Genomic DNA, 48,408 nt, shown 5'->3' with positions numbered 1-48,408 from the left:
ACCGGTGGTTCGCAAGCCGCGTCCCCTCACCCCCCGGCCCAGCGCAGCGCGCTGGGCGTTCGGCAAGACCGCGCGGCAGTGCCGCGCAAGCGGTCTTGCCTCACCCCGATCTTCGGCGGAAGAGGAAAGCGGAGACGGCCACCATCACCAGGGTCGGCAGCAGGTAGGCAATTCGGAAGTCAAACTTGAGGACCTTCGCCAACTGCACGAACTGCGACTGCAGCAGGTAGAAGCCGAGTGCGAACAGGATGCCGACGAACAGGCGCTTGCCGGTGCCGCCGCTGCGCAGCAGGCCGAACGCGAAGGGGATCGCGGCCAGGCACAGCACGATGACGTTGAGCGGGTAGAACCAGCGACCCCAGTAGTGCTCCTCGAACTCGCTGGCGTCGAGATTGTTGCGCTTGCGGTACTCGATCGCTTCGCGCAGCGTGCCGGCGCTCAGGTAGCGGGGCCTGTCGGTACCGGCCGTGAGTGCGGTCGCATCGAGCCGCGACTCCCACTTTTCCTCGTCCACGTGCGACTCGGTCACCGAACGCTCGTCGAAATACGTGCGGGTGACGTCGCGCAGCAGCCAGCCGCCGGGGCGATGCTCGGCCACCTTCACCAGGGCCATCGATTTCAGGCGGCCGTCGTCGGCGAATTCGTACAGGTGCACGTCGTGCAACTCGATCCAGCGATCGCCGCCGTCGTCGCGCTCCTGGCCTGCAGCGGCGTTGAGGATGGTATCGCCCTCCCGCGCCCAGACGCCGGAATACTGCGCCACGATCATGTCGTCCGACTTCGACGAGGCCTTGAGTGCGTCGGCCCGGCGCTGGCCCTCCGGGCCCAGGGTTTCGCCACTGAGCGACATGAGCGCGGTAAGCAGGGCCACGGCGACCGCGACCGTGATGCCGATGCGACGCCGCGACAGGCCCACCGCGCGCAGCGCGGTCAGTTCGGAGGTCGCGGCCAGCTGGCCCAGCGCCATCAGCGAACCGATCACCGCCGCATAGGGGAACAGGTAGTTGGCGCGGCGCGGGACGGTGAGGCCGGTGTACACCAGCGCCTGCATGAAGCCGTAACGCCCCTTGCCCACGTCGCTCAGCTCGCTGACCAGCGCCAGCATGACGTCCAGACCCAGCAGCACGCCCCAGGTCAGCAGCACCGCCCCGAGCACGGCGCGAGCGACGTACAGATCGTGGACCTTGAACATGGGACGGCTCATGCGCGCACCCTCGGCCGGCGCATGCTGCCATCGCGCAGGTAGATCCAGGCGCCAAAGGCCAGCAGCGGCAGCACCAGCCACCACAGTCCGAGCCCGAGCGGGATCTTGCCGCCCGCCAGCCAGCCGGTGCCCACCAGCATCAGCATCACGCCGACCAGGTAGCCGAGGAAGCCCAGCAGCATGCTGCCGTAGCGCGGTTGCCGGGGCATGCTCCGCGCCAGCGGAATGGCCATCAGGGCGAACGCCAGGGCCAGCAGCGGTGGCGCCAGTCGGCGGTGCAGCTGCGCGCCGGCTTCCGGCCGTGGATCGCCGACCAGGGCAAGCGTGGGCTGCGCCTCCGGCTCGTCCAGTGCGTATTTTTCCTTGCCGGCGGGCATCCGGACCTCGTTGCTGGCATAGCGCATCAGCCGGAAATCCTTGCCGCCGGCACCGGGACCCTCGACCTCGAAGCCATTGTTCAGGACCAGGTAGCGCAAGCCATCCTCGCCGGTCCTGAGTTCCCCCTGGTTGGAGGTGACGACGTTGATGCGGTCCTCGCGCTTGCGATAGACGAATACCCGGTCGAAGCGCTGGCCCTCGCCGTCCATCTCGCCGACGAACGCAACGCCGCTGCCGCCGGGCAGCTCGGTGAAGCGCCCGGGCTCGAGCCCGGCGACGATGAGGTTGCGATTGGCCTCGTTGATCATCTCGCGCGAAACCCGCTCGGCCCACGGGCCCAGCCACAATGAACAGGCAGCGACGACCGCCACCACCGGCAGCACCACCCACGCCAGCGGCCTGAGCAGCCGGCGCGGACCCACGCCGATCGAGGCGATCACCGGCATTTCGGCATCCCGGTAGAGCCGCCCCATCGCCAGCATCAGGCCGAGCATCAGGGCCAGGGGCAGGATGACCGGCAGCCAGTTCAGCAGGACCAGGCCCAACTGGCTGAGCAGCAGGCCCGCCGGCAGCCGCCCGCGCGCGATGTCGCCGAGCACGTCGGTGAGGGCGCCGCCGACGCAGACGATCAGCAGGATCACCAGGGTGGCGAACACCGACTGTACGAATTCGCTCAGCAGATATCGGTCAAGCTTCGGCATCGGGCGGGCTTGCTTTAGACTCGGGGGTTCTTTCGTCGACAGCGGGCGGGCACGGCAGGCGCCGCGCCGGGATTGGCAGCAGGCCCAGGCAGGCCTCCCGTCCGCCGATTGTACGGAAACTCTTCATTCTTACCCGGGAATCTGTTTCATGGCCCTAGAATTCGACCTGAACCGCGACGCCCCCGCCGCCGCCCAAGCCGACTGCATCGTCGTCGGCATCTTCGCCGACAACAGCCTCAGCCCCGCCGCGCAGGCCATCGATGCCGCCAGCAGCGGCCGCATCAAGGCGCTGGCCGAGCGCGGCGACGTCAGCGGCAAGACCGGCCGGACCGCACTGCTGCACGACATGGAGGGCGTCACCGCCCCGCGCGTGCTGGTGGTCGGCCTGGGCGAAGCGGGCAAGTTCGGCGTCCCGCAGTACCTCAAGGCGGTGGCCGACGCGACCCGCGCGCTGAAGACCGGCCCGGTCGAACGCGCCGTCTTCACCCTGTCGGAGCTGCCGGTCGCCGGCCGCGATGCCGCCTGGGCGATCCGCCAGGCCGTGATCGCCGCCGACCACGCCGCCTACCGCTACACCGCCACCCTGGGCGCCAAGAACAAGGCCCGCGAGCACAAGGGCCTCAAGCGCCTGTCGATCAGCGGCGACGACGAGGCCGCGCTGGCGCTGGGCAAGGGCACGGCCGCCGGCGTGCAGTTCGCCCGCGAACTGGGCAACCTGCCGCCGAACATCTGCAACCCCGGCTACCTGGCCGAGCAGGGCCGCAAGTTCGCCGACCGCTTCGACAACACCGAGTGCGAGGTGCTGGAAGTGGCCGACATGGAGAAGCTGGGCATGGGCTCGCTGCTCGCCGTCGGCCGCGGCTCGGCCAACCCGCCGCGCCTGGTGGTGCTCAAGTACGCCAATGGCGGCGACAGCAAGCCTTACGTCCTGGTCGGCAAGGGCATCACCTTCGACACCGGCGGCATCAACCTCAAGACCCAGGGCGGCATCGAGGAGATGAAGTTCGACATGTGCGGCGCGGCGACGGTCATGGGCACTTTCGTGTCCGCGGTCGGCATGGCCCTGCCGGTCAACCTGGTGGTGGTGGTCCCGGCGGTCGAGAACATGCCCGACGCCGACGCCTACCGCCCCTCGGACGTGCTGACCAGCATGTCCGGCAAGACGATCGAGGTCGGCAACACCGACGCCGAGGGCCGCCTGATCCTGTGCGATGCGCTGACCTACGCTTCGAGGTTCGAGCCTGCCGCCCTGGTCGACGTCGCGACCCTGACCGGCGCCTGCATGATCGCCCTGGGCAAGTACGCCAGTGGCCTGATGAGCAAGGACGACGACCTCGCCAACGAGCTGCTGGCCGCCGGCGAGCAGGTCTTCGACCGCGCCTGGCGCCTGCCGCTGTGGGACGAATACCAGTCGATGCTCGACTCGGCCTACGCCGATGTCTACAACATCGGCGGCCGCTGGGCGGGCGCGATCACCGCCGGCTGCTTCCTGTCGCGCTTCACCGAAGGCCAGCGCTGGGCGCACCTGGACATCGCCGGCAGCGCCAGCGACGAAGGCCGCAAGGGCATGGCGACCGGTCGCCCGGTCGGCCTGCTCAGCCAGTGGCTGATCGACCAGGCAGGACGCGTGAATTGAGAATGGGGGGAAGGGAATGGTGAGAAGCCTCCTCCATTCTTGCCCGTGCGACTGCCCCGACGGCAGTCGCTCCCGCGCCTGATCGCCACGTTCCCGATTCCCTGCCTCGACTCCCATCCAAGATGCCCAGCGCCGACTTCTACCTGATCGCCAAGCCGCGCTTCCGCGAGGAGCCCCTGCGCCTGGTCTGCGAGCTCGCCCGCAAGGCCTATGAAAAAGGCGTCCCCACCCTGGTCCTGGCGCGCGACGCCGCCCAGGCCGAGCAGCTCGACGACCTGCTGTGGTCGTTCGACCCGGATGCCTTCATCCCGCACCAGATCGTCGGGGTCGACGTCGACGAGGACGAAGCCGACGTGCTCATCGCGACCCCGGACGCCGACGTGGCGCTTCGACCGATCGTCATCAACCTGCGCGATGCCGCGGTGGAAGGCGCTTTCGAGCGCGTACTTGAGGTCGTACCGGCCGACGAAGGCGCGCGCGGCCCCCTGCGCGAGCGCTGGAAGCAGTACCAGGCCCTTGGCATCGACGTGAAGAAGCACGACATGTGACCCCGTGCCGGCCCCGCCCCGCGGGCGCCGGCCATCCCCTCGGCGACGACCGTCGCCCGACGGGGCAGACCCGGACCAGGACCCCCATGAACCACGCCCTCGCCCCCAGTTACGACCCCACCCAGTTCGAATCCCGCCTCTATGAGCAGTGGGAGTCCAGCGGCGTGTTCGCGCCGTCCGGCGAAGGCGAGCCGTACTGCATCCTGCTGCCACCGCCGAACGTCACCGGCACCCTGCACATGGGCCACGCCTTCCAGCACACCCTGATGGACGCGCTGGTGCGCTACCACCGCATGCGCGGCTTCGACGTGCTGTGGCAGATGGGCAGCGACCATGCCGGCATCGCCACCGAGATGGTGGTTTCGCGCAACCTCGCCGCCGAGGGCAAGGGCGACACGCGCGATTCCCTTGGCCGCGAGGGCTTCATCGGCAAGGTCTGGGAGTGGAAGGCGCACTCGGGCGACACCATCGAGCGGCAGATGCGCCGCATCGGCACCTCCGGCGACTGGACCCGCAAGGTCTTCACGATGGACGACATGCCGGCCGGTGCCGTGGTCGAGGCCTTCGTCCGCCTGCACCAGGAAGGCCTGATCTACCGCGGGCAGCGCCTGGTCAACTGGGATCCGGTGCTGAAGACGGCGATCTCCGACCTGGAAGTCGTCAACCAGGAAGAAGACGGTTTCCTGTGGTCGATCCGTTACCCGCTGGCCGATGGCGCGGACTACGAGCACGTCGAGCTCGACGCCGACGGCAACGAGCTCCTGCGCGAGCGCCGCGACTACCTCGTGGTCGCCACGACGCGACCGGAGACCATGCTCGGCGACACCGCGGTGATGGTGCACCCGGACGACGCGCGCTACGCCGCGCTGGTCGGCGCCACGGTCGAGCTGCCGCTGAGCGGCCGCCGCATCCCGGTGATCGCCGACGCCTACGTCGAGCGCGACTTCGGCACCGGCGTGGTCAAGGTCACGCCCGCGCACGACTTCAACGACTACCAGGTCGGCCAGCGCCATGGCCTGCCGATGATCAGCATCCTGGCGCCCGATGCCTCGATCAACGACAACGCGCCGGAGGCCTACCGCGGTCTTGACCGCTACGTCGCGCGCAAGCAGATGCTCGGCGAGCTCGAGGCCGCCGGGCTGCTGGTCGAGGAGAAGGCGCACAAACTGCAGGTGCCGCGCGGCGATCGCAGCGGGCAGGCCATCGAGCCCTACCTGACCGACCAGTGGTTCGTGAAGATGGACGCGCTCGGCGCACGCGGCCTCGAACTGGCGGCCGGCACCGATGGAAAGCCCGGCGACGTCCGCTTCGTGCCCGGCAACTGGATCAACACCTACCGCCACTGGATGGAGAACATCCAGGACTGGTGCATCAGCCGGCAGCTCTGGTGGGGCCATCGCATCCCCGCCTGGTACGACGATGCCGGGAAGGCCTACGTCGGCCGCGACGAGGCCGAGGTGCGGGCGATGAACGCGCTGGGCGACGAGGTCGCGCTGCGCCAGGACGCCGACGTGCTGGAGACCTGGTTCTCCTCCGCGCTGTGGCCGTTCAGCACGCTGGGCTGGCCGGACCCGGAGGCGATGGCCGCACGCGGCTTCGACCGCTTCCTGCCCTCGTCGGTACTGGTCACCGGTTTCGACATCATCTTCTTCTGGGTCGCCCGGATGATCATGATGAGCGACCACTTCACCGGTGAAGTGCCGTTCCGCGATGTCTACATCACCGGCCTGGTGCGCGATTCGCATGGCCAGAAGATGTCCAAGTCCAAGGGCAACGTGCTCGATCCGCTGGACCTGATCGACGGCATCAGCGCCGACGCGCTCGTCGCCAAGCGGACCTCGGGACTGATGCAGCCGAGGATGGCCGAGAAGATCGAGAAGGCGACCCGCCGCGAATTCCCCGAGGGCATTCCCGCCTTCGGCGCCGACGCGCTGCGCTTCACCCTGGCCGCGCTCGCCGGCCCGGGTCGCGACATAAAGTTCGACCTCGGCCGCGCCGAGGGCTACAAGAACTTCTGCAACAAGTTGTGGAACGCGACCCGGTTCGTGCTGATGAACACCGAGGACCGCGTGTTCGAGGGCGTGCCGCAACCGCGGACCGAGACCGAGCGCTGGATCCTTGCCCGCCTCGACCAGACCGCCGCCGAGGCCGCGCGCCACTTCGCCGACTACCGTTTCGACCTGCTCAGCCAGGTGCTCTACGAGTTCGCCTGGAACGACTTCTGCGACTGGTTCGTCGAGCTGTCCAAGCCGGCGCTGGGCGGCGACGACGCCGACGCCGCCGACAGCACCCGCCACACCCTGCTGCACGTGCTCGAGCGCCTGCTCTCGCTGCTGCATCCGCTGGTGCCGTTCGTGACCGAGGAGCTGTGGCAGGCGGTCGCGCCACGCCTGGGCCTGGCGGGCACGATCATGCGCCGGCCCTACCCGACCGCCGGCGAGCTGGACGTCGATGGCTTCCAGGCGGCCGAGATCGACGTGGCCTGGCTCAAGTCGATGGTCTCGGCCCTGCGCCGCGTGCGCAGTGAACTCAACGTCGCGCCCACCCGCCAGGTGCCGCTGCTGCTGGCGGGCGGCGGTCCGGCCGACCACGCGCGCATTGCCCGGTTCGGCTCGCAGCTGCGCTTCCTGAACCGCCTGGAGCGGATCGAGGCCCTGGAGGACGGCGCCGAAGCGCCGCCCGCGGCGGCCGCGGTGGTCGGCGATCTGAAGCTGCTGGTGCCGCTGGAAGGCCTGGTCGACCTCGGCGCCGAGCGTTCGCGCCTGGACAAGGAAATCAAGCGCGTGACGGGCGAGATCGCCAAGTGCAACGGCAAGCTGGGCAATGCCACCTTCGTGGCCAACGCGCCGGCCGCGGTGGTGGAGCAGGAGCGCGAGCGCCTGGCCGACTGGACCCGGCAGCACGACGCCCTGGTCGCACAGCGCGCCAAGCTGTAAGCGGCGCGCGCGGCGCCGGCCCCAGCCGGCGTCAGTGCGACAGCAGCTCGATCGCCATCACCAGCGCGTCCTCGCGGCCATCGTGCGAGGGGTAGTAGCGCGGCCGGCGGCCGATCTCGTTGAATCCTTCCTGGTGGTAGAGCTCGATCGCGCCCCGGTTGGACGGGCGCACCTCGAGGAACACCCGCTCGGCACCACGCGCCCTCGCGATCTGCAGCAGCGCGCGCAGCAGCCGCCGGCCGTGTCCGCGGCCCTGCCGGTCCGGCGCGATGCAGATGTTCAGTACATGGGCCTCGCCCGCGGCCAGGCTGACGAGGAAATAGCCGACGATGCCCTCGTCGTCCTCGAGCACCCAGGCCGGGTAGTCGGCGCGCAGGCAGTCGCGGAAGATGCCCATCGACCAGGGGAACGGATAGGCCGCGATCTCCACCGCGAACACCGCGTCCAGGTCCGTCTCGCGCATCGGCCTCAGGCTGGCGAGGGCATGCGGCGGGTTGTCGGGTTGCGCGCTCATCGGCGCGAGCCCCGGCGCGCGGCGCGCAGCGCGTGCCATAGCGCGCGCTTGGCCACCGCGCCGTCGCGCAGGGCCTCCAACTCGAACTCGAGCGCGGCCAGCACGGCCTGGCCTTCACGCGGGGTCCGCTGCGCCGTGGCTCGCAACAAGGCACGGTACAGCGGGTCGGAGAGATCCAGCCGGGCCGGCGCGACCGCGGGTGTGTCCGGTGCCGTTGCCGGCGGGGCCTTGGACACGGGCAAGTCCACGAGGACCGGCGCCATCGGCCGCGGTTTCGGGATGCCCAGCATCGGCCCACGGTCCGGGGGCGGCGCCGACCCGGGGGGCTCGCCGGCTTCCGTCCGCGGGACAGGTGCGTGTGTCTCGACGTCCATGGCCCCGGGACCGCCCACCGGCATCATCACCGGGTGGCCGAGGGCCTGCAGCCATTCGCGCTGCTCGGCGGTCCACGGCAGGCTCACGCAGTGCCCTCCCCCTTGGGGCGGCGCAGCTTGCGGTACACCCAGTAGACGGGCCCCGACAGTGCATACAGCGACGCGATCGCGAGCAGCACGGTGGGCGGGTCGATCGCGATCGCCACCAGCACGACGAGCACGGCGATGATCGCCAGGAACGGGACGCGGTCATGCCGCGGCCCGCCCTTGAAACTCGAATAGCGCAGGCCGCTGACCATCAGCAGGGCCGCCGACACGGTCACTGCGAGCGCGGCGTAGCGCAACTGTTCGCCGCTGTATCCCAGCTCCTCGGCCGTCCACACCGCGCTGGCGAGCAGTCCCGCGGCCGCGGGACTGGCCAGGCCGATGAACCAGCGCTTGTCCACCACCGCGACCTGCGAATTGAAGCGCGCCAGGCGCAGGGCGGCGCAGGCCGCGTACAGGAAGGCCGCGATCCAGCCGATCTTGCCGGCTGTGATGCTGTCGTACTTCAGGGTTTGCAGGGACCAGTGGTACATGACCATGGCCGGCGCCAGGCCGAAACTGATCAGGTCGGCCAGCGAGTCGTACTGGACGCCGAATTCGCTCTGGGTATTGGTCAGCCGCGCCACCCGTCCATCCAGCCCATCAAGGACGGCCGCCACGAAAACGGCGATGCACGCGGTCGAATAATGCCCCTGCGATGCCGCGATGATGGCGTAGAAGCCCGCGAACAGGCCGCCGGTCGTGAACAGGTTCGGCAGCAGGTAGATGCCGCGGCCGCGGGGACGTGATGGAGTCGGAGTTTCTTGCATGCCGTAGAGTGTATCGCTTGCCTGCCCGCCCCAGCGGTGATGGAATCGTGACCTGCCGGCAATTCTGCCGCGAACGGAGTCTTACATGTCCCGCCAGACCCTGCCCTGCGTTCCTGTAACCCCGTCGCCCCGTCGCGGCCTGCTCCTGGCAGCATTGCTGATGGCCTCCGTGACCGCCGTCGCTGGCGAGGTGTACCAGTGGAAGGATGCCAACGGCGTCACCCATTATTCCGATTCGCCCCCGGCGGGCCACGAATACAAGAACCGCAGTATCCACGCCAGCGACCCCGCGGTGTCCCGGCAGGAGGGCGATGGCCAGCCGGTCGTGACGGCCCAGTGCGCTTCGGCACGCGCCAACCTCGCCCAGCTCGAGACGGGCACTCCGGTGGGCATCGACGAGGATGGCGACGGCAAGGCCGACGGCACCCTCAACGAGGCCCAGCGCGCCGCACAGAAGCAATTGGCGGAAGCCGCCATCCAGGTCCACTGCCAGGCATCCACCCCCAACCAGGGCGCGTCCGGCGACGCCTGACCGCCGCACCGCGGGGCACTCGGCCCGCCGCCACGTCCGGCGGGCTCGCTTCGCACGCCCGCGCGCGGCAAAATGGCCGCTTTCCCGCCAAGAATCCCGCCGATGCGCCTGTCGCAGTTCCATCTCCACACCAGCAAGGAAACCCCCGCCGACGCCGAGCTGGTCAGCCACAAGCTGATGCTCAAGGCGGGCATGATCCGCAAGCTGGCCGCAGGCCTGTATACCTGGTCGCCCCTGGGCCTGCGCGTGCTGCGCAAGGTCGAGCGGGTCGTGCGCGAGGAGATGGATGCGTCCGGCGCGGTCGAACTGCTCATGCCCTCGGTGCAGCCCCGGGAGCTGTGGGAAGAGACCGGCCGCTGGGAGAAGTTCGGTGGCCAGCTGCTGAAAATGAAGGACCGCAAGGACGCGTGGTACTGCTATGGCCCCACCCATGAGGAGGTCATCACCGACTTCGCCCGTGACGAGTTGGCCAGCTACAAGCAGCTCCCGGTGACCTTCTACCAGATCCAGACCAAGTTCCGCGACGAGATCCGCCCCCGCTTCGGCGTGATGCGCGCGCGCGAGTTCCTGATGAAGGACGCCTATTCCTTCCACGTCACCGACGAGGACCTGGGCCGCGAATACCTGAACATGTTCAACGCGTATTGCCGGATATTCACCCGCCTGGGCCTGGAATATCGCGCGGTATTCGCCGACACGGGCAGCATCGGCGGTAGCGCCTCGCACGAATTCCACGTCCTGGCCGAATCCGGCGAGGATGCGATCGCATATTCCAGCGACTCGGACTACGCCGCCAACGTCGAGTTGGCCGAAGCCCTGCCCGAGGGCGAGCGGCACGCGGCCGAGGAAAGCATGCGGGAGGTGGAAACGCCGACCCAGAAGACCTGCGAGGCCGTCGCCGAACTGATGGGCGTCGGCCTGGAGCGCACCGTCAAGTCGATCGCCCTGGTCGGCGCTGACGCCGACGGCGAAGCCCAGTTCGTCCTGGCGCTGGTCCGCGGCGACCACGTGCTCAACGAAATCAAGCTGGCCAAACTGCCGGGCCTGGGCGAGTACCGCATGGCCACGGAGGCTGAAATCCTGACGCACCTGGGCAGCGAGCCCGGTTTCCTGGGTCCGGTGTCGCCGCGCCAGCCGGTCCGCGTCGTGGCCGACCGCAGCGTCGCCGCGCTGGCCGATTTCGTGGTCGGCGCCAATCGACCCGGCTTCCACCTGGCGGGTGTCAACTGGGGCCGCGACCTGCCCGAGCCGGAAACCGTCGCCGATATCCGCAACGTGGTCGAGGGCGACCGTTCGCCCGACCGGCACGGCACCCTGGGAATATGCCGGGGCATCGAGGTAGGCCATGTATTCCAGCTCGGGCGCAAATACGCCGAAGCAATGAAATGCACCGTGCTGGACGAAACCGGCAGGGCGGTCGTGCCTGCCATGGGCTGCTACGGGATTGGCGTGTCGCGCATCGTGGCGGCGGCGATCGAGCAGAACTTCGACGCGAACGGCATCCGCTGGCCGGAGTCGATGGCGCCGTGGCGCGCGGTCGTGTGCATGATCAACCCCAAGAAGGACCCGGCCGTCACCGAGGCCGCCGAGGCGCTGTACCGGGAGCTCAACGACGCGGGCGTGGAAACCGCGCTCGACGACCGTGGCCTGCGCCCGGGCGCGATGTTCGCCGACATCGAGCTGATCGGCATCCCGCACCGGATCGTGGTGTCCGAACGCGGGCTGGCGGCGGGCACCTTCGAATACCGCGCACGCAGCGAACCGGAATCGGAGAATCTCGACGCCGCCGGCCTGAAGACCCGGCTGGGCCTTTGAGAAACCAGCCTCCGGTAATCGTCGGATATTCCAGCGCGGGGGAAATCGATGCATTTACGAACCGGCGCCCGGGGATTATGATCCGAGGCGTTTCCAAGGACGGCTGACGCTATCCCCCCTTTGTCCCGGAGGCCGTATGTCGATTGACCTGAACACCCTGTCCGCGAAAGAACTCGAATCCCTCATCACCAAGGCGAAGAAGCGCAAGACCACCCTGGCCAAGCGCAAGCCCATTACCGCCGTCCGCAAGAAGCTGACCGCGCAGGCCAAGGCCGAGGGATACACGATCGCGGAACTCTTCGGCGGCAAGGCCACGGCTGCAAAGGCCGCCACCCCGCGCAAGGCCCGCAAGACCGGCAAGGTCGCGCCGAAGTATCGCGACCCGGCCAACGCGGAAAACACCTGGACCGGCCGTGGCAAGCAGCCGCGCTGGCTGGCGGCCTACACGGCCAAGGGCCGCAAGGTCGAGGATTTCCTGATCAAGTGAAGCATTGGCGCGGTTCCGCAGCGCGGAACCGCCTTTGCCAATGCGTCATCCCGGCGAACGCCGGGCTCCAGACGGCCCGCCCCTTGGTGGGCCGTTGCTTCTGGAGCGGCACCACTGCGCATGGCGGTGCTTCGCAAGCCGCGCCTCCCCCTCCAGGCCCCCGGCCCAGCGCAGCGCGCTGGGCGTTCGGCACGCCGAAAGGTGGTCCGTTTTGTTTTCCGGACAACGACGGTATTTCCTTTCGACGGGAACGACGGATGTCGATCCCGACGGGGGCTGCCTACAGGTTTCGCCGCGACGGCAGCAACAGGTTGCCGATCAGCAGCCCGGCGACCAGCGACAGCAGGATATTGAGTACCGCCAGCATGGCCTGGTTGCCGGCGCCGACGTCCTGCTGCTGGATCAGGGTCAACAGGCCCCTCAGGCTGGCGCTGCCGGGCACGAGCATGATGATGCCCGGCACCCGGATCACCGCGCCCGGGCGCTTGACCCACTGGGCGTAGGCATTGCCCGCCACGGTGATGATCAACGCGGCGAGGAAGATACCGACCGGCGCCCCCAGCGCCAGGCCGACATGACGCGAGATCAGGTAGCCGCTCGCGGCGGCGAGCATCACCACCGGATAATCGCGTTTCTGGCCCCGGAACAGGATGGCGAAGGCACAGGAGGCCAGCACCACCGCGCCGGCCTCGACCCAGGCCGGCTGCGGGCGCCAGGCGCGCACCTGCGGCTCCAGCCCCAGCATGGTGGCGCCATACAGCGCCAGCGCGGTGCCGATGCCCAGCTTGAGTACCGTGGTGACGGCGCCGGCAAAGCGCGCGGTGCCCGATATCAGGTGCTGGCTGGTCAGTTCGCTGACGGCGTTGGTCAGGGCCAGGCCGGGCAACAGGACGATCAGCGAGGCGATGATCACGGTGTTCTGGTTCAACGGCGCCACGTAACTGGCCACCAGCAGGGTCACGCTGGCCGCCATCAGCGCAGCGATCGCCTCCAGGCCCTCCTTCAGGCGCGGGCGGAGCTCGGCGAACTGCACCAGCAGGCCGATCAGCAGCCCGTTGACGGCCGCCACCCCGATCTCCATCCAGGGCAGCCGCAACAGGCCGGCGACTGCACAGGCCGACATCCCGTAGCCCAGTGCCAGCAGCATCCGCGACCGGTAGCTCGGCGGCACGTCGAGCGCCTTCAGCGCCGCATGGGCCTCGGCCAGTCCCATCTCACCGGCCAGCACGGCCTCGGCGACACGGTCGGTCTCGACCAGGCGGGCCAGGTCGTTGTCCCCCGGCGAGAGGCGGATCACGCGGGTCACGTCACTTTCGCCCGGCGGCCGCAGCGGATCGCTGAAGGTCAGGATCAAGCCCGTCGGGTTGGCCCAGGGCTCGCACTCCAGCGACAGCTTTTCGGCGACCAGGGTGATCGCGCCCTCGAGACGTTGCGAGGTCGTGCCGTAGGCATGCAGGCGTTCGGCCAGCTCGCAGACGAAGTGGATGCGTTCGGAGTAGCGCGCATCGCTCAGCGGCCGGGGCTTGGCCGCAGGCACGGGTGGCAGGGGCGTGGACATGGGGCAAGCATGGCATGCGCGCGCCGCTTGGCAAGCCTCGCCAGGGCCGGTGCGCGCCCACGTGAACACGGGACCGCGCGAGCCCTGTATCCTCGGCCAAACGACCATGAACCAGCCCCGACCGGACACGCCGCGGCTCGACGCCGCCCCCGACCAGCCGAACCGGCTCCGACTCAGCGGACGTTGGACGCTCAATTACGCCGACGACGTGACCGCCGCCCTGCGCGGTGCGCCCGCGGACGCCACCGGGTTCGACGCGCGCCACGTGACCCGCCTCGATTCGCTCGGCGTGCTGCAGCTGATCCGTTTCGCCCGCCGCCGTGGCATCGACTTCGACACCTGCCTGTTCCACGAGGACCACCGGGCCCTCGTTGCGGCGATCGAGGACGTCGCCGACGACCGACCCGGTCGCAAGCGCGAACTGGGCGTCAGCGACGCGCTCGCGCGCCTGGGCCGCGCGGTGCACCGCAAGTGGTACGAGTTCCGCGGGCTGCTGGGCTTCTTCGGCGAGGTGCTGGTCAAGCTGCTGCGCATGTTCCGCCAGCCGGCCCGGTTCCGGCCCACGGCGACGGTCCACCACATGGAGCAGGTCGGGCTGGACGCGGTGCCCCTGGTCGCGCTGCTGTGCTACCTGGTCGGCGCGGTGATCGCCTTCCTGGGCTCCAACATCCTGCGCGACTTCGGCGCGACCATCTTCGTGGTCGAGCTGGTCAGCATCTCATTCCTGCGCGAGTTCGCGGTCCTGCTGACCTCGATCATCCTGGCCGGCCGCACCGCGAGCGCGTTCACCGCGCAGATCGGCGCCATGGTCAGCCGCGAGGAGATCGACGCGATCCGCACCCTCGGGCTGGACCCCGTGGACCTGCTGGTGATCCCGCGCGTGCTCGCGCTGGTGATCATGCTGCCCCTGCTGACGTTCGTGGCGATGATCGCCGGCCTGCTCGGCGGCCTCACCGTCGGCGCCTACGGGCTGGACATCCCGCCGCAGCAGTACCTGGCCCGCATGCAGGACACGATGGAGCTGCGGCACTTCCTCGTCGGCCTGGCCAAGGCGCCGCTGTTCGCGACCATCATCGCCCTGATCGGCTGCCTGGAGGGACTGCAGGTCGAGGGGACGGCCCAATCGGTCGGCGAACGCACCACCTCCAGCGTGGTGCAGGCGATCTCGCTGGTCATCATCATCGACGCCTTCATGGCGATCTGGTTCATGCAGATGGGGATCTGAATGCCCGACGCGCCCCACTCCCATGGCCCCGACGCCGACACGCCGATCATCCAGGTCAAGGGCCTGGTCAATCGATTCGGCAAACAGGTCGTGCACGATGGCCTGGACCTCTCGGTCCGCCGCGGCGAGATCCTCGGCGTGGTCGGCGGTTCGGGCACGGGCAAGTCGGTGCTGATGCGCAGCATCCTCGGCCTGCGCCGCCCCGACGAGGGCGAGATCGAAGTGCTCGGCATCGATGCGCTCAGCGACGACGCGACCCAGCGTCGCGAGATCGAGCGCCGCACCGGCGTGCTGTTCCAGGACGGCGCCCTGTTCTCGTCGCTGACCGTGGGCGAGAACGTCCAGGTGCCGCTGAAGGAATACCACCCGCACCTGCCCGATTCGCTGCTGTACGAACTGGCGCTGTTGAAGGTCAAGCTGGCCGGACTGCCGGCCGAAGCGCTGGAGAAGCTGCCCGCGCAGCTGTCGGGCGGCATGCGCAAGCGCGCCGGCCTCGCCCGCGCCCTGGCACTGGATCCGCCGCTGCTGTTCCTCGACGAGCCGACCGCCGGGCTGGATCCGATCGGCGCGGCGGCGTTCGACCGGCTGATCCAGACCCTGCAGCAGGCGCTGGGCCTGACGGTCTTCCTCATCACCCATGACCTCGACACCCTGTACGCTATCTGCGACCGCGTGGCCGTGATCGCCGACCGCAAGGTGCTGGTCAACGCGCCGATCGAAGAGGTCGAGCGCTTCGACCATCCCTGGGTGCAGGAGTATTTCCATGGCCCGCGCGCCCGCGCCGCGCAGCACGCCCGCGAGGCACGGCCCCGTGAACGGACAGAAGGCAGCGACTGATGGAAACGAAAGCCAACTACGTGCTGATCGGCGCATTCACCATCGTGGTGACGCTGTTCCTGCTGCTGTTCGCGCTGTGGGCGGCGAAGTATTCCTCCGAAAAGAGCTGGCAGGCCTACGCGGTGATCTTCAACGAGCCCGTCACCGGCCTGTCCGAGGGCAGCACCGTGCAGTACAACGGCATCGCCGTGGGCACCGTGGAGAAGCTGCGCCTGGCGCCCGACGACCCACGCCGCGTGCTGGCCAGGCTGCGCATCCAGGCCAATGCACCGGTCAAGACCGACACGCGCGCGAAGATGTCGATGACCGGCATCACCGGCAGCCCCATCATCCAGCTCACCGGCGGCAGTCCCGGCGCCCCGCTGCTGGTCGACACCGACCACCGCGAGATCCCGGTCATCGAGACCGAGCCGTCCGCGCTGCAGAACATCGCCGACACCGCCAACCGCCTCGTCTCGCGCCTCGACCAGCTGCTGAGCGAGGAGAACGTGGAGCGCGTCGCCAACACCCTGGCCAACATCGAGTCGATGACCGGCTCCATCGCCGACCAGCGCGAAGACCTCAAGACGCTGGTCGTCGAGGCGCGCAAGTCCAGCGAACAGCTGCACGCCACCCTGGTCACCACCAACGGCGCGATCGAGAACATCGACCGCGAACTGGTCGACAAGCTGCCCGGCCTGGTCTCGAAGCTGGAGAACACGCTGGGCAACCTGGACGCCGCCGCAGGCAACGCCAACGGCATCCTCAGCGAGAACCGCGCCGCGATCGGCAGCTTCGCCAACGATGGCCTCGCCCAGCTCGGGCCGACCCTGTCGGAACTGCGCCTGCTTGTGCGCGACCTGCGGAGGATAAGCGACCGCCTCGACGAAAACCCCTCGCGCTACCTGCTCGGTCGCGAGGCGCCCAAGGAGTTCGTACCCGAATGAAGCCCCGCGCCCTGCCCCGCTCTCCCGCGCGCCTGCTCTCGCGCGTCCTTGCACCCGTCGCGATCGCGCTGCTTGCGGGCTGTTCGATCCTTGGCGACCGCGAGCCGACGCACAGCCTGACCCGTTACGACATCGTGCACGAGTTCCAGCCCGACCCGGCCTGGCCCCGCGCGGACTGGCAGCTGGCGGTGACCGAGCCCCAGGTCGCGACGGCGCTGGACACGCTGCGCATCGTCGTCCGGCCCACGCCCAACGAATTCCAGACCTACCAGGGCGCGCGCTGGGCCCGGCTGCCCAGCAGCATGGTCGCCGACAGCCTCATGGAGTCGCTGGAAGACTCCGGACGGATCGCCGGCGTCGCGCGCCAGGGCACCGGCATCAGCGCCGATTATCGGCTGGTGCTGGACTTGCGGCGCTTCGAGTCCGAGTACCCCCCCGGTGAAGCCGTTCCCCGCGCGGTGATCGACCTGCAGGCCAAGCTCCTGCACGTGAAGGACCAGCGCATCGTCGCTTCGCGGAGCTTCACGCAATCGGTGCCCGCCGGCAGTCCGGCCGTCGGCGACGTGGTCCTGGCCTTCCAGTCCGGACTCAACCGCAACAGCCGCGAGATCGTCGGCTGGACGCTCGCCGAGGGTTCGCGTTACCAGCAGCAGGCCGCATCGCCCTGAGCCGCCTTCACGGCGACTGGACCCGCCGGAACGTCAGGTTGATCCGCGGCGCCACGTCGCGGGTCGTGCGCGGCAGCGCGTGCCGGTAGTGGCGCTGGGTGGCCCCGGCCATCACCAGCAGGCTGCCATGCGGGAGCACGAGGGCCCGGCGCAGGGCGGGATCGCGGCGGTGCTTGAGCACGAAGCGGCGCTCGCCACCCAGGCTCAGCGAGGCGATGACTGGCGCGGGACCCAGCTCGTGTTCGTCGTCGCTGTGCCAGCCCATGCAGTCGCGACCGTCGCGGTACAGGTTGGCCAGTACGCTGTTGAAGGGCACGTCCAGCTCCGCGATCAGGCGTGCCCGCAGCCATGACAGGGCCGCCGGCCAGGATCGTGGCGTGAAGCGCGTGCCCGAATAGGTGTAGGTCGCCCCCGGGTCGCCGATCCAGCAGCTCAACCGCGGCACGTCATGCTCGCGCCCGAACAGGCGGATGCGGTGCGTCTCCCAGGCGATGGCGTCGCGCAGGCCCGACAACAGCGCGTCGGCTTCGGACGGGGAGAGCCATGCGGGCGTGAAATCAAGGCGGGCATCGGGCAAGGGCGGATCGAGGGCAGGCATGTTCCACGCTGGGCGGGCGGCTTTTTGCGACAATACCCGGTCATTGGACCCGCAAGCCGCATCCGGAGCAGCCAGCATGAGCGAACACCCGACCGACGCCCCCGACATCGAACGCGACGTGATGGAGTACGACGTGGTCACCGTGGGCGCGGGCCCGGCCGGCCTGTCGTTCGCGATCCGCCTCAAGCAGCTCGATCCGGACCTGTCGGTCTGCGTGATCGAGAAGTCCTCCACGATCGGCGCTCACATCCTCTCCGGCGCGGTGATCGAGACCGGCCCGCTGGACGCCCTCCTGCCGAGCTGGCGCGACAACCCGCCGCCGATCTGCGTGCCGGCGACCGAGGACGAGTTCTGGCTGCTCAGCAAGGACGGCGGGCGGCGCCTGCCGGTGCCCCCCGGCATGGACAACCACGGCAATGTGATCGTCAGTCTGGGCGCCATGTGCGCCTGGCTGGCGCCCCAGGCCGAGGCACTGGGCGTGGAGATCTACCCCGGTTTCGCCGCCGCCGAGACCCTGCATGGCGAGGACGGCAGCGTCCAGGGCGTGCGCATCGGTGACATGGGCATTGCCAAGGACGGGTCGCACAAGCCCGGCTACACCCCCGGCATCGACATCCGCGCCAAGCTGACCGTGCTCGCCGAAGGCGCGCGCGGCCACCTGACCAAGCGCCTGGTCAAGCGCTTCGACCTGGATGCCGGTTGCGATCCCCAGGGGTACTCGATCGGCATCAAGGAACTGTGGCAGGTACCGGAGGAACGCGTCTCGCCGGGCAAGATCGTGCACAGCTTCGGCTGGCCCGCGGACAACCGCACCTACGGCGGCAGCTTCCTCTACCACCTGGACAAGGGTCGGATCGCCCTGGGCTACGTCAGCGGCCTGGACTACCAGGACCCGGAATACCGGCCCTGGGAGGCGTTCCAGCAATGGAAGAACCACCCCTCGGTGAAGGGGCTGCTGGAGGGCGGCAGCATCCTGTCGGCCGGCGCGCGCGCGATCGTGACGGGCGGCTGGCAGTCGCTGCCCAAGGTGGAGATGCCTGGCGCGCTGCTGATCGGCGACACCGCGGGCCTGCTCAACGTGCCCAAGGTCAAGGGCACCCACCAGGCCATCCGCAGCGGCATGCTCGCCGCCGAGCACGCGGTCGCGACCAGCCTTTCGCCGGAGGGTTTCGATGCCCGCCTGCGCGGCTCCGAGGCCATGGCCGAGCTGCGCAAGGTCCGCAACATCAAGCCCGGCTTCAAGCGTGGCCTGTGGTTCGGCATGCTCAACGCCGCCTGGGAGACCGTGACCGGGGGACGCTCGCCGTGGACGCTGAAGAACAAGCCCGACTGGTCGTCGCTGGACCGCCTGGGCGAGCACGAGCAGCCCAGGCGGGACTGGGTGGACCGGACCCTGGAGCCGCGCGATCGCCTGGCCGGCGTCTACTTCGCCGCCACCGAACACGACGAGGACCAGCCGGTGCACCTGAAGGTCGCCGACACCTCGGTCTGCGTCACCCGGTGCGCCGAGGAGTACGGCAACCCGTGCACGCGCTTCTGTCCGGCAGGGGTCTACGAGATCGTCGAGCAGGCCGACGAAGCCGGCAACCCGGCGCGCCACCTGCAGATCAACGCCGCCAACTGCGTGCACTGCAAGACCTGCGACATCAAGGACCCCTACCAGATCATCGATTGGGTGACGCCGGAAGGCGGCGCGGGGCCCAACTACCAGAACCTGTGACGGCCCTGCTCTTCCGCTGAGACCCCGGGAAGAAGACAGGCGGCCTCCCGGCCGCCTGTCCTTGATCCCTGCCGTGGCCGGAAGGACTACTTCTGGATGACCCAGGTGGTATTGCGGACGGTGGTCACATCCCTCTGGTTCGACGGATCGGCCGAAAGCCATATCGTGTTCAAGCCGGTGCCTGCATGGCGCCACAACACGTCTGCACGGCGGTCCCCGTCGTAGTCGCCCGCGCCCGCGACCTGCCACTGGGTCCCTGCGTTTCCGTTTCGCGCGATGGCCCCGCTCGCCTGGGCGCCGGGCCACACGGCATTGCTCCCGTTGGCGGGGTCACGCCACAGGATATCGGCCTTACCGTCGCCGTCGAAGTCGCCGACGCCTGCCACGATCCACGAAGCCGATCGCGCGGAAACAGCGGTCTCCGCGTTGGAATCGCCCGAGCGCCAGATCGTGTTGCGGCCATCGCGCGCGTTCCGCCACAGGATGTCGTCCTGGCCGTCGCCGTCGAAATCACCCAGGCCGACGATACTCCAGGCCAGGTTCGCGACACGAGTGAGATTCTGCTCCCGCTCGGTATTCGCGCCCGGCCAGTACGTGTTGCGGCCGTCCCGCAGATTGCGCCAGAGCACGTCGTCGGTTCCATCGCCATCCAGGTCACCGATGCCCACGACTTGCCAGTCGAGATTGGCCACCCGGGGCATGAACTGCTCGTCGGTCGTGCTTGCAGAGCGCCAGATCGTGTTGCGACCGTCCTTGCTGTTCCGCCAGAACAGGTCTGCCTCGCCGTCACCGTTGAAGTCGCCGATGCCGGGGATCATCCAGACGAGGTTGGCGACCCGCGTGACCGGGATCTCACCGTCGGTGCCGGCTGATGGCCAGATGGTATTCGCGCCGCTGGCGGTATTCCTCCAGAGGACGTCGGACACGCCATCTCCATTGAAGTCGGACACGATGCGAGTGGCCATGCCAGGCGGCGGTGCCACGACGCTCGCCCTGAACGCGCCGATGATCGGCGAGGTCAGATTGATGCTCCTGGCGTTGTCGGCCATGCTGGTGCCGCAGGCGCGACCGCCGCAGGCGGTGATCGCCGGGTTGGAAAACACCGGGTAAGACATCTGGCCCTCGTCACCGTAGGCCATGATCGTGTGGAAACTGGCCGACGCCGACGTGATCTTGTAACCGAACGAAAAGCTGTAGGCACCCGGATCGTTGTCGGCGGTTTCCGCATCGTGCGTGGAACCCAGGTTATGGCCCAACTCATGGGCGAACGTCTCGTCGCGGCAGTAGTAGCTCTTGCCATCATCGCCAGCGTCGGTTCCGTCGCTCACCACCGAGTAGCCGAAGTATTCGTCACTGGGCGTGATTCCAGACTCTCCCCCGCCCAGCAGCCACGCAACACCGCAACCGTCGTTCTCGGGTGAATTGAACCTGCGGACCAGCGAGACCAGGTCGGCACCGTACTGCTCGCGCGCGGCGCGCAGTGCGGAGAATGCCGGATCGGGGTCCTTCGGCGTGGAAGGGGCCTGGAAGCCGGTCAACTTCGAGAGGGCATCGTTGTTGCTGGTGTTGTCCGGGAAGTTCACTTCCATCGAATGCACCAGGCGTATCTCGGCATTGATCTGGCTGGTCACATAGGCCTGGTTGGTGGTATCCACCAGGTTGCGGATACGCGTCTGTGCGGCGGATTGGCTGCCGCGCGCCACCCTGAAGCCATTGGTATAACCGACGAGCACGTCGATCACCGTCTTGCCACCGGAGGTGGCTGCCTGCGCCCGCGCGCCCGCGGCCTGCATGCCCGCCGTGCGCGCAGCCGCGAGTTTCGGAGGCACGAGGAAATCCGGCCGCGTGGGGTCCGTCGCCTCGTTGTCGATATCCGCCAGGCGGGCACGATCGGTCGACACGACCCAGCCGCGGGAATCGCTGGAGGTCAGTCGCAGGGGCAGTTCGCCGTTCCCCTGGGGAATCGTGCCGAACGCCGCGGCGTCACCGAAGGTGATCACGGCGCTCTGGCCGTCCCCGGCGGTGCCGATCCAGGTCCAGTTGCCATCCGGGTGCTCGATGTGACGGTCGTACGCGAGGCGTATCGGCGTGCCGTCGGGCGACATGAACGACATGTGCCCGCTTTGGATCGCACGGAGCGCATGCTCCTCGCTCACTTCGACCGGGCGCCAGGTATAAGCGCCCGAATGGCGTGTGCCGGCATCCCGGACATAGTCCACCAGCGAACCCCTGTCCGGAGCCGACGCAAACGCGGAATGCCGCGGGGCCCCGGACGCACCCGCGACGACCATCCCGGACGGAGCCATCGCCGTCGGCAGCTTCGCGCCCCTCTCGACTTCCACCGCCGAATCCTGCGTCTGCGTGCACGCGCACAGGATCGCCGGCACCCACAGCCACGAAAGATTTTTCATAAGCCAGACCTGTCAGTGATGTTCCGCGGCGGCATGCCTGCCACCCCCTGCCCGGTGGAGAACGCGGGCGGGTTTCAGTCTAGCGCTATGTCAACGGGGTTGCAGGACCTCCTATTGGCTGAATTCGCAACCGGTGGCCGAGCGCAGGGCGTCCAGTTCGACGTCCGGGGCCAACTCGACCAGCTTCAGACCGTCTGCCGTGACATCCATCACACCCATGTCCGTGATGATCCGATCCACGACGCCCACGCCCGTCAGCGGCAACGTGCATTCGTTCAGGATCTTGTGGCTTCCATCCTTGGCCACGTGCTCCATCAGCACCACGACCCGCTTCACGCCGGCGACCAGGTCCATGGCGCCGCCCATCCCCTTGACCATCTTGCCGGGCACCATCCAGTTGGCCAGGTCGCCGGTGTCGGTGACCTGCATCGCGCCCAGGATGGCCAGGTCGATGTGGCCGCCGCGGATCATCGCGAAACTGTCGTCGCTGCCAAAGTAGCTGGCGCCGGCACGCGCGGTGACCGTCTGCTTGCCGGCGTTGATGAGGTCGGCGTCGACTTCGGCCTCGGTGGGGAACGGGCCGATGCCGAGCAGGCCGTTCTCGCTCTGCAGCCAGACGTCGACGCCGTCGGGGATGTGGTTGGCCACCAGGGTCGGTAGGCCGATACCCAGGTTGACGTAAGCGCCGTCGGTGAGTTCCTGCGCGGCGCGCTGCGCCATCTGATCGCGGGTCCAGGGCATGTGCGGGATCCTTGTCTGTTCGGGGACGGGCGCGGCGCTCAGGCGGCGCGCACGGTGCGCTGTTCGATGCGCTTCTCGGGAGTCGGGTTGTGGACGATGCGATCGACGTAGATGCCGGCCAGGTGGACCTGGTCGGGATCGATCTGGCCCACTTCCACGACTTCCTCGACCTCGGCGATGCAGACCTTGCCGGCCATCGCGCAGGCGGGATTGAAGTTGCGCGCGGTCTTGCGGAAGACCAGGTTGCCGGCCTTGTCGGCCTTCCAGGCCTTGACCAGCGAGACGTCGGCGGTCAGCGAGGTCTCCAGCACGTAGTGCTTGCCACCGAACTCGCGGGTCTCCTTGCCCTCGGCCACGACCGTGCCGTAGCCGGTGGCGGTGAAGAAAGCCGGGATGCCCGCCCCGCCGGCGCGCAGGCGCTCGGCCAGGGTGCCCTGCGGGTTGAACTCCAGCTCGAGCTCATTGGCCAGGAACTGGCGTTCGAACTCCTTGTTCTCGCCGACGTAGGAGGAAATCATCTTCCGGATCTGCCGGGTCTCCAGCAGCAGGCCCAGGCCGAAGCCATCGACGCCGGCGTTGTTGGAGATCGCCGTGAGTCCCTTCGCGCCGGAATCGCGCAGTGCGCCGATCAGCGCTTCCGGGATGCCGCACAGGCCGAAGCCGCCGACCGCCAGGGTCTGGTCGTCTGCGATGACGCCTTCCAGCGCGCTCCGGGCGTCGGGATAGAGTTTCTGGCTCGCGCCGCCGGCCGGCGACGCAGCGGGGGTCTGGGACATGGGGGCCACTCCATTGCGGGATGGCCCCAGTCTAACGCGCCGGCGTGGCCGGACCGAACCGTACGTTGGGGCAATGGCGAGGGCTCAGGATCGGCCGTACACGTCCTCCAGGCGGACGATGTCGTCTTCCCCGAGATAGCTGCCTGACTGGACTTCGATCAGCTCCACCGGCACGTCACCGCGGTTTCGCAGCCGGTGCACGCTGCCCAGCGGGATGAAGGTGCTCTCGTTCTCGCGCAGGTCGAACACGCGGTCGTCGCAGGTGACCTCGGCGACGCCGGACACCACCACCCAATGCTCGGCGCGGTGCGCGTGCTTCTGCAGGCTCAGGGCCGCGCCGGGCTTGACCATGATCCGCTTGACCTGGAAACGCGGGCCGACGCCGATCGAGTCGTAGCTGCCCCAGGGGCGATAGACCTTGCGATGGAACAGGTGCTCCTGGCGACCGGCCTGCTTCAGGCGGTCGACGACGGTCTTGACGTCCTGGACCCGGTCCTTGCGCGCGACCAGGGTCGCATCGGGCGTGTCAACGATCACCAGGTCCTCCACGCCGATGGTGGCGATCAGGCGGCGCTCGGAGGCGCGCACCAGGCTGCCGCTGCTGTCGACGGAGATCACGTCGCCCTCGTGCAGGTTGCCGTCGTCGTCGCGCTGGGCGACCGCCCACAGCGAGGACCAGGAGCCGATGTCGCTCCAGCCACAGCTCACCGGGACCACGGCGGCGCGGTCGGTCTTCTCCATCACCGCGTAGTCGATGGAGTCGTTCGGGCTTTGCGCGAATGCCGCCTCCGGCACGCGGGTGAAGTCGAGGTCGCTCTCGCGCGATTCGTACGCCGTGCGCACCGCCGCCAGCATGTCGGGGGCGTGGCGTCCGAGTTCCTCGAGGTAGCGGGCGGCGCGGAACAGGAACATCCCGGAGTTCCACGCATAGGTGCGCTCGGCGACGTAGCGCTCGGCGGTCGCAAGGTCGGGCTTCTCGACGAAGCGCTCGATACGGAAGGCCCCCTCGCCCAGCCCCTCCCCGCGCAGGATGTAGCCATAACCGGTTTCGGCGTAGTCGGGCGTGATGCCGAATGCCACCAGCCAGCCCTGGCCGGCCTCGGCCAGCGCGGTCTCCACCGCGGTCCGGAACGAGGCCTCGTCCTCGATCAGGTGGTCGGCCGGCATGACCAGCATCGTCGCGTCGGGGTCGCCCGCCGCCACGTGCATCGCGGCCAGCGCGATGGCCGGCGCGGTATTGCGCGCCACCGGCTCGAGGATGATGCCGCCGCTGTCCAGGCCGACCGCATGGAGCTGCTCGCCGACCATGAAGCGGTGGTCGTCGCTGCACACCGTCACCGGCGGCTGCGCACCGTCGAGCCGGCTGGCCCGCAGGAGGGTTTCCTGGAACAGTGACCGGTCGCCGATCAGGGACAGGAACTGCTTGGGCTGGTTCTGGCGCGACAAGGGCCACAGGCGCGTGCCGCTGCCGCCACTCAGGATTACCGGATGAAGCATCTACCGCTCCCTGGAACGTCGAGATGATGAGAGATTAACCGAGCCGACCCCTGGGTACGCCCGCGCGAGGCGCCGTCGCCGGCACACGGGGCCCACGCGTTCATAATGGAGCGCGCCCCGAGCCACAGATGCCATGGACATGCACGCGTCACCCGATCCAACGAACGATCGCATGATTTTCGGACAGCATCGCCGCGACGCCGACGGCATGACGATCGCGGCCGCGTCGCTTGGCGCACAGCTGCTGTCATGGCAGGCGGCAGGCCGTGAGCGCCTGTTCCTCGGTCCCCTCGACCGTGCCACGCCCGGAACCGCGATGCGGGGTGGCGTGCCGGTCATCTTCCCGCAGTTTTCGATGCGCGGCCCCGGTGGACGCCACGGATTCGCGCGGCGCATGCCCTGGCGCCCGGTTGAAGGCACGACCCCGGACCGCCTGGCGTTCGTGCTGGAAGACGATGCGTACACGCGCGGGGAGTGGCCGCACCCCTTCCGCCTGCGCCTGGAGGCCGCGCTTTCGCCCTGGACGCTGCGCATGGCCCTCGACGTCGTCAATACGGGTGCGACCTCCTTCGATTTCGCCGCCGCCCTGCACACCTACCTGGCCGTGGACGACACCGCCGGGGTACGAATAAGTGGCCTGTCCGGCCGGCGCTTCCTCGACTCGACCCGTGATGTTGATGCCGTTGACACCGAACCGGTGCTGGCGCTGGATGGCGGGGAGATCGATCGCATCTACGCCGACGTCGCCTCTCCTCTGCACCTCGAGGACGGGCCGCACCGGCTCGACATCGCGATGTCGGGGTTCAGCGACGTGGTCGTCTGGAACCCGGGGCCCGCGAAGGCCGCGCAGCTGCCGGACCTGGCCCCCGGGGACCATCTGCGCTTCGTCTGCGTCGAAGCGGGCCGGATCCTGGTCCCGGTCCATCTCGAACCCGGCGAATCCTGGCGCGGCGAGCAGTCGCTTTCCTTGTCCCCCGCGGCCTGAGCCGGGAGACCGCCCTGTTCCGGCGGGGCCCATCGGGGTGCGCTAGAATCGACGGTCCGCCATGGCCAAAGCGGCCCCGGCCCTCCCCTCCAGGCTATTGAGGAACCCCCACTCGATGAAGATCCTCGTCGGTTACAAGCGCGTGGTGGACTACAACGTCCGCATCCAGGTCAAGCCGGACGGCTCCGGCGTCGTCACCGATGGCGTCAAGCTGTCGGCCAATCCCTTCGATGAAATCGCGCTGGAAGAGGCGCTGCGCCTGCGCGACAAGGGCATCGCCAGCGAGGTGGTCGTCGCCACCATCGCCCCGGCCGACGCCCAGGCCCACCTGCGCAACGGCCTGGCCATGGGCGCCAACCGCGCCATCCACGTGGTCAGCGAGGGCGGCATCCAGTCGCTCACCGCCGCACGCGCCTTCCTCAAGCTGGTCGAGAAGGAGCAGCCCGACCTGGTGATCCTGGGCAAGCAGGCGATCGACGACGACGCCAACCAGACCGGGCAGATGCTGGCCACGCTGTGGGGCCGCCCGCAGGCGACCTTCGCCAGCAAGCTGGACGTCGCCGACGGCAAGGCCACGGTGACCCGCGAGGTCGACGCCGGCCTGGAGACCCTGGAGGTCGACCTGCCGGCCGTGGTCACCACCGACCTGCGCCTGAACGAGCCGCGCTTCATCAAGCTGCCCGACATCATGAAGGCCAAGAGCAAGCCGATCGACACGATCGCCTTCGCCGACCTCGGCGTCGACGCCGGCGACACGCTCAAGACCACGAGCTACGCGCCGCCGCCCAAGCGCAGCAAGGGCGTCATGGTCAAGGACGCGGCCGAGCTGGTCGCCGCACTGAAGCAGAAGGGGTTGCTGTAATGAGCAAGGTACTGATCGTCGCCGAGCACCTGGACGGCAAGCTGAATGCCTCGACCGCCAAGTGCGTCTCCGCCGCGCGGGCGCTGGAACCCGAGTCCATCGATGTCGTCGTTCTCGCCGCCGACCCGGCCGCCGTCGCCGCCGAAGCAGCCACGATCGAAGGCGTCTCGAAGGTCCTGGCCGTCGCCCACGAAGCCAACGCCCATGCGCTGGCCCAGGTGCTGGCGCCCCAGGTCGCCGGCCTCGCCACCGGCTACAGCCATGTCTTCGGCCCCTCGACCACCTTCGGCAAGGACCTGATGCCCTGCGTGGCGGCCCTGCTGGGCGTGGCCCAGGTGTCGGACGTGATGTCGGTCGAGGGCAGCCACACGTTCAAGCGCCCGATCTACGCGGGCAACGCGATCATCACCGTCGAGGCCCCGGCCGACCACGCCGTCGTGGCGACCGTGCGCACCGCGTCCTGGCCGGAAGCCAAGGCCGGCGGCAGCGCGCCGGTCGAGGCCACGTCGGTCGAGGCCACCCTGCCCACCCATACCCGCTTCGTCGGCCTGGAGGCCGGCAGTTCCGACCGTCCCGACCTCCAGAGCGCCAAGCGCGTGGTGTCCGGCGGCCGCGGCGTGGGCTCGGCGGAGAACTTCAAGATCATCTACGACTTCGCCGACAAGCTCGGCGCGGGCGTGGGCGCCTCGCGTGCCGCGGTCGACGCGGGCTACGTGCCCAACGAAATGCAGGTCGGCCAGACCGGCAAGATCATCGCCCCCGAGCTTTACGTGGCCATCGGCATCAGCGGTGCCATCCAGCACCTGACCGGCATCAAGGACGCGGGCACGATCGTGGCGATCAACAAGGACGCCGACGCGCCGATCTTCGAAATCGCCGACATCGGCCTGGTCGGCGACCTGTTCAAGGTGCTGCCTGAACTGGAAACGGCGCTGGGCTGAGTTGCAGGGCCGGTCTGCCGGCCCCGGCGGGAGCGAAGGATGCGCGTGGTTTTCTGGGGTACCTACGACACCGGGAAGCCGCGTACGCGCATCCTGCGGGAAGGCCTGTCGCGCCAAGGCGTGGAGCTCCACGAGATCCACGCCTCCACCTGGGAAGGCATCGAAGACAAGAGCCAGCTCCGGGGCTTCGTCCGGCTGGCCGGGATCGCACTGCGCTGGCTCTTCTCGTATCCACGCCTGGCATGGCGACTGGCGCGGGTCGCCCGCCCGGACCTGGTGCTGGTCGGTTATCCCGGGCACGTCGATGTCTTCATCGCCGCCCTGGTCTGTCGCTTCCGTCGCATTCCGGTCGCGTGGGACGTCTTCCTGTCTGCCTACGACACGATCTGCCTGGACCGGCGACTGCTGCGCGAAGGCAGCTTGGCCGCCCGGCTGCTGCGACGGTTGGAGGCGTCGGCGATCGCGCGTGCGGATTACGTCTTCATGGACACCCAGGCGCACGCACGCAGGATCGAGCGGCTGTTCGACCTTCCGAAAGGGCATTGCGATGCGGTCTGGGTGGGAGTGGAAGCAGAGCGCTTCCCGCGCCTGCCCCTCGCCCAGCGCGGCCACGGTCCCTTCCGCGTGCTGTTCTACGGACAGTTCATTCCCCTTCACGGCATCACGACCATCATCGAGGCGGCGCGCCTGCTCCGGCAACGGGACATCGAGTGGCGGCTCGTGGGCGTCGGCCAGGAAGCACCGCGGATCCGCGCCCTGCTCGACGCCGACCCGCTGCCCCGCGTCAGCTGGATGGAGTGGGTGCCCTATGAAGCGCTCGCCGGAGAGCTACGCGAGGCGGACATCTGCCTGGGCATATTCGGCGACTCCGAGAAGGCCGCCAGCGTTATCCCCAACAAGGTGTTCCAGATCGTCGCCTCCGGACGGCCCCTGGTGACCCGTGACGGCCCCGCGGCACGGGAACTGCTGGTGTCCCAGCCCGGCTGTACCTACCTGGTTCCCTGCGCGGATGCAAAGTCCCTTGCCGACGCGCTCCTCGCCCACATGGCCCTTGCCGCCACCGCGCAATCGCCGTGCCACGAGAGTACCCGGCCCCGTATCGACGCCACCGCCATCGGAGAACAGTTCATGGATATGATTCGACGCAGGAATATCGTGGGGCGACCGTCGTAGTGAGCGCAAATGATTTCGTCCTCGATCCGATGTTGGGGCCAGCCGCGCCAGCGCTGGGCTGGGTGCCGGCGCCACGATACCTGCTCAGGCGGCAGCGGATCCTGCCGGCGCTCGAAGGCATCAGCCCGGGCCCGGTGCTCGAGATCGGGCCGGGGGCCGGGATGCTGCTGCAGGAACTTCACGCGCGCGGATTCCAGTGCCATGCACTGGAAACTTCCGCGGAAGCCCGTGACCTGATCCATCAACTGTGCGTGGCGTCCGACCGCGCGATCCAGGTGCACGCCGTGGCTTCCGAACACTGGCGTGAACGATTCCCGCTCGTGATGGCGTTCGAGGTGCTTGAACATATCGAGGACGATGCCGGAGCGCTCGCCCAATGGGCCCGATGGCTGGCCCCTGGCGGCACCCTCCTGCTTTCGGTCCCTGCACACCCACGGCAATGGAACGCCGCCGATGTATGGGCCGGCCACTACCGACGTTACGAGCGTCGTGGCCTCGTCGAACGCGTGACTGCGAGTGGCCTTCGGGTGGAGCACGTGGAGTGCATTGGATTCCCGCTCGGCAACCTCACCGAACGCCTGCAAGCACGGGGATTCCAACGCAGAATCGACGCCACGGGCGAGACGGGAGCGCGGGAAGCGAACAACGATCGAAGCGGCATCGATCGAAGCGCGCTGCTCAAATGGTATCCACTGCTCCGGTCGTGGCCCGGCAGGCTCGCCCTCAGGGGCGCGTTCGCCGTCCAGTGGGCCACTCGCGGCCTGCCCTTCGGCAATGGCTACCTGCTGGGTGCCAGGAAGCCCGCATGAAGCCCTGGCTGCGAGCCCTGGGCATCCTGGTTTCATTGGCGGCGCTCGGCTTCTTCGTCGTCTATGCCAGGCGTTCGCTGGCTGGCCATGACCTCAGGCCGCTGCTCGAGCCCGGGATCATCGCTTCGACCGGCCTTCTCACGCTCTTGTACGCATCCTTGATCCCGATCACGGCATTCGCCTGGTCGCGACTGCTGGCGGACATCGACCGGCCGGCGCCGCTCGGGGTAACGTTGCCGATCCTGGCCACCACCCAATTCGGCAAGTACCTGCCTGGCAACGTCGGCCACCACTTGGGGCGTGTCCTGCTCAGCCGGTCGATGGGACTTGGCATGGGCGCCATCCTTGCATCCATGGCGTACGAGACATTGTTGGTCATGTTGGCAGGCGCGCACGTCGGCGCACTCACGCTGCTGGCCGAAGCGCCGGCGGCGTTGCGCGACTGGCCAATCCTCGAGCATCGCGGTGCGCTCTTCCTGGGCCTCAGCATCGCGGTCGCGCTCGGGCTCGCGGGAGCCCCGGGCCTTGCGCGGCTGGTGCGTCGCCTGCGAGGCCTCGGGCCGGAGCAAGCGGGCATGCGCTCACCCCGCCTGTCGGTCTCGATCTCCTGCTACCTGCTCTACGCAATCAATTTCCTGATCGTTGGGGTTGGCCTGTTCGCCGTTGCCGCGACGCTCGCGCCCGAGGCCGCCGAACCGCGCCTGCTGGTGCTGCTCACCGGTGCATTCGCCTGTTCGTGGCTCATCGGCTACATCGCGCCGGGCGCACCCGCTGGGCTGGGCATCCGGGAGGCGATGCTCGCCTTCTGGCTGCACGATGCATTGGGCCCGGTGACCTCCATCACCCTGATCGTTGCCCTGAGGATCGCCACTACGGTCGGCGACCTGTTGAGTTTCGCGTGGGGTAGCCTATGGCTGGGGCGCAGGAACCCCCAGCGCTAGCATCAGACATCCGACATGGACAGACATACCGCATGAAGCTGATCATCCAGATTCCCTGCCTTGACGAGGCGCAGACACTTGCCGTCGCTCTTGCCGACCTTCCACGCCAGGTGGAGGGCTTCGACTCGGTCGAGTGGCTGGTCATCGATGACGGCTCGACGGACGATACCTCCGCGGTGGCGAAGCGGCATGGCGTCGACCATGTGGTTAGACACCCGGTCAACCGGGGGCTGGCCACCGCCTTCATGACCGGGCTGGAAGCCTGCCTGCGCCTGGGTGCGGACGTCATCGTGAATACCGATGCCGACAACCAGTACAACGGCGCCGATATCCCGCGCCTGACCGCGCCGGTCGTGGCGGGACAGGCCGACATGGTCATCGGAACCCGTCCGATCGACGACACCCAGCACTTCTCCTGGATCAAGAAGAAGCTCCAAAGACTGGGAAGCTGGGCGGTGCGCATGGCCAGCAAGACGAAGGTCGAAGACGCGCCAAGCGGATTCCGGGCGATCTCGCGCGACACCGCGATGCGCCTGAACGTGTTCAATGCCTATACCTACACCCTTGAAACGATCATCCAGGCCGGCTTGAGCAACCTCCTCGTCCTCTCCGTGCCCGTGCGGACGAATGGCGATCTCCGGCCGTCGCGCCTGGTCAAGAGCATCCCCAGCTACGTCAGGCGATCGCTGGGCACCATCGTACGGGTCGCGATCATTTATCGCCCCCTCAAGCTGTTCCTTTTCATCGGAGCGGTCTTCATGGCCGCCGGTGTCTTGACCGGCGCGAGGTACCTCTACTTCGTCGCCCTCGGCGAGGGCGACGGCCACATCCAGTCGGTGGTGCTGACGGCCCTTTGCGTCATGATCGGCGTCATGATGTGGATGATGGCTGCGATCTCCGAACTGATCTCGACCAACCGGAAACTCCTGGAACGGCTGAACTGGCGACTTCAGAAGCTGGAGGACAGGATCGAACCGGCCGAAGGAAGCTAGTCATGATCAGGGAAAACCCATCCAACGCGCCTGGGCTTCCCCGTCGCTTCCTGATGGTCGCAGCGTTCGTCGCGCTGGCGTTCCTTGCAAAGTTCGCGACCTACGGCATCCTCGTGACGCCCCTGTGGGACATTCCCGACGAGCCTGGCCACTACGACTACGCCGAGAACTTGTCGCGTGGCCAGTGGCCTGTCCTGGGGCAAGCGCATTTCAGCGAGGAGACGATGCGCTCCTGGCGGGGCGACGGCGTTCGCCCGGGACGGAACTGGATCGCGCAGCATCCGCCGCTTTTCTATGCGATTGATGCGCCCGTGATCGCGATGGCACGGATGGCCGGACTGGGCTACGAGGGACGCGTCCGGGCGGCACGCCTGCCCAGCGCGATATTCGGCGCCTTGACGATACTGGGCCTCACGCTCCTGCTCGCGAGGACGACCGGCAATCCGGCGGCCGCGCTGGGGGCGTCGATACTCTTCGGTGCGACACCGATGTTCACCCACCTGGCCGGTGGCGTCACCCACGACACCCTGGTCGCGTGCACGGCGACCTGGGGCGCGTACTGGTGCACGCGATGGCTGCAGTCGGGCGCTTACCGGTACCTGTTGTATTCGGCGGCGATGATGGGGCTGTGCTCCCTGGCCAAGGTCACCGCCCTGGCGATGGCGGTCCCCTTTTTCTTTGCGGTCGCATGGCAGCTGTGGAAGTCCGCTGACCCGTCCGGCCGCTTCCGCCACTGGGTGCCGGCCATCGCGATCGTCTGGCTGCTGATGTTCGCGCCCATCGCTTCATGGATGGTCCGTAACCTCTTCCTCTTCGGCCAGATCCTGCCGGACGCTTCCATGCTGTCCAGCCGGGAGAGAGTGGTCATCGACTACTTCGCGCTGATGCGCGAGCACCCGTTCTGGGAGCACACGATGCTCAACTTCGTCGCATTGCTCGGCTGGAACGGCGGCGGCGAGGGCAAGCTTGCGTGGATCCAGGCGAACGGATGGACCGCGCGCTACTTCCTCGGGGTAATTGGCGTCGCGGCCGCGATCGCCATCATCGCACCGCTGCGCGACAGGCTTTCACGGCCGAACTGGTGGCCCTACCCCGTGCTGGCGGTCGTGGCGATCGTCGCCGGGACCGTCTATGCGACACAGCCGCTGCCCCATCTTGCACGCTGGACCGCGGAGGCCCTCCTGGCCGCGATGCTGGCAACCCTCGCATACAACGCACGAGGAACGTTCCGGGCGATTCCAGGGCAATGGCTACTGTTTACGTCCGCCTTCTGCGTCGTCGTCTTCGCGATGATCTACTACCACCACCTGTGGGGATCCTACATTGGCACGATGCGCGCCACGCATGGTCGCTACTTCTATCCGGTCGTGCCTTTCCTGCTGGTCGTATGCGCGTCGGCGTTCCGCGGCAGGACGATGGGTGCGCTCCTGCTGGCAGCTTCGATTGGCGCCCTGATCGCCTGCGATGCCTTCTACCTGCGCCAGATCCTGCCCCTGTATGGACACCTCTCGACATGATGATCCGATGCGCGGCGGTCGTGGCCACCCTCCTCGCCCTTGCCTGGGCGCTGAAACCGTTCGAGAGCTACAGGCCGCTCTACTCCACGGCGGCGGGCAAGAGCCAGCCCGCCGGTGAGATACGTCCCGGCTTCCGGCTGGTGCAGGAGGTGCACCCCGGCTCCGTCGACCCCAGCGAGTACGTGGAGGGCGACGAAGCATGTTTCGAGATCAGGTTCGCCACCTACATGCGCCGGAACGAAGGCGACATCGCCGTGATCCTGTCGCAGGACGGCAGGCAGCACGCGTGGAAGATCGATGCATCGACCCTTCGCGATAACGCCTTCAAGGCGTTCTGTCCGGGCCCGCGCTTCCAGCCGGACAAGGGGTTCAACGTCGAAGTCGATGGCGTCGACGGCGCACCAGGTCATTCGGCGACGCTGTGGCTGGTGAGCGACTCGCGACTTGGCAGCGTCGACTCCGCCTCGTTCGAAACGGGGGGCATGGCATTGGCCCTCAGGGTGAGCGAGCGCAACGGGTTCAGGCCTGACATGGTATTTGGCATCGCCCAGGGCGGCTTCGTGATCGGCCTCGCCTGTACGCTGCTGATCGCGCTGGCGGCGTTCCTCGCGCTTCCCACGACGACACACGACGCCCGCTCCCGGCGTGATGATCCCTGAAGCCCTCAACCGTCGATTCACGCGCCGTCGCGTCCGGCACCAGCGGGAGGCGGCGGCGGCCGCGGACGGCGACTAGCGCGCCAGTGCGCTACCGGTGCGGGAAATCGAACGCGGGGGGAACGCCAGGGCGAAATCAGTGCCCATCAGCGTCAGGTTCGGATTGTAGGCGGGGTCGGCGTAAAGGAGCTCGCCCCACCGCTGCTCCATCCTGGAGACTTCGCCGCGAAAGCGCTCCGACTTCTCGGGGGTGTCGTCGCTGCCTCGAGAAGCGGACTCGTGGTGGTACAGCTCGGCGAAAGGCGTCCACAGGTTCCTCAGGCCCGCCTGGCCCAACCGCAGGCAGAAATCGATGTCATTGAAGGCCACCTGGAAGGACTCATCCAGGCCACCCACCTGCAGGTAAGCCTCCTTGCGGACGACCAGGCACGCCGCAGTGACTGCGGACATGCTCTGCAAGACCTTGGCGCGCCCCCCATGCCCGGGGTAACCCCGCGGCTTCCCGACGTACGCATGGTTGGCGACGCCCCCGACGCCGAGGACCACGCCCGCATGCTGGATGCAATCGTTGGGGTAATAGAGCATGGCACCCACTGCGCCGACGTCCCTGCGCGAGGCAAGGCTCACCATCTCGCGCAACCAGTCGGCTTGGATGACCTCGATGTCGTTGTTCAGAAGGGCCACGACTTCGCCCCGGCACTGGGCCACCGCCCAGTTGTTGATCGCGGAGAAGTTGAACGGCGCATCGTATGCGAGGACCGTCACGTCCTCCGAGCTGGAAAGCGAACTCAGGTATGCCAACGCTTCGGGATCCGAAGACTGGTTGTCCACGATGACGAGTTCGAAATCCGGGTAGTTCGTCCTCTCCCTGATGCTGGAAACGCAGGTCTTGAGCAGGTCGGGACGATCCCGGGTGGGAATGATGATGCTGACCTTCGGCGCAGGATCGGGGAGCCGCCAGACGGTGCGATAGTGCCCATGGGGCAACTGCACGACCGACGCGGCGGCACGAGTGCGCGACAGGTGGTCAGCCACGGCGCTGGCACCCGCATCCGCGGCGTAGTCTTTCGCGTCCCGCTGCAGCGCCGTCGAACCCGCGATTGCACGCCAGTGGTAGAGCACCCGCGGCACGTGATGGATCTCCGAGGCCTCGCAGCGTTCGGAGCAGCGCAGGAAGAGGTCGTGGTCCTGGCTACCTTCGTAACCTGCGCGGAACCCGCCCACCGACCTCACCAGGGAGGCATCGACCACGGTGAAATGGCAAAGGTAGTTCTGGCTCCTGAGGAGGTCAGGGTCCCAGGCCGGCTTGAAATATGGATCGAAACGCCGCCCGTTTTCGTCGATCTTGTCCTCGTCCGAATAGACGAGGCGCAGGCCCGGCTGCTCCCGAAGGGCCTCGACGACTTCCAGCAACGCATGGGGCCTCAGTTCGTCGTCATGATCGAGCAGCCCAATGTACTCGCCGGTCGCCAATTCGAGCGCGCTGTTGGACGCCTTCGATATGTGTCCGTTCTCACCGCGAAAGACGACCTTGATCCGTGCATCCCTGGCCGAGTATTCATCGAGCACCGCACGCACGTGCGGCGATGGCGAGCAATCGTCGGCGATGCACAGCTCCCAGTTCGGATACGCCTGCGCGATGACGCTCTCGATGCATTTCCGCAACCAGCGTTCGGGCGTCTGGTAGACGGGCAGCAGGATGGATACCAAGGGGCCGTCGGCCATTGCCAGCGCTCGCTGTCGCAACGGCTCGGCATCAAGCGGGGAGAACGTGTCGAACTTCTTGGCCCAGCTCGCGTATCCGGTCGCATTCCGGATGCTCACCGCCTGGTAGTGACTGAAGAGCTCACGGGTGGCGTTCGAGACGCCACCGCCGCGCATTCCGCGCACGAAGCGCGCCAGCGCGCCCGCCCTTGCACGCCAGGGGGCATGGTCCGCGCCCGTCCCGATCCGGGTCAGCATGTACAGGAAAGCACGCGCGCGGCCCAAGCGCTCGAGGCGCAGGTCTGCGAGGCGGAACGTCGCCCGTCGCGTGGTCGGGTCGAAGCGGAGCGAATGGGTCTGCCATGGCAAGACCAGCAAGACGTCCATGCTGCCGTCTGCGCCAGGCTCGCCCAACGGTACCAGTGCGCCTTCATTGGTTCCGCGTCCGTAATCCGGATACAGGCAACTGCCGACGAAGTAGCCTTCCAGCAACTCCACCCGCCCACGGAACCGGTACCAGCCCGCCGGCAGCGGGCTTCCCAGGACATCCTGCGAAACCACGAACCGGGGATCGTCGCCCGTCGCCGCCCAGGTGTCGTGCCCGGCGGAGTGCACCTGCCCCGCGGGCCTGGCATCGAATCCGAGGGATGGCATGAGCCCGCGTCGCAGCCTCAGCTGCAGGGCGCGATAAGCGGGGCGCGAGCGCAATGTCTCGGCGAGACGCTCGTGCAGGAGCGCCTTGTAGTACACCTCGATCCGACCCGCGGCGGCGTGCACGCCGCCGGCAACGAGTGCCCGGCACATGCTGCCGAAGAGAACGAGGATGGCTAGCACGCCGTTTCGACGGCCGCTGCCGCCCGCGATCGCCATGGTGGTAAGCAGCAACGCTTCCCTGCGACTGATCCTTCGCAACTCGAGTCCCGCAACAGGTTGTAGGTCGCCCATCGCCAGGCCCTCGACGAGCAAGACATCCGTCGGCGCGGGCAACCGAATGGCGACTTCAGGTTCGATCAATCCGTCGAGCGATGCCGGCACGGGCCAGCGTAAACCAGCACCGGCCCGGGCCTCGATCGAGAAGCCCTGGGCAGGTGGATGGTCCCCGAGGCGGCCCTTGAGCACATACCACCCCGCCGGCAGGACGGATCCATCCGAAGGCGCGAAAGCTGTCACCGGCATCTCCGACGCCTGCACGCGTCCGGCACCTGGATGCGCCCCCTCGCGCATGTCGATCGGCGTCAGTGATATGGATGGCTGCATGGGAGGCTTCTACGCAAGAGCGGCGGGAGATGCTGCAAGGGCCCCGGGAAGAGGCCTGGCGCCAGCAGGCAGGATGCCACGGGAGCTCTCCGCCCCATCAAGTACTGCCGTCAGCATCGGACGCACTCAGGCCGGCTTTGCTACCGATCCGGGGATGCCTTCCCTGGGGCTCCTGCCTTCCGCTGCGCCATGCTGGATGAAGTGCACGAGGGGGTCGGCGGCCGACTTGCGGACGTCGATGTTGGCGGCCAGGTAGTGAGTCGAATCGAAGTCCGGGCCAGGATTGCGGCCCTCCCGCCAGCCATGCAGGTGATAGTGTTCGGCCGGATCGCTTCCCGCGTCCCTGACATCCCGGTAGGTATCCAGGTACCAGTCCGCATCGAACCACCGACTGCTTCGGATCAGGCCGAGCGTGGACTCGAGTTCGCGCCGATGACGACGCGCCTCGCGCGACGTCCTGACCCGAAGGGGCAGGAGTCGGGTGTAGACCCTCCGCATGAGGACGGAAAACAACGCCCTCGTGGAAAAGACCGAGGGATCAGGCCTGCGGGCCACCTGCAGGTCCAATTCAGCCTGCATCTCATGCAACTGGAGCCTCAGTGCGTCGACCTGCATGTTGGCGGCACGGGAGGCCTCCGCGCTCGCTGTATTCTCTGCTTCGACATCGCGAAGGCGGAAATAGTATTGCTCCAGCTCTTCCTGCAGCTGGTGCAGTTGGATCACGAGCAGTTCGGCCCGCTGTTCGGTACGTTCCAGGTGTTCGGACTTCTCGACGTCCTTCCTGACCCGCAACTCCCCGTGCGCCTTCGCCTCGGCATCCAGTTCCTGGCGCAGGCCTTGCTCGCGTCCGGCGCGCTCGACGTGCTGGAACAGCTCGATCAGTTGTTCCCCTGTCAGTTCATCCGCGACGGGAACGGTGGCGGTGGCCCCGGCCTGCTGGAACCAGGAGACTGCCCGCAAGGCGCTCTGCACTTCGAGGTAACGATGGTCGTGCCGGGCCAAGAGCTGGAACAGGGCGTGCCTGGTCTTTGCCAGCGGGTCCCCGTCCCCATCGGCACGGGGGTGTTCGTGCTTGCCCAGTCGCAGTGCGGCGGCCACTTCAACAGGCGCCAGCGCATCGCCCTCAACGAACACCAGATCCTGGCCCAGCTCCCGTCGCATGTTGAGCGCGGCCCGGTTGTGTACGAGCCAGGCTTCGAGCCTGGATTCCAGCAACCTTGGATCGTCGGGACCGGCGGCGAGCGCATAGGCCACGGGACAAGTATGGACCCATGCCAGCTTCGTGCCTTCCACGCGGGCAGTCCCGCTGGCCACCTCGGCGAGCAGCTTCTCGGCATCCACCCAGTCGGCATTCGGCGGTCGCGCGGAGGCCTCACCTTCAGCGCGATTCCACCAGGTGCTGTCGAGACCGGAAAATAGGATCTTCATGTGTACTTCAATCTTCCCAATATGCTTGCGTCATGACGCTTGAGCGTGGTGCTTGGCATGCGGCGCCCACGCGTCATCCACGATCACCCAGCACGCCCCTGAGGGGCCTGGACGCGTCGCCCTCCCGGTCCCGGTACCACGCATACGTCGTCCGCAACCCCTCACGAAGGGGGATGCCGGGAGCCCAACCCAGTGCGCGGATCCGCGACACATCCAGGAGCTTCCTGGGCGTACCGTCTGGCTTGGCGCTATCGTACCGGATACGCCCCGCATAGCCAGTCAGTGCCACGATCTCGTCCACCAGATGGCGGATCGAACAGTCTTCGCCGGTCCCGACGTTCAGGTGGTTGATCCCCGTCATGACGGTGTCCCAACGCTCATCCGGGAGCGCCATCACCGTGCGGCATGCCGCGGCGAGGTCGTCGACGTGCATGAACTCCCTGAGGGGCGACCCCGTACCCCAGACCACGACCTCTTCGGCTCCCGACGCCGCCGCCTCGTGGAACCGTCTCAGCAGGGCGGGCAGCACATGCCCGTCTTCCAGGCTGAAGTTGTCGCCGGGCCCATAGAGATTGGTGGGCATCAGGCTCCGATAGCGCCGGCCGTGCTGGCGACGAAAGGCCTCGCAAAGCTTGAGGCCCGCGATCTTCGCGATTGCATACGGCTCGTTCGTCGGCTCGAGAGGCCCCGTGAGCAGCGCCTCTTCCGGGATGGGTTGTGGCGCGAGCCTGGGGTAGACGCACGACGAGCCAAGGAACAGCAGCCTGTCGATCCCGGCGTCGTGCGCGGCCCCCACCAGATTGCACGCGATCGCAAGATTCTCGCGAATGAAGTCCGCGGGCAGGCGGTCGTTCGCGGAGATCCCTCCAACCCGGGCGGCCGCGACGTGGACTTCGTCGATGCGTTCGTCACGAAAGAACGCCTCGACCTCCTCCTGTCGCGCCAGGTCGAGCTCGGAGCGACTCCGGACGACCAGTTCGACATCGTCGTCGTGCCGCAGCGCGCGCACGATGGCGCTGCCCACCATGCCCGTGTGCCCGGCGACGTAGACCCTACGAGTCGCGCCCGGCGCGCTCACGAGCCTTCACCGGGTGGCGCGTCCTTGAACCCGAACCCGTGGGCCTCGAGCAGGGCGATGCGCTTCGCCTGGACCAGGTCTGCCGCCATCATTTCCGCGCAAACCTCGCCAACGGTCCTGCGGGGACTCCACCCCAGTTCGCTCATGGCCCTGCGCGCATCACCCAGGAGCGTATCGACTTCCGCGGGCCTGAAGTACCTAGGATCAACACGGACGATGACGTCGCCAGGCTTGATGGCGGGCGCCATGTCGCCCGTTACCGACCGCACGACGCCCTCTTCCTCCACCCCCGCGCCACGGAACTCCAGCTCGACACCGATCTCCCTGGCGGACGCGCGCACGAAATCCCTCACGGAACACTGGACGCCGCTCGCGATGACATAGTCCCGGGGAGCGTCCTGCTGGAGCATCAGCCATTGCGCTTCGACGTAATCCCCCGCATGCCCCCAATCGCGGAGCGCATCGAAGTTCCCCAGATGGAGGGTGCGTTCGATGCCGAGTGCGATCCTCGCCAGTCCGCGGGTGATCTTGCGAGTGACGAACGTCTCGCCACGCCGCGGGCTCTCGTGGTTGAAGAGGATGCCATTGCAGGCATACATACCGTACGCCTCGCGATAATTGATCGTGATCCAATGGGCGAACAGCTTGGACACGCCATAGGGGCTTCGCGGATGGAATGGCGTGGACTCGCGCTGTGGACTCTCACTTACAAGCCCGTACAACTCGGACGTCCCGGCCTGGTAGAAGCGAACCCGCTTCTCCATTCCCAGCAGACGCACCGCTTCAAGAAGCCTCAAGGCACCGAGCGCATTCACATTCGCCGTGTACTCGGGCAAGTCGAAGCTCACCGCGACGTGGCTTTGCGCGGCGAGGTTATAGATCTCGTCCGGCTGAACGTCTTCGATCACCCGCACAAGGTTCGAACCATCAGTCAGATCGCCATAATGCAGGTGGAATCGGCGATCTGGCTCATGCGGATCCTGATAGATGCCATCGACCCGCTGGGTATTCAGCGAGGACGACCTTCGCTTCAAGCCGTGGACGACGTAGCCCTTGGCAAGCAGAAGCTCGGCGAGATAGGAGCCGTCTTGCCCCGTCACGCCCGTGATGAGTGCGCACCTTCCATTGCTGGCGGCAGAGACGGGAGCAGTAGAGGTCATTGGAGGCACCGGCATTCAAGGAACAAAGTGATCGAATTGGTGGGACTGTTCAGAATATGGAAGCGAGCGAACCCGGCCAGATGGTAGATCCCGCTACGATCCTCACCAAGTCCGAACGAACGGCAGTGTGACGCAGAAGAGAGCGCGCAAGCTCCAATACGCCCACTACCAGCTCTTGTACGAGTCCCTCCAAGATCAGGCCTGGCGGGGTCGTGAGCACGCAGCGCATGACCTAGGAGTATCGAACCCCCGATGGCCAACCCTCAACCCGTAAGCAACCGTGCGCCGAGCAAGCCCTTGAACCGAATTCCCTCCTCCACGTTGAACGTCGACCGGGCCACGATCGCCTGCAGGGCGTCCACGCTCTTGTCGACCGAGGTCCTGGTTTCGTCGGGCGTGATGTCGCAGTGCTGCTCCAGGAAGGTCCCAGGCGCAGGATCATCGGCAACAGCGGCCCTGAGCGCGGAAACCAGCGAACGCTTGTCGTTTGCGGCATGGAAACCGCCAAGGGGATCAAAGAACTTGTCTACCAGCTCCCCATGGCCGTTGTAGTAAACGACCGGGCAACCGATGACCAGCGATTCCAAGATGGCGCCACTGAACCGACTTATGAGCACGTCGCAATCCACGAGCAGGTCATACAGGCCCCTGTCGCTCACGTTGTAGCTCGACAGGTCGCCCTGATCCTGAGGGTGTTGCGACACGATCATCTCGAAGCCGCACTCGTTGCAGGCCGACTGAATATCACTCAACCAATCCGCGCGACGATCAGTCATGACGCCGTAGGAGAAGTTGACATTCACGACCACCTTGACAACCGGGCCGCGGTTGGCGCGAGCCCTGGACTCCTTGTGGGACCCGAGCCCATCGAGCCTTTGCACCCCCGTAACCCACAAGGTCTGTCCAGTTTCCGGGAAATACTTGCGGTCGAAGTTACCCGGCAGAAAGACATTCGCGACCTCGCGGTATGGGCTCCGCTTTCTACCCGTGTCGCTGTCCAGAAAATCCTGAACTCCCTCCACGATGCCTACGGTGGGTATCCCGCAACTGTTCGCGTGCTTGACAAGCGGTTTGACGACCGTGTCCCAGTCGTTCATGCATACGATCACCTTGGGCAGCACCCGCGAAAAGACGAACTCGTTGTATGACATGAAATGCTCGGCCAAACTCGGATCGAAGGCCTCTTCATCCCGATAAGGAACCGAAATATCGACGAACCTGAATGTCAGCCCAGCCGCGCGCAACTTTGGGATCAGAAGCTCGAAGCTTCGGGTGTGGTACTTCTTGTGGGGTACGAAGACCAGATCCACAACCTCGTCGGGCAACCGTTCGAGTCGCCTGGTCGCAAGAATCCTTCCCCCTATGGCCTTCACGTCAACGCCGTCGAAGACGCAGCCGATGAGACATCGAGCCGCTCTGGAAAAGCGCTGTGCGAGGCCCTCATCCAGCACCGTGACCCCGTAATATCGCTTGAATCCATTCTCCAGCCAGCCCAGGAGATTCTTCCCCGAGTAGCCTGAGACGCAGGAATAGAAATCCGGGATGTGCATCAATACTATATCTCGCAAACCCTCGTAGTCGGGCTTGACTTGCAACTCGTCCAGCCTCGCCAATTCGATGCCAATGAAGTTGAACACGCGCGTGGTGAAGTGGTGCTGCGCAAAGTAATACCCCCATTCCTTGTCGAAAATCGCAGCCGCGTAGAATCCATCTTCGTACGCAACCTCGACGGGGTCGGTGTCCCCACCCTGTGGCGCATGCGCCCGGAAGAAATTCCCTCGCGAGCGTTCGACGTGGAGAAGGGGGGCCCGCCGAATCATGCTGCCAGATGTCTGGCGATAGCCACTCCCGATCGTAGGTGCAGATACAAATACATATCCCGCCCTCAGCACCTTTGACCACAGGCGCCAGTCCTCAGCTTGCGGGTATTCTTCGGGGAACCCTCCCATCTCTACCAGCACATTACGCTTGATCAATGGCTGATTGGCATTGAAGGGGCAGTCACCTCTCGTCGAGACGAAGTCCACGAAATGCGGCTTTCCGGACAAGCGTACAGCCTTGATCGGGCCGCTGTGGTCCTCCGCGATTGTTTCGGAGAAGTCGTAGGAACCGGCCACCGCACCATGGCCCATCAACGGCGCCAATGCCGCCACGCGGTTCGCAATGGATTCGGGTGCCAAGAGATCGTCGGAATCCAGGAAGGCAACCAACTCCCCCCTTGCAAGCCTGAGGCCGGAATTCCTCGAAGCAGCCAGCCCCCCGTTGGCGCGGTGCTGGTAAAACCGGAAGCGCTTGTCAGACTGCGCCATGGCCTTGGCCATCGAGGCGGATGAGTCCTTGGAAAAGTCATCAACCAGAATGCATTCGAACCTGCCATAGGTCTGGGACCGGATGCTCTCCAGCGTAGCCTGAAGGAACTTCTCGGCGTTGAAGCATGGCACCACCAATGACACGAGGGGCGCCGCACGCGTGGGCGACAACGACTCTGCGCCCGTCTGGAACAGCCCCGACCCTTCGACGATTGCCACGCCTTGCCCGTGCCAGCGATGGCTTCCTTCAAGGAGCAGCAGCAGTCGCGCTTCTGTCCGACGGTAGATCCGGGCCAGGTCAGGGTCTGTGTTCTCGACACGCCTGATGAGTTCAGTCACGAGCTCGAGCGCAGCGACGATATCGCCGCTTCGCTCGAGCTTGTTCACATCTGCAATTCCCATTGCCATTTCAAAAAAATCTCATTCTTCTAGAGCCGATACAGGTGGGCGCGCTTGATCCACGCATGGCCTCCGTGATAGCGGAGAGCGCATCCTATACCGCTGCTGCGAGCAGCTGATTCCTGTTCACCAAGCTCAACCCCGCTGACTCAACGGCTTTGACAAACGGCTCCAATCGCTTGCGGTAGCGTGTCTTGAATACGGTCAGCGCCTCAAGCGAGCACTGTTCCTCCACAATCGCCTCCACGCCCGACTGCTTGAGCTCGGAGAAAGTAGTCTTCGGCATTCCGAAGAAATCCGTAAGTTCGTCGATACGCTGATCACCGGCAATGAAGATGGCCGGCACCCCCGCTTGCAGGCCCGCGACCCCGCCATGGAAGCGATCGCCGAGGTAGAAATCGACTCTCATCATGTACTGCCGCCATTGGCTCACCTCATTGAACCAGTAGTAGTCAGTGAAAGGTAGTTTCAGCCCCAGCCGCTGCTTGAAGAAGTCGTTGATCACTTCGGCACTGAGCCGTCCCGTTGCATCGTCATATACGTCGGGTCGCGACTCTATATCAGCATACGAGAACACTTCGTCTTGAAATACGTAATCCGGACGCACGCCCTCCATGCAATCCAGGAAAGTACTCGCGCGTTTGAAGCCAGGCCTGGAGCCATCGAGATTATTGTAGGAAACGTGACCCGCCGTAGCCCAGCGACAACCGGGCGAATAACCCGCCGCCTTTATGGAGAGTATGTTCTTCGGATAGACGTACAAAGAAGGGCATCCGAGAATCTTGTGATTATGCAGTCCAAGTGACTTCATGAACTCGGACGTCTTCTCGCCACGTACGCCCAGAAGCGTGCACTTCTTGTTCAGAAGATCGAGCAGCTCCCTCGTGGACGGATGCAGCACCCCAGGATCCTGCACCGGAGTCTGCATTCCCGCGCCAAACACCACCAGAGGAACATCGACCTCTTTCAGCACGGCCACGAGACCCGTGTGGTTCATCCCCTTCCTGATGAAATTGGCCATGCTCAAAACAACGAAGTCAAAGTGACTCCGCATGTACTCTCCGAAGCCCTTGCCAAGCGCCTTATGCAGGTGAGACAAGTTGCCGACACAGGACCTGGAGCGGTTTACGTTGAGCAGTTTGAGCACTGCCTCCGCATGAACCATGTTCCCCTTGTTCCCTGTCAGGGAAAACGAGGGCTTCAGGTCCTCGATGGTGTTTACTGCCGGGCATGGCAGGCCATTGGTGTAGGGGGCTGGATCGACCTGCCGATGTAGCGTCTGTGCGGTCGAGTGGAAGTAGATCCTGTCCATCGCTTTCGTCACCTTCTTTAGTGTTTTTTCTCATCGAAGGCGCTCCGAATCGCTGCCGCTGATGGCGCAAGTGCGACCCAAAGGTTCGAATGAGCAGAGATCCGGGCAGGTCAGCGCCCGTGTCGATTCAAATCCTATACCGGATCGTGCAGCCTAGCGGCGATCGCACCATCCAACCCAACGAGCGAACCGGATAGGAAACCCGATCCCTCCCTGACTATGGCAACGGCTAGGGACGCCAACCCTTCGGCAGACCCGACCTGGCCCACGGGATGATGCGATTCAAGTGCTGAGAACCCTTCCGCGTTTCCGGAGAACCCGGCCCGCAACATCGGCGTATCGATGGCTGCTGGCTCGATCGCATTCACTCGCACGCGAGAACCCAGTTCGACCGCCATGGCGCGCGTCATGCCGCTGAGCGCCGCCTTGCTGGTGGCGTATGCCACGAAGCCAGGTTTGGTCAGCCGGGCATGGATGCTACTGATGTTGAGTACGCTGCCCCTACTGGCTTCCAGCTCCGGCAAAAGCGCCTGTGTCCAGATGAAGGGAGCCAGCAAATTGACTTCCAGGCTGTCCCGCCAGGCGTCGCGATCCAGGCTCTCGATGCTCCCGAGGATCTGGATCGCTGCGTTGTTGATGAGCGCATCGAGGGGGCGAGCACCCAACGCGGCGCGCACTTTCGCGAAAATCTCGCCTGCGTGGGCGGGATCACGAACCGTGCGCGCCAGATCGCACGAGATGTACTGGTCGGTCGCAAGGTCGGCTGGCCTCTCGACCCGATCCACTGCGATCACGTCGCTACCGGCCTGAACGAAGCCTCGCACCAGCGCTTGGCCAATTCCACCGGCTGCACCCGTGACCACGACGCAGCCCACGTCAGCTATCCAGGAAGCCGAACAGCTTGTCCATCGCCTCTTGGCTCGCCCGTCGCACGGCGTCTTTCGTGTTGGAGCCGTTGTGTGAGCCGAAGATGCAACGCGGCATCGCCCGTAGCGGCGAATCCGCGGGCAGGGGTTCCACCTCGAAGACATCCAGCGCGGCTGCGGCCACGTGCCCAGACTGGAGCGCGTCGATCAGGGCCTGCTCGTCGATCAAGGGTCCACGGGCCACATTGACCACTTGGACGCCCGGCTTCGCACTGGCCAGCACCTCGGCATTCAACATGTGGCGGTTGCGTGGGTTCAGCGAGCACGTGAAGACGATGAAGTCGGCCTCTTCAATGCGCTGCGGCCAGGTCGCGCGCTCCACGCCGCCAATGCCGCCGTCGTCGTCGTTGCCCGGGTCATACGCAACGATGGGCATATCAAAGGCCGCGAGCCGTTTCGCGGTACTGCGTCCGATGTCCCCGAAGCCGACCAGGGCCACCCGCTTGCCGGCCAGGCTCATGCCCGGCGGCTTGGGCCACCCGTGGTCGAGGCGAATGCCGCGATCGATCAGGAACAGGTCGCGCGCGAGGCCGATGACGTAGCCGAGCGCGACGTCCGCCACTTCGCCCCCGAACATGTTGGGTGTGTTGATGATGGGAATCCCAAGATCCTTGCACGCGGCGAAATCGACGTTGTCCACGCCGATGCCCCACTTCACCGCCGCCTTGAGCTCGCCCGCCCGGCCTGCTTCGAAGACGCGCCGCGTGGCTGGATCGTCGCCGATGATCCAACCTTCGTACCCGGGCAATTGCGCCATCAGCTCTTCTTCGGTCATCACTTGGGTGACCTTCGCCGGCACGAGTTCGTAGCCGCGTTCGGCCGCTACCGGAACGAACTCTTCGATCATCCCCAGCATGGGTGGGCAGGTCACGAGGATCTTCTTCATCCGGCCAGCCCCTGCTGCTGCATGAAACGCGCCGCGACGACGGCGAAGTCCCAATCGTCCGGGGTATCGATGTCAATGGACTCGAACTGCGGGCCCTCGAACATCATGGGCTTGCGCCCGATCCTTGCCTGGGTGGACTCGAAGCTCGGCCGGGTGAACAGGTAGATGTTCGAGTTCTCCTCGTACCAGGGCTCCAGGTCCTGGGTGCGGACCAGGTTGTCGGGATCGTGGTTCACGGGGCTGCAGTCAGCCCGATAGAAGCGGGTCTGCACCTTGTCGACCGTGAACAGGGAGTCGGCGCTCCCCGACGCCAACGCGGCATCGTACGCCGCCAGGGCCCGCCGGACGGTGTCGGCGCTGACCAGCGGATTGGTCGTATGCGTCATGAGGTAGACGTCGGCGTCGACATTGGCGACGTCGTCGGCCAGGACCAGGTTCATCGACACCATGTCGCCGCAGATCTCGGCCTTGCGGTCGCGGATCTTCACCCGCTCGGTTTCGACGAGACCGTTCTCCGCGAGGATGTGGCGCGCATCGGTATTGATCACCACCTCGTCGATCTCTTCGACTTCCAGCAAGGTATCCAGGATCCAGCGGAACAGCGGCTTGCCGCAGAATTCGCGAAAGTTCTTGCCCTTGACGCGCTCGCTGTTCGCCTTCATCGGCAACAGGGCGACTACCTTCTTCTTGTTTTTGTCCATGGATCGATCAGCTCGGATAGAAATACTTGTCTTTTTCCGCATGCGACAACTTGCGGTGCTCGTGGTTGCCCATGAAAGAGCCCGTGTATTGGCAGAAGCGGTATCGCATGATGCCCAAGGCATGGCGAAGCCAGGCGCCTTCGCCCCAGGCGGCCTTCCAGTCCTGCCAGATGCTGCTGCAGATGTATCGAACGGTATCGCGTCGGCGTACGTGTATCTGGGGCATGATCTTCTGCAGCGCCAGGGCTTCCCGTTCGAAACGGCGCCGGACCTGGGGCCAGCTCTCGGCATGGTAGTGGTACACCCCTGCCTCGGCGACGTAGCCGACCTTGCCGCCAGAACGGCACAGGCGCTGTGCGAGCTCCATGTCCTCCAGGCCCGTGACGTCCTCGTCGAAACGGTACGTTGCCCAGGCAGCCCTCGAAATGGCCGAGTTCGCGTTGTTGCAGAAGAAGCCTTCCTGCGGCACCGCCGATGCCTCCGGAAAATACTTCCCGAAGATGCGACACTCACTGAAGTGGCTTTCCGCTCCCCCGAACTGCCGGCCATAGGTATAGTCGACGAGACCGTTGGCGATGGGGTCGCAGAGCAGGCGGAGCCAGTGTTCGTCGCGTGGGACGCAATGCCCGCTGACGAGCACGAGGATGTCGCCCGAGGCGACTTCGCACCCCATGTTCAGCGAGCGCCCGAACGAAAACTGCTCGCGCGTGATGTGGGTGATGACGCAACCATGCCTCTGCGCGATCTCGAGGGTCCCGTCGGTGGATCCCGAGTCGATGACGACCACTTCGACCCGGAATCGCCCAAGATCCTGTCCGTGGATGGATTCGAGCAACTCCCCGAGGTAGCGCGCCTCGTTGAGCGTCCGGATAACGACGCTGATCAGCATGAAATGGAGTTCAAACGGGGAAGTGGGCTGGCTGGATGGACAGGCTGAAGGCCGGCTGCATCTGGGCATAAACCGCCCGGATTTCGTCAAGGCCCACGGCATTCGCGGCAAACATGTCCCAGTGTACTGGAACCACCGTCCCAATCCCAAGCTCGTCCGCCATTGCGAAGGCTTCGCGCACCGACATGTTGCCGATGATGCCGCGCCGGGCCCGGAAGAAATTGGGCTCGTTCACCGGCAACACCGCGACGTCGATCGGGGCAAGTTTCGCCAGGGCATCGATGAGCGCCTGCTTGACACTCGTGTCCCCCGCAAGATAGGCACGCCGGCCGGCTCGCTGCAGGACGAAGCCGACGCAGTCCAGCCGGCCTTCCGGGTCGCGACGGATCTCGGGATGCGCGGCCGGGACCGCATGGACCGACAGCCCGGGCGCAAGCGGCTCCCAGGCTTCCCGGGCCGGGAACAGGCGCCCTTCCTCCACGCCCCACTCCGCCAGCAGTCGCAGGACGCTGGGAGGACCCATGAACCTTGCCGCGGGCGACGCCCT

Annotated in this window: 41 protein-coding genes and 1 pseudogene; 20 read left to right on the top strand and 22 right to left on the bottom strand. The window is 66.6% G+C overall.

The features are described from left to right. Positions 1–100 precede the first annotated feature (100 nt). Both lptG and lptF read right to left on the bottom strand, forming a co-directional pair. On the bottom strand, positions 101–1,252 hold the full coding sequence (gene lptG / locus FKV25_RS15910) for an LPS export ABC transporter permease LptG (RefSeq protein ID WP_211345468.1): 1,152 nt from the start codon (positions 1,250–1,252) through the stop codon (positions 101–103). Then, the gene (gene lptF / locus FKV25_RS15905) at positions 1,201–2,283 is read right to left on the bottom strand and encodes an LPS export ABC transporter permease LptF (protein WP_141519770.1); all 1,083 of its coding nucleotides are present in this window, start codon (positions 2,281–2,283) and stop codon (positions 1,201–1,203) included. The genes lptG and lptF overlap by 52 nt, the downstream gene beginning before the upstream one ends. Before the next feature lie 148 nt (positions 2,284–2,431). On the opposite strand from lptF, the gene FKV25_RS15900 reads away from it, so the two are divergent. The 3 genes from FKV25_RS15900 (at position 2,432) to FKV25_RS15890 (ending at position 7,403) form a co-directional block, all read left to right on the top strand. Continuing rightward, complete coding sequence (locus tag FKV25_RS15900; RefSeq protein WP_141519769.1) at positions 2,432–3,919, top strand: leucyl aminopeptidase; 1,488 nt, start codon at positions 2,432–2,434, stop codon at positions 3,917–3,919. A 122-nt stretch (positions 3,920–4,041) separates the two neighbouring features. Further along, on the top strand, positions 4,042–4,467 hold the full coding sequence (locus tag FKV25_RS15895; protein WP_141519768.1) for a DNA polymerase III subunit chi: 426 nt from the start codon (positions 4,042–4,044) through the stop codon (positions 4,465–4,467). Between the two features lie 86 nt (positions 4,468–4,553). Further along, entirely contained in the window at positions 4,554–7,403 is a 2,850-nt protein-coding gene (locus FKV25_RS15890) for a valine--tRNA ligase (RefSeq protein ID WP_141519767.1), read from the top strand. Positions 7,404–7,434: 31 nt separating this feature from the next. Here the strand turns inward: FKV25_RS15890 and rimI are convergent, their stop codons facing one another. Genes rimI through pssA form a run of 3 tightly spaced genes read right to left on the bottom strand, consistent with a single transcriptional unit; the run spans position 7,435 to position 9,145 of the window. Then, entirely contained in the window at positions 7,435–7,917 is a 483-nt protein-coding gene (gene rimI, locus FKV25_RS15885; protein ID WP_141519766.1) for a ribosomal protein S18-alanine N-acetyltransferase, read from the bottom strand. Continuing rightward, the gene (locus tag FKV25_RS15880) at positions 7,914–8,378 is read right to left on the bottom strand and encodes a hypothetical protein (RefSeq protein WP_141519765.1); all 465 of its coding nucleotides are present in this window, start codon (positions 8,376–8,378) and stop codon (positions 7,914–7,916) included. Before FKV25_RS15880 ends, rimI begins: the two co-directional genes overlap by 4 nt. Beyond that, positions 8,375–9,145 (bottom strand): CDP-diacylglycerol--serine O-phosphatidyltransferase, encoded by a 771-nt coding sequence (gene pssA, locus FKV25_RS15875; RefSeq protein ID WP_141519764.1) that lies wholly within the window; start codon positions 9,143–9,145, stop codon positions 8,375–8,377. Before pssA ends, FKV25_RS15880 begins: the two co-directional genes overlap by 4 nt. A gap of 85 nt (positions 9,146–9,230) precedes the next feature. On the opposite strand from pssA, the gene FKV25_RS15870 reads away from it, so the two are divergent. The 3 genes and pseudogenes from FKV25_RS15870 to FKV25_RS15860 form a co-directional block, all read left to right on the top strand. Next, the gene (locus FKV25_RS15870) at positions 9,231–9,677 is read left to right on the top strand and encodes a DUF4124 domain-containing protein (RefSeq protein WP_141519763.1); all 447 of its coding nucleotides are present in this window, start codon (positions 9,231–9,233) and stop codon (positions 9,675–9,677) included. A gap of 102 nt (positions 9,678–9,779) precedes the next feature. Beyond that, positions 9,780–11,492, top strand: coding sequence for a proline--tRNA ligase (locus FKV25_RS15865; protein ID WP_141519762.1), 1,713 nt, complete (start codon positions 9,780–9,782; stop codon positions 11,490–11,492). Between the two features lie 136 nt (positions 11,493–11,628). Beyond that, positions 11,629–11,973 (top strand): annotated as a pseudogene (locus tag FKV25_RS15860) (H-NS histone family protein); the annotation flags it as partial. A 286-nt stretch (positions 11,974–12,259) separates the two neighbouring features. Here the strand turns inward: FKV25_RS15860 and FKV25_RS15855 are convergent. Beyond that, positions 12,260–13,537, bottom strand: a complete 1,278-nt coding sequence (locus tag FKV25_RS15855; protein WP_141519760.1) for a threonine/serine exporter family protein — start codon at positions 13,535–13,537, stop codon at positions 12,260–12,262. A 106-nt stretch (positions 13,538–13,643) separates the two neighbouring features. On the opposite strand from FKV25_RS15855, the gene FKV25_RS15850 reads away from it, so the two are divergent. Genes FKV25_RS15850 through FKV25_RS15835 form a run of 4 tightly spaced genes read left to right on the top strand, consistent with a single transcriptional unit; the run spans position 13,644 to position 17,193 of the window. Next, positions 13,644–14,762: an ABC transporter permease gene (locus FKV25_RS15850; RefSeq protein WP_141519759.1), complete on the top strand. Its 1,119-nt coding sequence runs from the start codon at positions 13,644–13,646 to the stop codon at positions 14,760–14,762. Beyond that, the gene (locus FKV25_RS15845) at positions 14,763–15,599 is read left to right on the top strand and encodes an ABC transporter ATP-binding protein (RefSeq protein ID WP_141519758.1); all 837 of its coding nucleotides are present in this window, start codon (positions 14,763–14,765) and stop codon (positions 15,597–15,599) included. Next, entirely contained in the window at positions 15,599–16,525 is a 927-nt protein-coding gene (locus tag FKV25_RS15840) for an MlaD family protein (RefSeq protein ID WP_141519757.1), read from the top strand. Before FKV25_RS15845 ends, FKV25_RS15840 begins: the two co-directional genes overlap by 1 nt. Further along, positions 16,522–17,193, top strand: coding sequence for an ABC-type transport auxiliary lipoprotein family protein (locus tag FKV25_RS15835; RefSeq protein WP_141519756.1), 672 nt, complete (start codon positions 16,522–16,524; stop codon positions 17,191–17,193). Before FKV25_RS15840 ends, FKV25_RS15835 begins: the two co-directional genes overlap by 4 nt. Before the next feature lie 7 nt (positions 17,194–17,200). Here FKV25_RS15835 and FKV25_RS15830 read toward each other — a convergent pair whose 3' ends face one another. Then, positions 17,201–17,791 carry an alpha-ketoglutarate-dependent dioxygenase AlkB family protein gene (locus FKV25_RS15830; RefSeq protein ID WP_141519755.1) on the bottom strand — a complete coding sequence of 197 codons (591 nt, stop codon included), beginning with the start codon at positions 17,789–17,791 and terminating at the stop codon, positions 17,201–17,203. Positions 17,792–17,867: 76 nt separating this feature from the next. On the opposite strand from FKV25_RS15830, the gene FKV25_RS15825 reads away from it, so the two are divergent. Next, positions 17,868–19,511, top strand: a complete 1,644-nt coding sequence (locus FKV25_RS15825) for an electron transfer flavoprotein-ubiquinone oxidoreductase (protein ID WP_141519754.1) — start codon at positions 17,868–17,870, stop codon at positions 19,509–19,511. An 86-nt stretch (positions 19,512–19,597) separates the two neighbouring features. Here FKV25_RS15825 and FKV25_RS15820 read toward each other — a convergent pair whose 3' ends face one another. The 4 genes from FKV25_RS15820 to FKV25_RS15805 form a co-directional block, all read right to left on the bottom strand. Then, on the bottom strand, positions 19,598–21,922 hold the full coding sequence (locus FKV25_RS15820; protein ID WP_141519753.1) for a reprolysin-like metallopeptidase: 2,325 nt from the start codon (positions 21,920–21,922) through the stop codon (positions 19,598–19,600). A gap of 111 nt (positions 21,923–22,033) precedes the next feature. Then, positions 22,034–22,663: a CoA transferase subunit B gene (locus tag FKV25_RS15815; RefSeq protein ID WP_141519752.1), complete on the bottom strand. Its 630-nt coding sequence runs from the start codon at positions 22,661–22,663 to the stop codon at positions 22,034–22,036. A gap of 38 nt (positions 22,664–22,701) precedes the next feature. After that, positions 22,702–23,439 (bottom strand): CoA transferase subunit A, encoded by a 738-nt coding sequence (locus FKV25_RS15810; RefSeq protein WP_141519751.1) that lies wholly within the window; start codon positions 23,437–23,439, stop codon positions 22,702–22,704. Between the two features lie 84 nt (positions 23,440–23,523). After that, positions 23,524–24,936 (bottom strand): mannose-1-phosphate guanylyltransferase/mannose-6-phosphate isomerase, encoded by a 1,413-nt coding sequence (locus tag FKV25_RS15805; protein WP_141519750.1) that lies wholly within the window; start codon positions 24,934–24,936, stop codon positions 23,524–23,526. A 172-nt stretch (positions 24,937–25,108) separates the two neighbouring features. Between FKV25_RS15805 and FKV25_RS15800 the strand changes: the two genes are divergently transcribed. The 9 genes from FKV25_RS15800 (at position 25,109) to FKV25_RS15760 (ending at position 33,815) form a co-directional block, all read left to right on the top strand. Then, positions 25,109–25,921, top strand: a complete 813-nt coding sequence (locus FKV25_RS15800) for a D-hexose-6-phosphate mutarotase (protein WP_170218679.1) — start codon at positions 25,109–25,111, stop codon at positions 25,919–25,921. A gap of 115 nt (positions 25,922–26,036) precedes the next feature. After that, complete coding sequence (locus FKV25_RS15795; protein WP_141519748.1) at positions 26,037–26,783, top strand: electron transfer flavoprotein subunit beta/FixA family protein; 747 nt, start codon at positions 26,037–26,039, stop codon at positions 26,781–26,783. Further along, positions 26,783–27,724 (top strand): electron transfer flavoprotein subunit alpha/FixB family protein, encoded by a 942-nt coding sequence (locus FKV25_RS15790; protein ID WP_141519747.1) that lies wholly within the window; start codon positions 26,783–26,785, stop codon positions 27,722–27,724. Before FKV25_RS15795 ends, FKV25_RS15790 begins: the two co-directional genes overlap by 1 nt. A 39-nt stretch (positions 27,725–27,763) precedes the next feature. Continuing rightward, entirely contained in the window at positions 27,764–28,897 is a 1,134-nt protein-coding gene (locus FKV25_RS15785; RefSeq protein WP_141519746.1) for a glycosyltransferase, read from the top strand. A gap of 29 nt (positions 28,898–28,926) precedes the next feature. After that, positions 28,927–29,706 (top strand): class I SAM-dependent methyltransferase, encoded by a 780-nt coding sequence (locus tag FKV25_RS15780; protein WP_281286261.1) that lies wholly within the window; start codon positions 28,927–28,929, stop codon positions 29,704–29,706. Further along, complete coding sequence (locus FKV25_RS15775) at positions 29,703–30,647, top strand: lysylphosphatidylglycerol synthase domain-containing protein (protein WP_141519744.1); 945 nt, start codon at positions 29,703–29,705, stop codon at positions 30,645–30,647. The genes FKV25_RS15780 and FKV25_RS15775 overlap by 4 nt, the downstream gene beginning before the upstream one ends. 32 nt (positions 30,648–30,679) lie before the next feature. Next, the gene (locus tag FKV25_RS15770; RefSeq protein ID WP_141519743.1) at positions 30,680–31,639 is read left to right on the top strand and encodes a glycosyltransferase family 2 protein; all 960 of its coding nucleotides are present in this window, start codon (positions 30,680–30,682) and stop codon (positions 31,637–31,639) included. Next, positions 31,525–33,156 (top strand): ArnT family glycosyltransferase, encoded by a 1,632-nt coding sequence (locus FKV25_RS15765; protein ID WP_170218677.1) that lies wholly within the window; start codon positions 31,525–31,527, stop codon positions 33,154–33,156. Before FKV25_RS15770 ends, FKV25_RS15765 begins: the two co-directional genes overlap by 115 nt. 20 nt (positions 33,157–33,176) lie before the next feature. Further along, positions 33,177–33,815, top strand: a complete 639-nt coding sequence (locus tag FKV25_RS15760; protein WP_141519741.1) for a hypothetical protein — start codon at positions 33,177–33,179, stop codon at positions 33,813–33,815. Between the two features lie 72 nt (positions 33,816–33,887). Here FKV25_RS15760 and FKV25_RS15755 read toward each other — a convergent pair whose 3' ends face one another. From FKV25_RS15755 to FKV25_RS15705, 11 genes are all read right to left on the bottom strand, one after another. Next, entirely contained in the window at positions 33,888–36,773 is a 2,886-nt protein-coding gene (locus FKV25_RS15755) for a glycosyltransferase family 2 protein (protein WP_141519740.1), read from the bottom strand. A gap of 126 nt (positions 36,774–36,899) precedes the next feature. Then, a complete protein-coding gene (locus FKV25_RS15750; RefSeq protein ID WP_141519739.1) occupies positions 36,900–38,201 on the bottom strand; it encodes a hypothetical protein in 1,302 nt (433 codons plus the stop codon). Between the two features lie 73 nt (positions 38,202–38,274). Further along, the gene (locus tag FKV25_RS15745; RefSeq protein WP_281286258.1) at positions 38,275–39,279 is read right to left on the bottom strand and encodes a GDP-L-fucose synthase family protein; all 1,005 of its coding nucleotides are present in this window, start codon (positions 39,277–39,279) and stop codon (positions 38,275–38,277) included. Further along, positions 39,276–40,439, bottom strand: coding sequence for a GDP-mannose 4,6-dehydratase (gmd, locus tag FKV25_RS15740; RefSeq protein ID WP_141519737.1), 1,164 nt, complete (start codon positions 40,437–40,439; stop codon positions 39,276–39,278). Before gmd ends, FKV25_RS15745 begins: the two co-directional genes overlap by 4 nt. 263 nt (positions 40,440–40,702) lie before the next feature. Further along, a complete protein-coding gene (locus FKV25_RS15735) occupies positions 40,703–43,135 on the bottom strand; it encodes a glycosyltransferase family 2 protein (protein WP_170218676.1) in 2,433 nt (810 codons plus the stop codon). A 106-nt stretch (positions 43,136–43,241) separates the two neighbouring features. Continuing rightward, positions 43,242–44,459 (bottom strand): polysaccharide pyruvyl transferase family protein, encoded by a 1,218-nt coding sequence (locus FKV25_RS15730; protein WP_141519735.1) that lies wholly within the window; start codon positions 44,457–44,459, stop codon positions 43,242–43,244. Between the two features lie 134 nt (positions 44,460–44,593). Continuing rightward, complete coding sequence (locus tag FKV25_RS15725) at positions 44,594–45,334, bottom strand: SDR family NAD(P)-dependent oxidoreductase (protein ID WP_170218675.1); 741 nt, start codon at positions 45,332–45,334, stop codon at positions 44,594–44,596. Between the two features lies 1 nt (position 45,335). Further along, positions 45,336–46,271 carry a phosphoglycerate dehydrogenase gene (locus FKV25_RS15720; protein WP_170218674.1) on the bottom strand — a complete coding sequence of 312 codons (936 nt, stop codon included), beginning with the start codon at positions 46,269–46,271 and terminating at the stop codon, positions 45,336–45,338. After that, on the bottom strand, positions 46,268–46,972 hold the full coding sequence (locus FKV25_RS15715) for an acylneuraminate cytidylyltransferase family protein (protein ID WP_211345467.1): 705 nt from the start codon (positions 46,970–46,972) through the stop codon (positions 46,268–46,270). Before FKV25_RS15715 ends, FKV25_RS15720 begins: the two co-directional genes overlap by 4 nt. Positions 46,973–46,979: 7 nt before the next feature. Next, on the bottom strand, positions 46,980–47,861 hold the full coding sequence (locus FKV25_RS15710) for a glycosyltransferase family 2 protein (RefSeq protein ID WP_141519733.1): 882 nt from the start codon (positions 47,859–47,861) through the stop codon (positions 46,980–46,982). A gap of 10 nt (positions 47,862–47,871) precedes the next feature. Next, the coding region (locus tag FKV25_RS15705) for an MBL fold metallo-hydrolase (RefSeq protein ID WP_141519732.1) at positions 47,872–48,408 on the bottom strand (537 nt) is incomplete at its 5' end.

This window comes from Marilutibacter aestuarii, assembly GCF_006546775.1.
GTDB lineage: Bacteria > Pseudomonadota > Gammaproteobacteria > Xanthomonadales > Xanthomonadaceae > Marilutibacter > Marilutibacter aestuarii.
The sequence above is the reverse complement of the archived record's forward strand: the minus strand, read 5'-3'. Positions and strand labels throughout refer to the sequence as shown.

Bases quoted from the DNA above. Each gene is read 5' to 3' on its own strand.
- lptF (WP_141519770.1), bottom strand. From the start codon at position 2,283: ATGCCGAAGCTTGACCGATATCTGCTGAGCGAATTCGTACAGTCGGTG.
- FKV25_RS15900 (WP_141519769.1), top strand. From the start codon at position 2,432: ATGGCCCTAGAATTCGACCTGAACCGCGACGCCCCCGCCGCCGCCCAA.
- FKV25_RS15895 (WP_141519768.1), top strand. From the start codon at position 4,042: ATGCCCAGCGCCGACTTCTACCTGATCGCCAAGCCGCGCTTCCGCGAG.
- FKV25_RS15890 (WP_141519767.1), top strand. From the start codon at position 4,554: ATGAACCACGCCCTCGCCCCCAGTTACGACCCCACCCAGTTCGAATCC.
- rimI (WP_141519766.1), bottom strand. From the start codon at position 7,917: ATGAGCGCGCAACCCGACAACCCGCCGCATGCCCTCGCCAGCCTGAGG.
- pssA (WP_141519764.1), bottom strand. From the start codon at position 9,145: ATGCAAGAAACTCCGACTCCATCACGTCCCCGCGGCCGCGGCATCTAC.
- FKV25_RS15870 (WP_141519763.1), top strand. From the start codon at position 9,231: ATGTCCCGCCAGACCCTGCCCTGCGTTCCTGTAACCCCGTCGCCCCGT.
- FKV25_RS15865 (WP_141519762.1), top strand. From the start codon at position 9,780: ATGCGCCTGTCGCAGTTCCATCTCCACACCAGCAAGGAAACCCCCGCC.
- FKV25_RS15855 (WP_141519760.1), bottom strand. From the start codon at position 13,537: ATGTCCACGCCCCTGCCACCCGTGCCTGCGGCCAAGCCCCGGCCGCTG.
- FKV25_RS15850 (WP_141519759.1), top strand. From the start codon at position 13,644: ATGAACCAGCCCCGACCGGACACGCCGCGGCTCGACGCCGCCCCCGAC.
- FKV25_RS15845 (WP_141519758.1), top strand. From the start codon at position 14,763: ATGCCCGACGCGCCCCACTCCCATGGCCCCGACGCCGACACGCCGATC.
- FKV25_RS15840 (WP_141519757.1), top strand. From the start codon at position 15,599: ATGGAAACGAAAGCCAACTACGTGCTGATCGGCGCATTCACCATCGTG.
- FKV25_RS15835 (WP_141519756.1), top strand. From the start codon at position 16,522: ATGAAGCCCCGCGCCCTGCCCCGCTCTCCCGCGCGCCTGCTCTCGCGC.
- FKV25_RS15830 (WP_141519755.1), bottom strand. From the start codon at position 17,791: ATGCCTGCCCTCGATCCGCCCTTGCCCGATGCCCGCCTTGATTTCACG.
- FKV25_RS15825 (WP_141519754.1), top strand. From the start codon at position 17,868: ATGAGCGAACACCCGACCGACGCCCCCGACATCGAACGCGACGTGATG.
- FKV25_RS15820 (WP_141519753.1), bottom strand. From the start codon at position 21,922: ATGAAAAATCTTTCGTGGCTGTGGGTGCCGGCGATCCTGTGCGCGTGC.
- FKV25_RS15815 (WP_141519752.1), bottom strand. From the start codon at position 22,663: ATGCCCTGGACCCGCGATCAGATGGCGCAGCGCGCCGCGCAGGAACTC.
- FKV25_RS15810 (WP_141519751.1), bottom strand. From the start codon at position 23,439: ATGTCCCAGACCCCCGCTGCGTCGCCGGCCGGCGGCGCGAGCCAGAAA.
- FKV25_RS15805 (WP_141519750.1), bottom strand. From the start codon at position 24,936: ATGCTTCATCCGGTAATCCTGAGTGGCGGCAGCGGCACGCGCCTGTGG.
- FKV25_RS15800 (WP_170218679.1), top strand. From the start codon at position 25,109: ATGATTTTCGGACAGCATCGCCGCGACGCCGACGGCATGACGATCGCG.
- FKV25_RS15795 (WP_141519748.1), top strand. From the start codon at position 26,037: ATGAAGATCCTCGTCGGTTACAAGCGCGTGGTGGACTACAACGTCCGC.
- FKV25_RS15790 (WP_141519747.1), top strand. From the start codon at position 26,783: ATGAGCAAGGTACTGATCGTCGCCGAGCACCTGGACGGCAAGCTGAAT.
- FKV25_RS15785 (WP_141519746.1), top strand. From the start codon at position 27,764: ATGCGCGTGGTTTTCTGGGGTACCTACGACACCGGGAAGCCGCGTACG.
- FKV25_RS15780 (WP_281286261.1), top strand. From the start codon at position 28,927: ATGTTGGGGCCAGCCGCGCCAGCGCTGGGCTGGGTGCCGGCGCCACGA.
- FKV25_RS15775 (WP_141519744.1), top strand. From the start codon at position 29,703: ATGAAGCCCTGGCTGCGAGCCCTGGGCATCCTGGTTTCATTGGCGGCG.
- FKV25_RS15770 (WP_141519743.1), top strand. From the start codon at position 30,680: ATGAAGCTGATCATCCAGATTCCCTGCCTTGACGAGGCGCAGACACTT.
- FKV25_RS15755 (WP_141519740.1), bottom strand. From the start codon at position 36,773: ATGCAGCCATCCATATCACTGACGCCGATCGACATGCGCGAGGGGGCG.
- FKV25_RS15750 (WP_141519739.1), bottom strand. From the start codon at position 38,201: ATGAAGATCCTATTTTCCGGTCTCGACAGCACCTGGTGGAATCGCGCT.
- gmd (WP_141519737.1), bottom strand. From the start codon at position 40,439: ATGACCTCTACTGCTCCCGTCTCTGCCGCCAGCAATGGAAGGTGCGCA.
- FKV25_RS15730 (WP_141519735.1), bottom strand. From the start codon at position 44,459: ATGGACAGGATCTACTTCCACTCGACCGCACAGACGCTACATCGGCAG.
- FKV25_RS15720 (WP_170218674.1), bottom strand. From the start codon at position 46,271: ATGAAGAAGATCCTCGTGACCTGCCCACCCATGCTGGGGATGATCGAA.
- FKV25_RS15715 (WP_211345467.1), bottom strand. From the start codon at position 46,972: ATGGACAAAAACAAGAAGAAGGTAGTCGCCCTGTTGCCGATGAAGGCG.
- FKV25_RS15710 (WP_141519733.1), bottom strand. From the start codon at position 47,861: ATGCTGATCAGCGTCGTTATCCGGACGCTCAACGAGGCGCGCTACCTC.